Origin of the sequence: Kurthia sp. Dielmo (genome assembly GCF_000307285.2) — a bacterium.
GTDB classification, from domain to species: Bacteria; Bacillota; Bacilli; order Bacillales_A; family Planococcaceae; genus Kurthia; species Kurthia populi.
Genome location: NZ_HE578957.1, coordinates 74,376 through 122,346 on the forward strand (window position 1 = coordinate 74,376; position 47,971 = coordinate 122,346).

The following is a 47,971-nucleotide window of genomic DNA, read 5'->3' on the forward strand; positions in this document are numbered from 1 at the left end:
GTCGACTTTTTGTGTATGCAAATTATGTTAAACGAATTGTCCAGTTGAAGTCATCATTGATTTTACCAGATTGAATCCCTGTTAATGTATCGTACAGTAATTGTGAGACGTCACCAATTTCTTCATTATTGATAACTAACTCTTCACCTTCCCATAATAAGCGACCAACAGGCGAAATAACAGCAGCTGTACCTGTGCCGAAAACTTCTTCTAATGTGCCATTTTTATGCGCATCAATAACTTCATCAATCGCAATGTGGCGTTCTTCAATTGGAATATTTTTATGTTTTAATACTTGAATCATTGAGTCACGCGTAATTCCAGGTAAAATACTGCCCGTTAATTCGGGTGTCACAACTATGCCATTGATTTTGAAAAAGATATTCATACTACCAACTTCTTCAACGTATTTATTTTCTTTACCGTCTAGCCAAAGTGTTTGAGAATAGCCTTGTTCATGTGCTTCTTTTGATGAAATTAAGCTTGAAGCGTAGTTGCCGCTTGTTTTTGCTTCTCCTGTACCGCCAACAACCGCACGGACATATTTTTTCTCTACCATGATTTTAACAGGATTAATACCTTCTGCGTAATAAGAGCCTGATGGTGACATAATAATGATAAATTTGTATTCAGTTGATTCATCTACACCTAAATCGGCTTCAGTTGCGATGATAAATGGGCGGATATAAAGAGAGGTACCGGCTTCAGCTGGAATCCACGCGCGGTCTACTTCGACTAATTGCTTTAGAGCTTCTAGCGCTTGTTGTTCATCGATTGTAGGGATGCATAGACGCTCAGCTGAGTGGTTTAAACGAGCAAAGTTACGATCTGGACGGAATAAGAGCGCCTCGCCATCTACTGTTATGTATGCTTTTAGTCCTTCAAAAATGGCTTGACCGTAATGGAAGACTTTACTTGCAGGATCTAATGAAATAGGTTCATATGGGATAATGCGACCATCATGCCACCCCTTTGCTGATGAGTAATCAAGCACAAACATATGGTCTGTAAAAAATTTACCGAAACCAAGACTATCTGCTGCGGGTTTTTGCTTTGGTGAAGTTGTAAGTGTTACAGGTACTGACATGTGAAAAAACTCCCTTCAATTAAATATGTCCCTATCGTAACATTATTTCAAATTTTTAGAAAGTTCATAATAATTGTCTATAACAAATAAAAAAGAAGCAGTAGCTTCAAATAAACGACTGCTTCTTTTTATTACGATAATAAAATTTTTGATAAATACGGGAAAAAGGTTTCGGAAAGCACGATACTAACGAGTGCAGCCACAATCATCGCAAGAGATGAAAAGGTTCCTTCTAATTCACCAAATTCAAATGCCTTAGATGTACCACAACCATGGGCGCCCATGCCAAGAAGTAAGCCCTTTGATGCGGCACGTCGGAAGCGGAAGATTCGAATGACGAGTGGTCCGACAATGCTTCCTGTTAAGCCAGTTACAATAACAAAGACAGCGGTCATTGTTGGCTCACCACCGATAAGATTGGAAATATCCATCGCGATAGGTGTTGTAATCGAGCGAGGCACGAGGCTGTTGACCATTTCATTGTTTAAACCTGCTAATAATGCAAAAACAAGTGAAGATATAATCGCAACAGCACAGCCAATGAGTAGACTTGCGAAAATAGCGAGTGCATTTTTCTTTAATAAGTCATAGTTTTTATACATTGGAACAGCGAATGCGACGGTAGCAGGACCTAGTAGCTTAGATAATAAATCCGCTCCGCTATTGTATTGTGCATAGGAAGTATGCGTTGCTAACAAAACGACTACTAAAATAAGCGGACAAATTAGAAGAGGAGAGAGCCATATTTTTTGGTAGTGGGCATAGACCCATTTACTTGCGTAAAAAATTAAAATTGTACCGACTAAACTAGCTGCAATCATCATTTGGCGACATCTCCTTTCGCAAAACGTTCTGCAACGACACCGGTACTTGCCATGACCACAATGGTCCCTAATACAATGACGACAATTAGTTTAATGCCGATGATACCAAAAATTTCATCATATTGAATAACACCAACTGCGGCAGGGACGAAAAATAATAATAATTCGCCAGTTAAAAAACTTGCACCAGCATCCACCCAGGCCAGTTTAATAATATGTGCTTTTAAACAAATAAATAATAATAAGAGACCAATAATACTACCTGGAATCTGGATATGGAGAGCTGCGCTAAGCCATGTGCCAATAAGCAAAAATCCCCAAATGAAAATAATTTGAACGATAATCTGAAGTGCTTTTTGAAGGACTTTCAACAAAATCACGACCTTTATATAATGCGCTAGTTTAAATAAAAAAAGGCGCGTCTAAACGCGCTTTTTTAAATAATATGCTAGCGCTTTGTTAATTCGTTATTCAGTGTATAACAAAAAGCTGCATTCGTAAAATACATAATTATTATCATCATTATTCCAAATTGGAATTCTTTTTCACGTAGTCAAGAAATGCACGCATTGCCTGTGAACGGTAGCGATCTTTTTTTAAAATGAAAGCAATTTCCCATAAAATTGGCTTCTCTAATGGAATCATTTTCACCACATTGGGATTGGTTTTATGCGCAAATGGTTCAGGGAATAAGGCGATACCTAAATTATGTTCAATCATTTGGCTAATAAATTCCCACTGTGAGCTTTCAAAAGCAATCGTTGGTTCAAAGCCAAAATCTTCACATTCTTGAATGATACGGTCATGCAAGGTAAAGTCTTCTGAAAATAGCAGCAAGGGCTCATTTTCTAAATCACGCATTGAAATAGTAGATTTTGTTGCTAATGGGTGGTCATTATGAACAATGACGTACACATCTTTTTTTACAAAAGGAATACAATCATAGTCTTCATCGTGAGCAGGTAGCATCACAAAACCACCATCTAAATCACCAGATAAGACACGTTCTTTGACGATGTTAGCGCCGATTTCATCTAATTGAAATGAAATATCTGGGAAGAGTTGTTGGAAGCCCTTCATGATTTGAGGAAAAAATAAAATACCGATAAGCGGCGGCATGCCTAATGTTAAATGACCCGTTTTTAAATGCTCCATATCTTCTAATGCTAAATGGACTTCATCCACCATTTGAATAATTTGAATAGCGCGCTCAAATACAACATCTCCTGCATCGGTTAATTGAACATGTTTACTCGAACGATCGAGTAATGTTGTGCCGAGTTCAGATTCGAGCTGACGAACCATTTTTGAAATCGTCGGTTGTGTAACATGCAGTTTATGTGCTGCTTTTGTAAAACTTTGTTGTTTTGCGACTTCGGTAAAATAGGTGAGTTGACGAACATCCATAAATAAGCCTCCTAAAGCGTAGTGAAGCGGAAAATTGTTGTGTAGTGATAGCGTTGATTGGCTGCAAGCTCAGCGTCAAAGCGTTTTTTGAAATGAGAATAGGGAGCGAGCTGTGTTTCAAAGCAAATCGCACTTTGTTTTCTAGCTTGTAAATGCTCTGTGAGAATCGCCGTTTCATCAATATTATTACCACTATAAATAACCGCAAATGGATAGCTTGTTTCAACAGTTAAAACGCGTCCAACATGTGGCTCAACCAAGCGGATTTGTGGCTGCTGCGGTAATAAATGAAAGGGATGGTCTAAGCCACCTGCACGTGTAAGCTGCACGTCATCTTTATCGAAAAGGTGAGCGAGCAGTTGTGGCTCGCTAAAGTCGAAGGAAGAATTACGTGTGGCCTTTGCATAGCTTGGAATCGAATCTTCGGCGAGTTCCAAATAATAATCGCTTTTTACTTCTAATAAGTGGTCACCAATTGGTTGAGAAGGATGACCACTTAAATTGAAATAGCTATGATTCGTTAAATTTAAGACTGTTTTTGCATCGCTTAATGCGTCATAGTCAATACGAAGTTCATGCGCTTCGTTAAATGTCATCGTCACATTGACGTCGACATTTCCAGGGAAGCCATCAGAGCCAGCATCTGAGTGTAACGTAAAGACAACAGAAATATCATCAGCGCGCTCAATAATTTCGTAATTCCATAGCAGTGAGCTGAAATTACCATGGAGTAGGTGAGGGCCTTCATTTGCCGGTAGCTGAATTTGTGCCCCATTTATACAAATCTGTGCTTGCTCAATACGCCCTGCATGACGACCGATTGTAGCGCCGAGTGCCATATCATTATTTAAATACTGCTCAATGTTTTCATAACCAAGCACGACATTACCTAATTGGCGCTCTTTATCAGGCACCCATAGCGCAACGATAGCAGCTCCAGCGTTTGTAAGCACAATATTAGCGCCGTCCTTTGCATTGAGTGTAATGGTATGAATATCTTGTGTAACGGCATTGACAACGTAGTTCATTTTAACAGCTCCTCTACAAATTCATTCCTTTTTTTCAGTATACTACAAGACTTCAAGAAAACGAAAAATCGAACATTATTTGAAGCTATAGTAAATTTGGCGAAATTCGGTATAATAAATGCAATCAATGATAGATGGGAATGATTTACATGACGATGACACAACCGGTATTTTTTGTATTTTTGTATTGTATCATGCTCATCATTGTAAGCATTGATGGATTGCTTCAGTATAAACGGTACAAGGCGGTATTATATGGGGAGCAGGTGAAACAGCCCCTCCTTGGGATACTTTACACCTCTTTACGACAACATCACTTTCTCCGTATTGTGGTTGAATTTTGTTTGAAATTTGGTATTTATTTTTATGCCTATTTGCTATATCCCTACAGTTGGATGCTAGCATTATGTGCATTGCTTATAATCGGGCGTCTGTACGTGCTATGGATGCCAATGGAAAAACTACGTACAACGAAATGGGATTTTATTACGCTGTTTGTAGAGCTAATCTTTTTAACATTATTCACGGCTTCATTGCTCGTATATGAAGCATAGGAGGGATACAATGCGTATTATCTGGACGGTGTTTCACGATGATGAACTTATTGAAAAGGGTGAGTTTAATCAGTTTTTTTGGCGAGGTGGTCAATTTGATGTCTTACTAGAAGGCAATCGAAAACTATCGATTGAGTCAAATGTTAATCATGGTATTCTAATAGAGGATATTGCAAAGTCTTTAATAAATGCTTTGCATACAGATGAGCCACAAACCTTTCATACGTATAGTACATCAAAATCCTATGATGTGATTTTTTTAGGGCGCGTCCTGGAGTTTCGTAATTTTGATCCGGATACATTAAAAACGTTAAAGCGTACGATGCTGCCGAAGTTAGCGTTTATCGATGCATTTACGTATGCATTATGTAGCTACTTAAAGCTACTAAAGGAGCGCAATGAAGCCATCGAGCAAAATGAACTTTTTATACGATTAACTGTGCAATTACAAACATTGCAGCAATTAACGATGTAATGATAGCGCAAGTGCGGAGGAAAGCTGTGCTTGCGCTATTTTTTTTCAGCTAGTTCTTTTATAATGAACAATGGAGGGTGATTTTTTGAGTAAATTAGCGTGGTATATTTCATTAGCAATCTCATTATTTGGTGTCTTTGTTGTGCGCTATTATTTTACATTAGCGCCGGATGAGACATTAAAAAATATAAATCCAGCATTTATTCCGCTTGTCTTTGTTATTCCATTTTTACTGATTAGTTTATTCATTAGCTTTGTCATTGGCGCCCGTTATTTTGTGCAAGCGAAGGGACAACAAATTGTAAGCTATATCGTCGTGTTATGCGTTATTTTGGCACTTAGTACATATCTAGAATACACACAAGTACAGGCGGATTTGACTGCCTTTGGTGGTGGTATCGCTGATAAGGGTTCGCTTATTTTTAATTTTCCTATATGGAATAGCTATACAAATGGCTGGTTCGTCAATGAAATGATTTTCTTTAGCCTGCAAGCTATCGCATTTGGCATCGGTTTTTTCAAGCGACATACTATTGAATTAGCACAGCAGGAGGGAGGCGAATAGCCTCTCTTTTTTTATAAAGCTATTTGATTTTTCAAAATTTAATGCTAAAATGAAAGCAATTCAATATGATGAATGGCGCTAATTCTTAGCTTAATAGGGAAATCGGTGAAAAACCGATGCTGTCCCGCAACTGTAACTTGGAGTGCTTTACAAAAACCACTGTGTAAACGGGAAGGTGTAAAGTACGTTGAAGAGAAGCCAGGAGACCTACCATTTAATCTTCGATGATTCACCCTACGAGGATAGGTGCGGAATAAGCAAAGGTTATTTGCGTTTTTTTAGTGCACTTTTTATAGGGGAAAGTGTCTTTTTTTATGCTTTCTATCCTCTGTGTGGGAATCAACAACATGAGGGGGAGTTAGCATGACAACGTGGAATTTAACGAAAATGGAGCGTCATTTAATGATTTGTAACGGAGCTACTTGTATGGGAGCTGGCGCAGAAGATGTCACGCAACAAATTCGTGATGAAATTCGTACACTAAAATTAGATGAGGTTATTCATACGTCACGGACACGCTGTAATGGACGTTGTAAAGATAAATGTGTCGTAATTGATTATCCAAAAGGTACTTGGTATTCTGTGCAGCAGGAGCAAACGGCGCGTAGTATTGTGCAAGGTAATGTAGCGCGTGAGGCGATTATTTATGAAATGGTAAATGGCGAACGCGTGCGTCAAGAAGGGCATATTAAAGGCATTGAAAAATATCGTAAAAAGCGCGCCACAAAAAAGACAGCGGTATTATTTGTTGGGCATGGTAGCAGACTAGAAGCGGGGAATGAAGAAGTGCGTTCATTTATTCGTCAAATGAAGCCAGCGATTGATGCCAATTTATTAGTAGAGACATGCTTTTTAGAATTTGCGAATCCTAATATTGAGGACGGTATTCAAGCGTGTATTGAACAGGGAGCGGTTGAAATCCATGTGATTCCAATTATTTTATTACATGCCGGGCATTCTAAATTACATATCCCAGCAGAAATTGAAGAGGCAAAGGCGCAGTTCCCAGAAATTCGTTTTACGTATGGCCAAACAATCGGTATTCACCAAGCAATTATTGATATTTTAAAGGCTCGTTTAGAAGAAATTCAATTTGATGTGTCGATTCCTCATAAAGATACGGCAATTTTATTGATCGGTCGTGGTAGCAGTGACGAAGATGCTAAAATGGATTTCTATAACATCGCATCGATTTTACAAGCACAGCTGACTGTTTCAACTGTAGAATGTGCTTTTATGGGTGTAACAACACCAACTGTGGAGCAAGGCATGCAAATCTGTCTAGAGCAAGGTGCAAAACAAGTCATTATGTTACCATATTTCTTATTTACAGGCATCTTAATGGAACGAATGGCCTTAATGGCGCAGCAATTTTCTGATACAAATCCAAGCGTTTCAATTGAGTTAGCCTCTTATTTTGGGTATCATCCAAATTTACAAACGGTATTATTAGAGCGCTTGCAGCAAGCAATCGATGGCACGTCAACAGGCATGCAAGATTTAGCGAATTTCCGTGAATACGTGAAAGAAAATGAGTATGTTCATCATCATTAAGGGTGCACAAAGTAATTTTCTTAATAGAACAGCAGTAAAAGCGTTAAAGTAGAAAAAAGTTAAATAAACAAGAAGTGTGTTTTTCTGACAGGAATATTGTATAAAGTACAAAAAAGAGTATAATAATAGTTGTAAGTTACATTACTAATTTACCTATTTGCCTACTTAGTTTAATGGTAGAACAACGGTCTCGTAATCCGTAGATGAGAGTTCGATTCTCCCAGAAGGCATATCTTTGTTCAATTACAAAGCATCATAAAATTTAGAAAAAGCTGGTAAACACACGCGTATGTTTACCGGCTTTTTTGTATGTAGCTTATTTTTCGAAAGCGATACCGTCTTTATCTTGGTTTAATTAGAGTAGTATTGAAATATTTTTAAGCGAAATGCTTCTAATAGTTTAAGTCTACAAAAAAAGAATGACATGCACGTCATCCTTTTTTTGAAATAATAAATTAAGCTTCTTTTGTTAGCACGCCGTCTTCCATACGATAAACATGGTCGCAAAGTGGTAGCATACGTTCATCATGAGTCACCATAATAGCCGCTTTTTGACGTTCTTTTGCTTCTTTTGCTAGTAGTTGTACGACTTCAAAGGCACGCTTTGAATCAAGGCTTGCTGTTGGTTCATCTGCTAGGATGACGGTTGAGTTATTCATAAATGCACGGGCAATGGCAACACGTTGACGTTCGCCACCAGATAATTCATTCGGCATTTTTTTGAATTTGTCGCTAAGGCCTAGCTCTGTTAACAATTGCTTAGCATGTGCTTTGTCCGCTTTTGTTACACGGCTGTCCATTTTTTTGACAAGTAATAATTGGTCAAGCACGTTTAAATACGGAATTAAATTTGATGTTTGTAAAATAAAGCCAAGTTCATGTAAACGGAAGCTAGCTAGTTTTTTTGGTGATAAATTGCCTAAATCTTGCCCGTTAATTGTAACAGTACCTTCTGTTGGTTGTAATAGAGCACCTGCAATAGAAAGCAATGTACTTTTACCAGAACCAGATGGGCCGATGATGGCTACTAATTCGCCAGCAGCTACTTCAAGTGAAGCTTGTTTTAAAGCTTGAACGGTAGTAGAACCTTCTGTATAACTTTTTGAAATGTTTTGTAGTGATAATAGGGCCATTTATTCCACTCTCCCTAATGCTGTTAATGGATCAATCTTGACAATTTGACGAACTGAAATGATCGAGCTAAGTAATGCAATAATTAATAAGATAATTGCATATGTAGTGACTAATACAGGATCTAAATTAAATGGCATACCTTCTGGGAAGGCGAGCGCAGTAGCGTATGTTAATAAAATACCAATTAAAATACCGACAACTGAAAGAATCGCCACTTGAGCGACGATAGCGCGTGCAATAAAGCCATTGCTTGCACCAATTGCTTTCATGACACCGAATTGTTGTGTTTTTTGCATTGTAATAACGTAGAAGAAGACCGCGATAATAAATGCTGAAATAACAATACAAAATGCTAACATCATCATAATCGTACCATTTTCTGCTGTATAACCAGGCATGCCGTTAACAGCTTTGCTTTTCGTCACCGTTTCGATATCATCAATTGATTTATCAAGTTTTTCAGGCTCTAGATTAGGTGCTTTTAAGAAAAAGGCTTGTACGGGTTTTTTCAGACCATTATCAGAGCCAGGCGCAGCATATTGATAGCTACGCCATGTTTCTGGTACTGCAAACATGGCCGGTAAATGGTTAAATGTTTCGCCTTTTACAAAACCAATGACTTCAACTTTTAAATTTGAATTGGATACATGTAGCTTGTCACCGATTTTATAGCCGGCTTTTTTCAGCGTATCGTTAATGACAACGCCTTTTTTATTTGAAAGTGATAATTTTTCTCCTTCAATAACAGTTGGCATAACAAAGGCATCCGGTTCTAAGCCGATTAATGCCACATCTTCTTTATCATCGGCATCCTTAGATGTCGTTTTGCCGACAGAAATTGTAGAAGCGCCAAATGCCGCTACGTCCTCAATATCTTTTTGTTTCTTTAAATCCTCCATTATATCTTCTGATAAAATTGATTTTGCAAATGTCGCGCCCGCTGTTTCTTCATACACAACGTACTCAGCGTTAATGTTTTTTAATGTCGCGGCACTTAGTGTTGATAATCCGTTTCCAAGTCCAGATAAAATGAATACGAGCCAAGCAATTAAGACAATAATTGCTGTCATCATAGCATAACGGAGCTTGGCGTGCTTCAGTTCTTTAAATGCTAAAAACAAAATTTTTCCCTCCATAAAAAAAGTTGACCTCTTAAAAGGCCAACTAAAGTATACACCAAAGTAACACATGTGTAACTAATAAAAGTGACAAATGTGTTACTTATTTGATATGCCATGTAAAATAAGAGCCTGGATTTCTGCGATAAATGTATCTAATGGCAGTCCAGCGTGGTTTGGTATGTCAATCGTTTGAAAGATAAAGCCTAGTAATAAAAAATTATTACGAGCAGGGTCGATAAAACCTTGTTCTTTGCCTTTAGTGATTAATTGATTAAGGGGGGCATACAGTTCATGGTGCATCGCTGATAAAACCTGTTTTTTTTCGGTAATAACTGGTGAAACATCTTCTATCGTCGAAGCCATTCCTAAAATTTGATGCAAATCTTTAAGTTGAAACATTCTTTCTAATAAGTCGCGTAATTGATGCTCAAAGCTTTGTGTAAAGTCTATTTCACTTAATAGCGTGACACTATAGCGCATTTTTTCAACCATAAAGTCAATAAGTAGTTCTTCTTTATTTGGGTAATGTTTGTAAATGGCTGCGCGAGATACATGAAGCTTTGCTGCGAGCAGACTCATCGTAAATCCCTGGTAGCCTGTTTCAACAATCAGCTCATGTGTAGCTTGCCATAAATCGTGTGTAGAAAATTTTTTATCTCGTCCCATCATGAAACCTCCAATTACGTTTCATGCTATCATTGTCAGCTTGAAAAAGCGAGTGACGTTGTACGCTTTTTAAACGAAAAAACAGAGAATTTGCGATACGTTGCAAATTCTCTGACTGTGTAGATGTTACGATGTTTATTCATGTGCACGTAAAAATTTTTCGCCTAAGGTTGTTATTTGCGGATTGTTGAACTGAATTGTCGTATTTCCTTGTTCAAGGGTGCTAGAAATACCATTTGCTAAACCATGTGCCTGTGCATCATGAATCGCGGTATGTAATGCATGTTGATCTTTCACGCCTGCCCAATTTGCTGTATCTTCACCAGCCGTTTCGAAATCTTTCAAAAATAAATAGACATTATATTCTTGCTGCTTTTGCATGTTCTCTCCACCTCCTGATACTTAATTCGTTTCTATTGAAGTAAATTCCTTCTTTTTAGAGAAATTATTTACATCTAATTATTTTTTTCGTAAATAAACGGAAGAATTGAAAACCATTCTTCCGCTTATTATGTCCATTTAGTAGAAGCCCATAAATTTGAAAAGAATAATAAGTAAAGCGACGAAAATGCTACTTTCAAATAAATGTTCTTTAAAAAACAGAGATGAAAAATGCATACTATCATTCCTTTCGGATTTTTCTTTCATTATATGATGGTTATTCAAAATTTTCAAATATTTTCTCTAAAAAAACATTTTTTTCTACTTTATTCAATTATTTTATTTAAAAGTATGTTAATTTAATGTAAAAATTATTTTATGTGTTTGGATATAATTTTAGGTATGTATAAATATAAGGATAAAGGGAATTTGTTTGAGCCGAAATATTGATGTTGTGTTTATTAATAATATTAAAATGCTTTTTTTGAATGAATAAAATATATTGATGTTATTTGTAATGAGAGATGTGTTTTTATGGAATTAATATGTTGGTATAAAGATGCATATTCATGTATATATTGTGCTTTTATAATAAATAAAAAAGGAGGATTTATATATGAATAAAAAGATTATAAGTGTCTCTCTAGCTATTCTGATGGGCGTTACGACAGTTTTCACAGCAACTTCAAATCCGTTAAATGTAGAGGCAGCAACAATGAAAACGTACTATACCGAATCAGGTGCGTATATTTATAAATCTGCGAATAAAAAAACGAAAAAGCTTACATTACTGAAGCAAAATCAAAAAGTCACTACTACAACAAAAGCATCGTCGAAGTATTATAAAGTGAAGGTTGGTTCAACAACGGGCTATATTTTAAAATCTAAAACGAATACAAAACCTACTTGGTATTACTATGCTTATTCTGATAGATCAGGTGCCTATACTAATCGTAAAAAAACAACATATGTACAATTGGATAATAAAAAACGAAACTATAAATTCGTCAGCCATACAAAACCAACTGGCTATGATACGACATTAAATGGCGAAGATTTATTGAAAATTTCATTTAATAATAAGACGTATTATATGTATGATATTAATGTAACGATTAAACCAATTGTGTCAAAATATCGCGCATATCATAAGAAAATAAAAGCTGGTCAAGATTATGAATATGAGGGTGGATACAATGATATGTATGTATACCATTCAAAGGCGCGTGCGAAAAAAATGATAACGAAATTAGAACAAATCGGGTATGTACGCATTCCAAAGGATTCACTGATGGGTGGTATGTATACGTACAAATATGAAGAATCACATTATGGTAGTAGCCATGATTATGAAATTCGTTTAAATCATTAATATTTATAGCGTGTAATTAGGATATAGAACAGTCATATAAGATTATGTTAGACCGTCTGTGAAATTTATTGAAAGCAGGTGTGAATATGTCAAATACGATTCTTCAATTATCAAGTGGTAAAGAAATCACCTATGCATTACCTTTTTCAGAGTTCGACGAGAAATTTTTAAATGCAGAAGGTACATTTGAGGTAGCTTCTATTCGACAGGAAGATGGCGGCAAACATAGCGTCATTTTTACAACATATATTGTTTCAATTTCAGAAGGCTAGCAGTGTGAAAAGCATCCATGATGGGTGCTTTTTTTATGTGATTTCGGCTATAATAGAAAAAGTTGAAAGGAGCGATTATATGCAAGCAAAGGCTTTTGAAATTATTTCAAATCGCCCTTTTTTAAGCTTTAGTATTTGGGTTGTAGGATGTTTCATTCCATTTGCCTGGATTTTTCATAATTCAGAGGCGTCTACGTTAAGCATTACGATTGCCATCTTATTTACGTTTTTAATTTGTACATATTTTGCATCGGTATTAACGAATGGTCTCGTGTATATGTGGCTGTCATTTATGATGATTATTAATGCTGTGATGGCGGTATTATTTGGTTACTTTTATTTTGCCTTTTTCACAGCGATGTTTATTGGACGTATTCGTAATACAGTTGGCTTTTATATTATGTATGGCATCCATTTAGGGATTACCGTTGGATCAATTCTTGGTGGTTTCTTTATTGAAACGGAGCTGTATATTCAGCAAATTCCTTATATGGTGCTTGTCGTATTTGGGGCTATTTTGGGACCGTTTTATTTATACAGTCGTAAACAAAATACAGAGTTAGAAGGCCGGTTGCAAACAGCGAATGAACGTATTTCAGAGTTAAGTGTTTATGAAGAACGTCAACGAATTGCCCGTGATTTACATGATACACTTGGGCAAAAATTATCGATGATCGGTTTGAAATTAGATTTAGCGTTACGTCTAGTCGATAAAAATCCAGATAAAGCTAAAGAAGAATTAAAAGATATTCGTCAAACGGCGAGTATGGCATTAAAAGAAGTGCGTGAAATGGTATCGGATATGAAGAAAGTACAATTATCTGATGAACTGTATCAAGTTGAAAAATTATTACAAATGGCTGGTGTTAATTGTAAAATCGAAGGGGACCGTAAATTATACGATGTACCGCTTATTTTAGAAAATACGCTGAGTATGTGTTTAAAAGAAGCAGTCAATAATGTTGTGCGCCATAGTGGAGCAAAGCATTGTACAATCACGGTTGAGCAATCAACGAAAGATATTGTCCTGATGGTGGAAGATGACGGCGTAGGTTTAAAAACGTCGATTAATGAATCCGCAGGCAATGGCTTAAAGGGTATGAATGAGCGCATTGAGTTTGTGAATGGTAAATTGATGGTTGAGCAACGACATAAGGGGACTGCTTTGATCTTTACAGTACCACTTGTTATCGTATACCAAGAAGGATGATTGGATGAGAAGAAAAGGAATTTTTATGGCGGTATTGATGATTGTACTAGGGATTAGTGCGTTTATGACAATCCAACAAAATCGTAATGAAGACAAAGATATCGCCGCAATTTTAGATCACCAGGCACAAATTGATAAAATTGTTGTCATGCAGGGTGATAAAACAATAGCTACTTTTACTGGCAAAGAGGCCGTACGTTATGCAGAGAAAACGCCATTAGTCAATATTGCAGAAGCAGAACGAAAAACAACGAAGAAATTTGAAAAAGATGCTACTTATAGCATACAATATTTTTATGACGATACATTCTTGTATGCAGTAGATGTCTTTGCACTGAAAAATGACGAGCCTCTAACAGCGGATGAAAAATCATTTGTATTTACAATAAATGAAAAAAACTATTTAGCCGTGTGGCAGCCCTATGGTAAGCAGTTATCACAGCATGAACATACAGTAAAGTTATTAAAGAAACTTCAAGCAAATTAAAAGGGTACTGATCTACTTTTTAAATTGAATCTCACTGACATTTTTCTAGAAGTCGATATCAAATTCTTTCTGAACCATCTTTTTCTGGTATACAACCGGAGAAAGGTGGTTTTATTTTATATTCATTTTTAGATTAGCCAAGTGGAAATAGGTGTTTTTTGAAACTGAAAAAATATTTCTCCTTAAAAGGGATTATAAAATAAAATGAATGGGAATAGAGTATGGAAATAGCTTGTAAGCGGTTTCTTTTTTAATGTTCACAAACTATAATTTGTAAAATGTGAAATATTTTTTCTTCAAAATGCTTGTTTTTTCTATTTCAAGCATTTATTATATGGTTTAAGAAGGAAGGTGCATTCATGACAGCTTGGTGGAAAAAAAGCTCCGTTTATCAAATTTATCCAAGAAGTTTTCAAGATTCGAATGGCGATGGGATAGGAGATTTACAAGGAATTATGCAACGCCTTCCGTATTTAGAAAAACTCGGCATTGATATTATTTGGTTGGGGCCTATTTATGACTCACCGAATGATGATAATGGTTATGATATTCGAGATTATCAGAAAATTCAAAAAGAATTTGGCTCGTTAGATGATTTTAAGCAATTAGTGACAGCAGCAAAAGCACATGGTATTGGCATTATGATGGATTTAGTCGTTAATCATACTTCAGATGAGCATCAATGGTTTGAAGAGGCAAGAAGTTCACGCACTTCAAAGTACCGCGACTATTATATTTTCAAAGAACAACCGAATAACTGGGGTTCTTTTTTCTCAGGATCGACTTGGACGTATAATGAACCAACGGATGATTATTATTTACATTTGTTTTCAACAAAACAACCTGACTTAAACTGGGAAAACAGTGAAATGCGTCAAGCCATTTATGATATGATGAAGAGCTGGTTGGAGCTTGGTATTGTTGGCTTTCGCATGGATGTGATTAATTTAATTGCGAAAGATGAGCGTTTCCCGGATGGTGAAAAACAGAACGGCGAATTATATGGTGATGGTAGCCCATATTATATGAATTTACCAAAGGTTCACGATTACTTGAAAGAAATGTATAAAGAGGTGTTAGCGGATGGCGATTATGTGACGGTAGGTGAAACGCCTGGAACTACGCCTGAAAGTGCAAGCGTTTTCACAAATCCACATGACAAGGAATTGTCGATGATTTTTACGTTCGAACATATGGACGTAGATAGTGAGGGGCCTAAATGGCACCATAAGCCACTGGATTTGGTAGCGTTAAAACAAATTTTTGAGCGCTGGCAACGAGAGCTTCATGGCACAGGCTGGAATAGTTTGTATTGGAATAATCATGATCAGCCGCGTGTTGTTTCTCGTTTCGGGCAGGATGGGAAGTACCGCGTGCAATCTGCAAAAATGCTCGCGATAGCACTGCATTTGATGCAAGGAACACCGTATATTTATCAGGGAGAGGAAATCGGTATGACAAATGTTGATTTTCAGTCGATTGATGAGTATCGCGATATTGAAACATTAAATTATTATGAGGAACAGCTAGCGAATGGTAAAACAGCAGAGCTTACGTTGCAAGACATTGCACGAAAAAGTCGCGACCATGCGAGAACACCGATGCAATGGGATGAAACGGGTGGCTTTACAACGGGGACGCCATGGATTCGTATGAATGATAATGTCACACAAATTAATGTCAAAGCGGCGCTTGCAGATCCAAATTCAATCTTTTATACGTATCAACAATTGATTCAGCTAAGAAAAAATGAACATATTGTACAGCATGGAACGTTTGAATTATTGCTAAAAGAGCATCCGCAATTATTTGTTTATAAACGACAAGATGAACAACGCACATGGCTTGTCATTGCGAACTTTTCTGAGCAAACGTTTGCACAAAATTTTGCTACCGTAGACGTCACGCAGCTGACGAAGGCAATTATTACAAATGGTGGTGTGCGCATTGACGGAGAAATTATACACATCGAGCCATACGGAGCTGCGGTATTTGAGGTTTAAAATGTGAGGAGTGATGAAATGGCTACATTGGATTTACAACATGTCGGGAAATTATATGATAAAGAAGTACGAGCCATTACAGATTTTAATTTATCTGTTGAAGATGAAGAATTTATCGTCTTTGTCGGCCCATCTGGATGCGGAAAAAGTACAACACTACGTATGATTGCTGGGTTGGAAGAAATTTCAGAGGGTGACTTTTTAATCGATGGAAAGCGTATGAATGATATGCCGCCGAAGGACCGTGATATTGCGATGGTATTCCAAAACTACGCGCTTTATCCACATATGACGGTATTTGATAATATGGCATTTGGGCTGAAAATGCGTAAATTCCCGAAAAAGGAAATTAAAGAGCGCGTTGAGGAGGCGGCGAAAATTTTAGACTTGTCACATTTATTAAAACGAAAGCCCAAAGCATTATCGGGAGGGCAACGGCAGCGTGTAGCGCTTGGACGTGCAATCGTCCGAGATGCAAAAATTTTCTTAATGGATGAGCCGCTATCGAATTTAGATTCTAAGCTCCGCGTACAAATGCGTACTGAAATTATTAAATTACATCGTCGTCTAAAAACGACAACCATTTATGTGACGCATGATCAGACGGAAGCAATGACGATGGCAAGCCGTATTGTCATTATGAAAGATGGTTTTATTCAACAAATCGGTACACCAAAAGAAGTGTATGAATTACCGAATAATGTTTTTGTTGGCGGTTTTATTGGCAGTCCAGCGATGAATTTCTTTAAAGGGATCATCCAAGATGGCAAATTTATTATTACAAACCATGCCTTTGATATTTCGCCGATGTATGTAGAAGCAATCAAGGCATATGAAGGTAAAGAAGTCATTATGGGCATTCGCTCGGAACATATTACAAGTCAGGCACCGACCGGAGAGATGGCGCTAGAAATTCCGGTGCATGTGGATACGGTGGAGCTCACAGGTGCTGAGCAAATGGTGTATGGCGATTTAGAGGGGCAACCACTAATTGGTCGTGCAGATGCAAAACGGGAAATTATGATGGGCGCTTCATTACCGCTTTATTTCCATACGGAACATGTACACTTCTTTGATGCAAAAACAGAAAATCGTATTTTTTAATGTAGTTGTGCAAACGTTTTCGCAAACTGTGAGAACGTCTTAATAAACAAATAAATGGGAGGCGAAGTAAATGAAACAACGTAAATGGAAGTCGGGATTATTAGCTTTATCAATCGTAGGTGCAATGTCGTTAGCAGCATGTGGTAACGCCGGAGATTCGAGCTCTGGCGGTGGGAAAGACGGTGACAAAACGGTCGTGGATGTATTCCAATTTAAAGTAGAGTTTAAAGACCAGTTCGAAAAAGTTGCTGAGCAATATGAAAAAGAAAATAAAAATGTAGATATTAACATCACAACAGTTGGTGGCGGTGAAGATTACGGTGCAGCGCTACGTTCAAAATTTGCATCTGGCAATGAACCAGCAATTTATAATATTGGTGGACCGCAGGATGTTGAAGACTGGAATGATAAGTTAGCAGATTTATCGGATACAAAAGCAGCTGGTGCGGCGCTTGAGGGAACATTAGCAGGTGCAACAAAAGACAGTAAAGTATTAGGTTTACCTTACAACCAAGAAGGCTATGGTTTCATTTACAATAAGGCAATCTTTGAAAAAGCAGGCATTGATCCGGCATCAATTAAAGATTATGCCTCTCTTGAAAAAGCAGCGAAAGACTTAGATGCGAAAAAAGATGAGTTAGGTATCGAAGCTGTATTCGCGTTACCTGGTAAAGAAACATGGGTAACAGGTTTACATTTATCGAATACTTTCCTAGCGCCCGAATTTGATAATGATGTCATGAAAGCTTATGACGCAAAAGATGTAACGTTTAAATACGGGGACGCATTTAAACAAATTTTAGATTTACAAAATAAATACTCTGTAACACCGACAGTTAGTTTAGATTACTCGAAACAAATGGAAGAATTATTCTCAAATAGCAAGGTAGCTATCGTCCAACAAGGGAACTGGGTATACTCAACAATCGCGGGTATTGATGAGGAGTTAGCGAATAATAATATCGGCTTAATGCCAATTCCAGTAGAAGGCTATGCTGATGCGAAATTACCTGTTGGCGTACCGATGTACTGGGGCGTGAATAGTAATAAAGATGAAAAAGTAGTAGAAGCTTCAAAAGAATTTATCGATTGGTTATACACATCAGATGCAGGGAAAACAGCGGTTATCGAAGACTTTAAATTTGTACCAGCATATGAAGGGTATGATTCATCAAAAATCTCAGATCCATTATCAAAAGCGGTATATGATTACTCAGAAAAAGGCGAAACAATTGGCTGGGTGTTCATGGGTTATCCAACAGATTGGGGTCAAAATAAGCTAGGTGTTGAGATTCAAAAATATTTAAGTGGTAAAACAACATGGGATAAACTTGAAAAATCAGTTGAGAAATCATGGAATGCAGATCGTAATAAATAATGAATGATGGGAATAGGACTGTTCCGTACGAGCCGTATTGCTCCAAACGGCGGTCCTATTTTTATTAGGAGGTAGAGCGATGAAAAAAGGCTTATGGTATTGGGCGTTTATTGCGCCAGCGTTATTTGCATTAGTAGCAGTCGTTGTTGCGCCGTTATTATTAGGTGTCTATTACTCATTTACGAACTGGAATGGTATCGAGGTAAAAGAATTTGTGGGCTTCGATAACTATTTGAAGTTATTCGACGATGAAGAATTTATTCAATCACTAAAATTCACGGTATTATTTGCGGTCGTATCGATTTTTTTAATTAATTTCTTTGGGCTAGGTTTAGCAATGCTTGTGACAGCTAAATTAAAAACAAATAAATTATTACGTACGATTTTCTTCATGCCAAATTTAATTGGGGGCTTAATTTTAGGCTTTATTTGGCAGTTTATTTTCACGAAAGCCTTTGATGGTATTGGACAGGCATTTGGCATTGAAAGCTTGCAGGGCTGGTTATCGACGACAACAACTGGCTTCTGGGGCATGGTCATCTTAATGAGTTGGCAAATGTCTGGATATATTATGGTCATTTATATTGCGTATTTAGAGGGCATTTCACCAGAGTTAATTGAAGCGGCGGATATGGACGGGGCGAATGGCTGGCAGAAATTCCACAGTATTATTTTCCCGCTTGTGGCACCAGCCTTTACGGTCAGTATGTTCCTAACTTTATCGAATACGTTTAAATTGTACGATCAAAACCTCTCATTAACTGGTGGTGGGCCGTACAATTCAACGCAGATGGTGGCGATGAATATTTTCAATACGGCGTATAAGCAGCTTGATATGAGCTATGCGCAGGCAAAAGCGGTTATTTTCTTCTTAATTGTAGCCATTATTTCATTGCTACAAGTGTATTGGAATAAAAAACGAGAGGTGGAGATGTAAATGAAAAAAGCGTATTTATTACCGCTTGAAATATTCGGCATTATTTTGGCGCTCATTTGGTTATCTCCATTTTACTTAATGCTCGTCAATTCATTTAAAACGAAGAAAGAAATTTTTAGTGATACATTAAAGCCGCCTGCAGATTTTACGTGGGCCAACTATGTGCAAGCGTTTAAGGAACTTGATTTTGCACAGACATTTTTTAACTCATTGATTATTACGGTTGGTAGTGTAGTTGTCATTATTATTTTCTCTGCACTTGCAGCCTATGCGTTATCCCGTGTAAAAAGCAAAGTATCGACGGTTATTTTCTTCTTATTCGTTGCGGCGATGCTCATTCCATTCCAGTCAGTGATGATTCCCTTAGTGACGATTTTTGGTCAGCTTGAAATGCTAAATCGTGGCGGTTTAATCTTCATGTATTTAGGCTTTGGCGCTAGCTTATCAATCTTCCTTTATCATGGGGCGCTGACATCAATTCCAAAGTCGCTTGACGAGGCAGCAACAATTGACGGCGCCAATCGCTGGCAGGTTTTCTGGCATGTTATTTTCCCGATGCTGAAGCCAATTACTGTGACAGTGGCGATTTTAAATACCATCTGGATTTGGAATGATTACTTATTACCATCACTTGTGATTAATGCAGATGGTATGCAGACGATTCCACTAAAAATGTTCTTCTTCTTCGGGGAATATACGAAGCAGTGGCATTTAGCGTTAGCAGGCTTAACAATTGCGATTGTACCGGTTATTATCGCGTACTTCTTCGCACAAAAACAAATCATCAAAGGGGTATCCGATGGTGCTGTAAAGTAGAGGTGCTTATGTATGGCGACAATTATAGACGTAGCAAAGGCAGCCAATGTGTCGCCGTCAACGGTGTCACGTGTCATTGCCGATCATCCACGAATTAGTTTAAAAACGAAACGTAAAGTGCGCGCAGTCATGAAGGACTTAGCGTATTATCCGAATATCCAGGCACGCAATTTAGCGGCGAAAAAGACGATGATGCTTGGCGTTGTGATGGGGCATTCGGCGATGCTCGCATTCCAAAATCCATTCTTCCCCGAAGTCATTCGCGGTATTAGTGCTACAGCACATGCAAGGAAATATGGCTTATCGCTATCTACAGGGGGAACAGAACGTGAAATTTTAGATGAAGTGCGCGCAATGGTACAAAGTAAAAAGGTAGATGGTATTATTCTCCTTTATGCGAAAGACCAGGATCCAATTTTTGAATATTTACGAGCTGAAAATTTTCCATTTGTTGTCGTTGGCACACCACCGGAGCATCGGTTAGAAACGGACTATATTGATAATGATAATGTCGCGTTAGCAGAGGAGCTTGTCGATTATTTAATTGCTTTGGGCCATGAAGACATTGCTTTTGTTGGGGGTGACATTCATTATGGCGTGACGCGCGACCGTGTAAAAGGCTTTGAGCAAAGTTACGCGAAACATGGCTTAGAGGTAGATGCGGCGTATTATCAGCATAATACCGATCATGTTGAAGAAACCTTACTTAAATTAATGCAGCTTAAAAATCGACCAACAGCGATTTTGACACAGGATGATTTGATGGCCTATGAAATAATTACGCATTTAGAACGTCTAGCGATTCGTGTACCAGATGATGTATCGATTATTAGTATTAATAACCATGCCTTATCGAATTATGTGCGACCCGCATTAACGACGGTGGAAATTCATATTTTTGAATTGGGTTATAAAGCAGCGGAATTTTTATGCCAACGCATTGAAAATCCGACAAAAAAGGCGCAACATGCTTTCGTTGAAACGAAGCTCATTGTGCGTGAATCTTGTGCGAAGAGGTGTTGAAATGCAAAAAACATGGTGGAAAGAAGCGGTATGCTATCAAGTGTATCCACGTAGTTTTCAAGATAGCAATCAGGACGGCATTGGTGATCTGAATGGGGTCACAAGACGTTTAGATTATTTGAAGGATTTAGGGATTGATGTCATTTGGTTGTCACCAATGTTCAAATCACCGAATGATGATAATGGCTATGATATTAGTGATTATCAGGCGATTATGGATGAATTTGGCACGATGGCGGATTTTGATGCCTTGCTTGAAGGGGTACATGCACGTGGCATGAAACTGATTTTGGATTTAGTTATTAATCACACGTCAGATGAGCATGAATGGTTTATTGAGTCACGCGCAAGTAAGGATAATCCAAAGCGGGATTGGTATGTGTGGCGTGATGGCAAAGACGGTGCGGAGCCAAATAACTGGGAAGGGATTTTTGATACACCTGCCTGGGAATATAATGAGGCAACGGATGATTATTACTTGCATATTTTTTCGAAAAAACAGCCCGATTTGAACTGGGAAAATGAAGAAGTGCGTCAGGCTCTTTTTGACATGGTTAATTGGTGGCTCGATAAAGGTATCGATGGCTTTCGTGTTGATGCTATTAGTCATATTAAAAAAGATCAAACATTTAAAAATGCACCAGCACCAAATGATGAACCATACGTCAAAGCATGGTCACAGTATATGAATGTTGAGGGCATTGCACCGTTTTTGATAGAACTTAATCAAAAAACTTTCCGAAAACATGATGTCATGACCGTTGGCGAGGCCAATGGGGTTGGTATCAAGGATATTGATGCGTGGGTGAATGAGGATAATGGCTACTTTAATATGATTTTTCAGTTTGAAACACTTGGTTTATGGAGTGTTGAAGAGCAGCACCTTGATGTCCTAGCATTAAAAGAAGGCCTAACAAAGTGGCAACATGCACTGGCAGATAGTGGATGGAATGCATTGTTTATTGAAAATCATGACCAGCCACGTGCCGTATCGACCTGGGGTAATGATACGACGTACTGGCGCGAGAGTGCAAAGGCGCTTGCAACGATGTACTTCTTTATGAAGGGCACACCATTTATTTATCAAGGGCAGGAAATTGGCATGACGAATGCAGCTTTTGATAATATTTCCGATTACCATGATATTCAAACGACGAATCAATATGAGCGCTTAATAGAAGCGGGAATGGATGAGCAGCAGGCGAAAGCCCGCGTATGGAAAACGAATCGTGGGAATTCACGTACGCCAATGCAGTGGGATGCGGAAATATATGGCGGTTTTTCAAAGCAACAACCATGGATTCCGATGAATGAAAACTATCGTGATATTAATGTCGCTACGCAAGAAAACGATTCGCAGTCGATATTACATTACTATAAAGACATCATTCGATTGCGAAAACGTGAGGAGGCACTTGTGTATGGACGTTATGATTTAATATTAGCAGAGCATCCGCAAGTTTACGCTTATACACGTACGTGGCAACAGGAACGCTGGTTAGTGTTAAGCAATTTGTCACCGCAAGCAGCTACGATAGAAGCGGTTGAAGGGATTGTCTATGATGCCGATCAGTTACAACTAGCAACCCATAAGGTAGCGCATGACGTAACAGCAAAATTAACATTACAGCCATATGAGGCACGTATTTATAAAATTTTGAAGACAATAGGATAAGATGATTGGCGAAATTTTTTACGAGAACTATCCTGGTGGCTCAGGGTTAATGTCAGGTGCAGTTTATGGTAAGATTGCGGGGGAAAATGCGGCAAAATATGTGCAGGTAGCAGTGAATTTAAATTCTTAAAGTCATTCGGAGAAAGAGACTAGGTTCCCGCCTAGTCTCTTTTTTTGGTAGATATGGTTAATACATGCGTTTTATCGTCTATTTCGGTATAGTGAAACTAATAGGAATGGAGGGCGATTATGTCAGAATTCAAACGCTTTATAAGCCGTACATGGAAAAATGCTAAAAAAGATATTAAAGCAGAGGCAAACCAGCAATTTAAAATTGACTTTGAAGGGCATCAAATAGTCGTCCAATCGACATTTGATTGCACCACATTAGTCGTTGATAATGAAGTTATTGATGAAAAATATCGACCAACAAAGTTAGGGAAATTACGTCTAAGTGAAACGGTTAAGGGGCAAAAAGATGGTCTGGATGTGAAGGCGAAGGTCGGTGGTACGACAACACTTGATTGTACATTTTATATAAATGGTAAAAAGATAATAAAACAAAAGCGTGAGATACAAATTTATGCGTGGAAGCATCGCACGAAAATTATTCCATTTTTAATAGAAACGTACGAAAAAAACGGGTCATTTGAAAATATTGTATTGCCCGATGATGACTATTATTTTTTAGAGGATGATGAACGCTTAGCGCCTGGTGAATATTGTGATCGCTTATTTTCATTAGAGGAGCAAGGCTATGAGGACACATTTGCGAAGCGCTTAGTAAAAAAAGTTGATTGGCTGCTTGAAAAGCCAGCTGATAAAACGCGAAATGATATTTATGAAGCGGTTATGGACGATGATTTTCCGGAATATGCCTTTGCTTTTAAAGAACAGCTCGCACAATTAGAAGTAGACGAGGATGCACTTTATAAAGAGGCAAAATGGTTTATGGAGCATGCAGCGCATCGCTATGTCGTTGATTTTGCGCTATTACTATTAGGGCGTACAACGGTTAAAAAAGATTTAGAAACGCTACGTGTAATAGGACGTCATGAGGAGTTTACCGCATTTGTGGCGGCAGCGATAATGGGGCATGGTGCTGAGGCGAATGAAATACTGTTTGATAGTATGAAGCATACAAAGAGCTACGGACAGCGTGCGGCGCTTATTTTACTAAATGAACCAATTACAGAAGAGATGCAGCAATGGCTATTATATGACATCCCACTTACAGGTGATCTAGATGTTGTTACAGTGGCGATGATTGCACAAAAAAGTTCACTTGCAACGGCACTAAAGGCGGATGTCGTAAGTGAAGCTTTATTTGAACGTGCAACGGCTATACTTGTGCCATTAGTCGTTATAGAAGAACTTGCCGAGCTATATGATGAGTTACCAGATGCCTTACTTGATTATGTGCGCCATGCTAAAACGCATATTACGAGCTATGAACAAGTTCATCCACTTGCGAAAATGGCGCTATCATTTGCGGAGTATGACTGGGAGGAAGTCTTTGAATCGTCAACTTGGCAGCCTGTGGAGAAAAACCTAGTGACATCGGGTATTCAATCTATTTTAATGAGTTCGAATTGGCAACCGAAAATTGATAAGGCCTTTGCGGAGGGGCGTAACATGGCGCAGGCTATCGATATTGCGCGTGCAAGTGGCTATGACTATATCCCACTCGTTTATAAAAAGATTGTGAATGGCAATTTCGAACCGTATTTATATGAAGCGCTAATTGTACAAGGGGATTATCGTCAATTTATTGCGGTTGTAGACTATGTAGAGCAGTTTGAACTGTCTCTGCTTAATCCGGTAGAGCGTGAATGCATTGAATTAGTGATTGATGCATTAGCATCACATGATGGTGTCGGTAAAACGTTAATGCATCATGCGCTACAGTTAGACGATGAGATGCTAGAATGGCGTGTACTGACGACATTTGATGTATGGAAGGTATCGAGCTATTTACCTGATTTTGAAGAAGATTTGAAAAAAATCGTGAAAAAATCGCCGGAACGTGAGCATCGTCGGTTCGCAAAACGCCTTTTAAAAGGGCATGATTAATTATATAGAGATAACAAAAGAGGGCATACACGATTGTGTATGTCCTCTTTTTTTAGATGGACCTGGTGGGGATCGAACCCACAACCCCCTGATTAAGAGTCAGGTGCGCTAGCCAGTTGCGCCACAGATCCGAGAAATAGGAAGAACAATTAGTTAATGTTCCCTCGAACAATTAATAGTATAGCACGATGATTTTTGAATGCAAGGGTTCCAATCATAAAAATGGTTATTTAGTCAAGCTTTTTTCCTTTATTTTATCGATAATATCTGTTAAAAATGCGTATTTTCTGTTTCCTACGTTGTGACGCTCATTTTTGTTAAATTGAAAAGAATAAATGTTTTTCGTTTGGTCATTACTGTGCTACGATAATATTAACGTTTGTATGTTGAAAGGAAGATTTTAAAATGAAATCACCATTTACTTTTGAGCACAGCGCTCCAAATAATGTGGAAAAAGGCAAATTATATCCGGCTGTATTTTTAATGCACGGTATGGGAAGTAATGAACAAGATTTACCGCAATTATTACATGAGTTAAAAGATAATTGTCATATTTTTAGCTTACGTGGACCGGTTGTACAACCACCAGGTTATGCGTTTTTTACAGTAGAAGAGTTCGGTAAACCACATAAAGCAATTTTCGATAAAATTGTGGTGCATATTCGTGATTTTATTGAAGAAGTTGTACAAGAATACCCAGTCGATGCGACAAAATTATTCGTTATGGGCTTTAGCCAAGGTGGTATTTTAGCACAAACATTAGCACTTGTATTAGGTACAGAAAAATTAGCGGGTGCTGTGGCGTTAAGCGCGTATTTACCAGCGCATGTACGTGATGAATATTTCAAAAATGATGTAACGAATTTACCGATGTTAATTACACATGGTACGATGGATTATGTCTTACCATATCAATGGGGAGAAGCATCACGTGACTTCTTTAAAGGCCAAGGAGCGGATGTAACGTTCGTTTCATTTGAAGATGGTCATGGTGTGACACCAGCGATTCAACAAGAAATTACACGTTTCTTTACAAAGCAATTTAACGCATAACATTACCGGGAAGATGGAAGCAAAAGCTTGCATCTTTCTTTTTTTTACAAATACTTGACAGCAACGGAAATATTGGTATAAGCTAAGAACAACTTATTCGAGCGGAAGGGTAGAAAGCCTTGAGAGCAAGGCTTCCCTTTAGCAGAGCATAGAATAGCAGAGCATAGTTGAGAGAAATTGAAGAGTAAGAGTAGTAGCAATTGTTCGTATGGATAGAGAGTCAGTGGCTGGTGGAAACTGATCATGCAAAATTGTGAATGGACTTATGAGAGCATTTGTGAACGACAGTAGCAAATGACGCATCATCCCCGTTAACGGATGCTGAGCAATCAGGCAAAGTGGAAGCGATATGCTTCAACTTGAGGTGGCAACGCGGTAGCAATCGTCCTCATGAAAGAGTTATTCTTTCGTGAGGGCTTTTTTTATTGCTTTTAGCCAATCAAATTTCTCACACTATCTCGAATATATTTTCGAATTTAATGTTTGAATATTTCGTTAATTATGAGAGGAGCCAAGTGTATGAAACAACTTATTACAAATGTACAGCAAGGACAGGATTTAACAGCAGAGGAAATGACGTTAGCGGCAACACAATTATTTGATGAGGGGACGCCACTAGAAGACATTGAAGCCTTTTTAATCGCCTTGTCACAAAAAGGAGAAACAGCAACCGAACTTGCCGCACTGGCACAGGTCATGCAAGGACAGGCATTATCATTAAATGAAACGACGCAAAACTATTTAGATAATTGCGGAACAGGTGGCGACGGTATTGGGAGTTTTAATATTAGCACGACAGCGGCATTCGTTTTAGCAGCGGGTGATGCGTATGTTGCGAAACATGGCAATCGTAAAATTTCGAGTTTAGCAGGCAGTGCGGATACATTAGAGGAGCTTGGTATTCATGCAGACTTCACGACAGCAGAATTAAAGGAATTACTTGAAAATGAGCGTCTTGCCTTTATTTTCGCTCCAAAAGTTCATCCGAAATTAAAGCGAATCGGTCAAGTTCGCCAAAAGATTGGCAAGCCAACGATTTTCAATTTAGTTGGACCACTCGCGAATCCAGTCGCATTAACCACGCAGTTTACAGGCATTAATCGACCTGATTTCGTAACAGACTATGCGCAGGTGATGCATTTATTAGGACGAGAACGCGGTGTTGTCGTTTGCGGTGCAGGTGGATTAGATGAAGCCTCTCTTGCAGGAGAAAATCGCCTCGCTATTTTAGAGCATGGTCAAGTTCGTGAGGTGACGATTACACCGGAGGCACTTGGCTTAGAAGAACAGCCATTGTCTGCAATTAAGGGTGGCGATGGCAAGGAGAATGCACAAATCGTTTGTGATGTTTTACAAAATAAACAAGGTGCTTACTTAGATACCGTACTATTAAATGCCGGCATTGCCTTTTTCGCCTATGGCAGTGTCTCAACGATTGAAGAGGGCATTCATAAGGCGCGTAAAATTATCGCTTCAGGTGCAGCGTTTGAAAAATTGCAAGCCGTTGTAGCCTATAGCAAAGAACATGTGAAGGAGCCAGCCTAATGACAATTTTAACGAAAATTTTAGCTCAAAAAGAACGTGAGGTAGCCGCACTGAAGGAGCAACCAAAGCCAGTAGTAACAGCGCGAAAACAACGCCCCTCACTTTTAGAGGTATTTAAAAGCTCGACCGTACAAGTTATTTCAGAAGTAAAACGTGCATCACCATCAAAGGGCATTATTAACGATGGTATTGATCCGGTAGCGCAAGCATTGACGTATGAGGCAGCGGGCGCGGCATGTATTTCAGTATTAACAGATGAAACGTTTTTTAAAGGCTCCTTTGCAGATTTACAACAGGTTACAGAAGCGGTGGCTATTCCCGTGCTGTGTAAGGAATTTGTTATTGATGAAATCCAACTTGATTATGCCTATGCCAGTGGCGCTTCGGTTGTGTTGTTAATTGTGGCAGCACTTGAACAAGAAACATTAGCTCGGTTGTTCACGTATGCAACAGAGCTTGGACTAGATGTACTTGTTGAAGTACATAACGAAGAGGAATTAACACGTGCTTTAGCGATTGATGCGCGTATTATTGGGGTCAACAATCGTAATTTAAAAACGTTTGAGGTCTCACTTGAGCATACAAAGGAGCTAGCGGCGAAGTTCCCATTTGATGAGGGACGTGTATTAGTAAGTGAAAGTGGTATGAAAACATCAGACAATGCGGCGTTTGTGGCGGCAGTCGGTGCGAGTGCTATTTTAGTCGGAGAAACGCTTATGCGTAGTGGAGATGTTACAGCGACGTTGCAATCACTTCAAGTAACAAAGCCGGTGAATGTATGACAAAGGTGAAAATTTGTGGTCTACAAGAGCCTGAACATGTACGAGCAGCTGTAGAGGCAGGTGCCGATGCGATTGGCTTTGTATTTGCAAAAAGTAAACGGCAAGTAACAGTTGCTCAAGCACAGCAATTAGCACAGCATATCCCGCGTAATGTATTAACAGTAGGGGTTTTCGTTGATGAAACGGTCGAGGTGATGCAGCAAATTGCCAAAACCGTACCATTAGACGTTATTCAGCTACATGGCCAGGAAACGAATGCCGTCATTCAGCAGCTTAGCTATCCAACGATTAAAGCCGTTGGCGTGCGCACAGCCGCTGATGTCGAGACACTACAAGCATTTGAGTCAGACTATGTATTAGTGGATGCGCCGGTAGCGGGCAGCGGTGAAACATTCGATTGGAATCTTCTAACGACGCGCTATCCACAGCTGATTTTAGCAGGTGGTTTATCAATCGATAATATTGCAGAGGCTCTGACGCGTGTCGCGCCTTATATGGTCGATGTGTCGAGCGGTGTTGAAACAAATGGTGTGAAAGATACGGCGAAAATAAGCGCCTTTATAACAGCAGTAAAGAATGGAGAGAATGCATAATGACAACAACAGAGAAAAAAGGACGCTACGGTAAATTCGGTGGCCAGTTCGTACCAGAAACATTGATGACCGCTTTAGAGGAACTAGAGCAAGCATTTGAAAAAGCGAAACAAGATCCTGCTTTTTATGAGGAGCTTAATTATTACTTAAAAGACTATGTTGGACGCGATAATCCCCTATACTTTGCGAAGCGCTTAACTGAAAAAGTAGGTGGCGCAAAAATTTACTTAAAACGAGAAGATTTAAATCATACAGGGGCGCATAAAATTAATAATGCATTGGCTCAGGCTTTACTAGCGATGCGTATGGGCAAAAAGAAAATCGTGGCAGAAACAGGTGCCGGCCAGCATGGTGTAGCGACAGCGACGGTATGTGCGCTGTTTGACTTAGAATGCATCGTCTTTATGGGTAAAGAGGATGTGCGTCGCCAAGCGCTAAATGTGTTCCGTATGGAATTACTTGGTGCGACGGTCGTATCAGTTGACCAAGGCTCAGGTACGCTAAAAGATGCGTGTAATGAAGCACTTCGTTACTGGGTTTCAAATGTTGAGGACACGCATTATATTTTAGGTTCGGCACTTGGACCGCATCCATTCCCAGCGATTGTCCGTGATTTCCAACGTGTCATTGGTGACGAAACACGTGCACAAATTTTAGAAAAAGAACAACGTCTACCCGATGCGGTTGTAGCATGTGTAGGTGGTGGGAGTAATGCGATTGGCATGTTTACGCCATTTGTAGATGATTCGGATGTGAAGCTATACGGCGTTGAAGCGGCAGGCAAGGGCATTCAATCGGGTGAGCATGCAGCGGCCTTTGCAGATTTAAAAGAGGGCGTTTTACACGGTGCCTATATGTATCTATTACAAGATGATGAAGGTTTTATCCAAGAGGCGTATTCGATTTCTGCAGGACTTGATTATCCAGCGGTTGGGCCTGAGCACTGCTTCTTACATGATTCTGGTCGCGTAACATATGATTCAGTTGATGATGACCAAGCGCTAGAAGGATTACAGTTATTATCACGCACAGAAGGTATCATTCCAGCGCTTGAAAGTAGTCACGCTATTTATTACGCAGCAAATTTAGCGAAAACAATGGCAAAAGATGAGATTTTAGTTATTTGTTTATCGGGCCGTGGCGATAAAGATGTCCAAACGGTTCAACAAGCACTGGAGGGGAAATAATGACAACATTACAGCAAGCAATTGAAGCGACAACAAGAGCGCATGATAAAGCATTTATCCCGTACATTATGGCTGGGGATGGCGGTTTAGACACGATTAAACAGCAAATTTTATTTTTACAGCAGCACGGGGCAACCGCGATTGAAGTCGGCATTCCATTTAGTGATCCTGTAGCGGATGGTCCGACGATTCAAGCAGCCGGCTTACGTGCGCTAGAAGCGGGAGCCAATTTACGTACTATTTTAGCGGAGATTGCGTCATTTAAAGACGAAGTGCATATTCCACTTGTTGTCATGACATATTTAAATCCAATTATTCGCTATGGCATTGAGGCCTTTGTTGACGCTGCAGAAGCCGCAAATATTAAAGGCTTAATTATTCCAGATATGCCACTTGAAGAAGCGGATTTAGTAACAGATGCATTAGCAGGAAAAGACATTGCGCTTGTGCAGTTAATTTCGTTAACAAGTCCGGCAGCGCGTATTGAAAAATTAGCCGCTGCAGCACAGGGCTTTATTTATGCGGTGACCGTAAATGGCATTACAGGAACGAGAGATGGCTTTGATGAGGCATTACATGACCATTTACGTGCGCTAAAACGTATAGCAACGATTCCGGTGCTTGCAGGCTTTGGTATTTCAACGCGTGAGCATGTAGAGGCGATGAATCGCTCGGTGGATGGCGTCATTGTTGGTAGTGCCATCGTGAAAGCATTTCATGAACAGCGCTTAGGTGATATTGAAGTGCTACTAAAAGCACCTGCTAATCAATAAATAATGAATCTTTTAGACTATTTTTTGGATAGAAAAATCTTTTTTATAATACAATAAGCTTAAAATAAAAGCTTATTTATAAATGAGTGTAAAAGATTTGGAGGTAAACCGCTTGATAAAACGATTCCTTTGGCAGTCTACAACATTGGCTTTTTTAATCGCTATGAGCTGTTTTTCGATAGCAGTACAGGCGGAGGAAGTACAGTATGAATCGAAGCAAGAAAGTGTACTATTTAAGAAAGAAAAAAAGACCTTCCAAGGAACAATTAATCAACAAGGCTATCAGCAACAAACAATTACACCCGTTGGTCCATATAAGGTAGACCCTATAAAAAAAGAAAAATGGATTTTTCAGCATAAGGGGCAAAATAAAGGGTATCTAGCGGCAAAAATTGCAAAATAGAAAAACTGGATATAAAAAAGAAGAAATCGTACGTTGGCACGATTTCTTCTTTTTTTGTGTTGTGAATTGTTTATTTTGCACGATAGCGTTTGACGGCATACGTAATCATCGGTGGCACACAAAGGTAGATGAAGAGCATACGGAATACTTGATACATCGTAATCATCGATACATCAGCATGTACCTCATGGCCGACAATACCCATTTGATCAATTCCGCCAGGCGCTAAACTTAAAAAACCTGTAACAATCGAAGTGTTTTCGACTACTGGCATAAAAAAGACCGCCATTAAAAATGCAACGGCAATTAACGCTAGGGCGCTCGCTACACTGAGTGGGAGCATGACTTTTTTATGCGTTAAATGTTCCGGGTGCAGCATTAAGCCAATATGCGTGCCGACAATTAATTGACAGAGCATCATAAACCATTCAGGAATATCAAATGCAGGAAAGCCTACGAAGACATTTAAAAGAATGGTGACAACAATCGGGCCAAGCATTGTTGCTGCCGGGATACGCCAGCGTTTGAATAAACGGTAGGCGACAATGCAGGCGAAGATGTAAAGGACAACGAGTAGCCATATAGGAAGTGTCGTGCTCGTTCCCGTTGCTAGGCTTGGTAGTGTGCTAGTAGTTCCTTGTAGTGCAGGGATATGCACAATAAATGGTACTAAAACGACGATTAAAATAACGCGAATCGTATGAAAGAAAGCGACAACCGTTAGATTAATACCTTTTAAATCTTCTGCGAGTGCTAAAATTTGTGTTAAACCACCTGGTACACTACTTGTTAGGGCGGTAGGATAATCTACTTTAGCGAATTTTGTAAGTAGCCATGAAAACAATAAACTAACGCTAAAAGTAAGTAATGTCACAAATGTCATCATCGGAATATGTGTATACATATTTTTTAAAATATCACCAGTAAAGGCCGCACCAAGCGAGTAACCAATCGCAATTAAGCTATAATTACGCAGGGCTTTGGGCCAATAAAAGCGCCATTTTGTTACATGAGACAAGATTAAAACGGCGACCATCGGACCTAATAGGAAAGGCACCGGAATGTGTAAAAATTGAAATAGAAATGCGCCGACTAAACCGATGCATGCTGTGACAAGGAATGACACGGTATTATTCATAAAAAAACTCCTTTTTGCATCGTTACGTTCAGTATAGCAAAAAATGCGTAGTGTTCCGCGAATGATGTCCTGAAATTTAATGTGTTCGTGATACAATATGAATAATGATTTGGGATGCGGGGGATGAGTATGATACAAATACCGATTATTTTTGAAGAGTCAAAAAGCGGGTTACAATCGTTTAACTGCTTTGTAACAGAAAATAATGGACAATTAATTTTAATAGATGGTGGTATTCCACATGATGCTTTTTTTCAGTATGCAGAGCAAACGCTCATGCAGCGTGGCTACGACTTTAGTGACTTAGATGCGATTTATTTAACGCATCATCACGAGGACCATGTCGGATTATTGCCGCTTATTTTAGCGAAGAAGCAGCTGCCGGTTTATGTGCATAAAGAAGCCATTCCGCGCTTATTGTTTGATACGAATTTTTTATCGATGCGCATCGCTTTTTATGAGCAGTTTTATACACGTATGGATTGTCTTGCGGATGCTCGTCCACGTTTAGAAAAACAACGTGCGACGCTACAAAAAGCTTCTGAAAAACGCATCGAAGCGGATTATCGCGTGATTGCTGCCGGGGATAAACTAGGGCGCTTTGACATTATTGGCTTACCCGGTCATTCAACTGATTCAATCGGCTATTATGATGCACAGACACAGGAGTTGTATGCAGGGGATACGATTTTAAAAAATACATCGACTAATGCAATCATTGATCCACTTGTGACAGGGGAATATATGCACGCGAACTTATTACAACGACAGTCACTAGAAACGATTAAGGAGATGCCAATTCGACACTTATACGCAGGGCATCAGCCGATTTTTTCGAACGTCTCAGAAATCGCGACACAGAAAATAAGCCGTTTAAATGATAAAGCCCAGCACCTACTAACACTTTTAGAGCAACCAATGACCGGAAGACAGGCGACACAGGCATTTTATAATCGCTTGTATGAACGCCAATTTTCACTCGTATTATCTGAAATTGCAGGGCAGTTGGATTATTTACAGCAGCAACAAAAGATTACGGCGACATTTGAAAATGGACTGTATGTATTTGAACGAAATGATTAAAAAAAGCGGGAATTGCGCGTTGACGTGGTTCCCGCTTTTTTTTTGCGGACAAAATTCAGTTTACACTATTTACAACGTACTTAATTTAATAAATAAAAGCTCGCTAGTCTATATAAAAAACCCAAAAAAGTAATAAATTATAATAAGCTCCTTCCTCTTTTGCAACAGAGAATATCATGAATTAACTTTAGTTAACCATTGTTTTTATTTGATATTTAATGGTTATTAAAGGTTATCTATTTTTATATAAAATAACTAATGCTGTAAAAAATGCGCTGATTATGCGCTTTAATTTACATGAATTTGGGAAACATTAAAGCACGTAACTAGAAGGAAGGGATATACAAATGATTCAATGATTAAATTAACTGGATTTTTTGAATAGCAATAGCGTAGTTTCTATATGCAGTATAAGCTGTGAAGCAATACCATGATTTCAAACGTTGTATCGTTTATAAAATATGTAACTCAATGATTGATGTTGCCATAATAAACCACTTGTAGCTCGTCAATATAATAAATGACAATTGAAATAACCATTAAATTAGCATCTTAATAGTCGATAAAAAATGGGACATACATATTCGAGACTTGCTGGTGTCATCGTATGTGTCAAACAAATAAGTTGGTTTTAAAATAATAATATTATGTAAACAAAAAAGCATCGCTACGATAACTAGCAATGCTTTTTTTAATATTTAAAACATCGTTTGACCGCCGTTAATTGAAATTGTTTGGCCTAATATCCAAGACGACTCTTCACTAAGTAAAAAGGCAATGGCACTTGTCACATCAATGGGGGAGCCGAGGCGATTTGATCCATAGCTCTTTTTAACGGCTTGCAAAATGTTATCAGAAAATGCTAAATCTTGCTGGTCAATTAAGCCAAGAGACACCACATTACACTGCACTTGGTCTCGTCCAACTTCCTTCGCGAGTGATTTAATAAAGCTAATAACGCCACCACGTGCAGTTGCTGATACGATTAGTTTACGGTCGCCGGTACGTGCTGAATCGCCAACGATTGAAATAAATTTACCATATTTTCGCTTACGCATGGCAGGGATAAAGACATGTGCTAAATTTAAAACTGCTATTAAATCAATGTCAATTTCACGCTGCCATTCATTTGGTGCGTAATCAAAAAATGATTTCATCTGCGCATAGCCTGCATTATTAACAATCGCTGAAACATGTCCAAGCTCATTCGAAATTTCCTCATGCAATCGCACAACATCCTCATAGCTCGCTAAATCAGCTTGGAACATCCCACAACGTACATTTTGTGCTGTCAATTGCTCGAAAAGGTGCTGTGCTTTGTCAGCAGAGCGATGATAATGAATGGCCACAATATGACCCGATGCGGCTATTTTTTCAACGATGGCTTTGCCAATGCGATCCGCTCCGCCTGTTACTAAGATAACTTCATGCATCTAAGCACCTCCTATACCATCGCAAGGCCACCATTAACGGATAATGTTTGCCCTGTAATGTATTCTGCCTCATCGGATGCTAAAAATGCCACTGCATTGGCAATATCTTGTGGCTGTGCTAAGCGTCTAAAGGGAATCGCCTTAATCAATGCTTCGGTAATACCCTGATTATACTCACCAATTTCTTTAAATAACGGCGTATCCGCGGGTCCCGGTGCAATGACATTGACATTAATTTTGTGACGCGCCATTTCACGTGCCAGCGTTTTTGTTAACGCAATGACGCCGCCCTTTGCTGCCGAATAGACCGCTTCGCCGCTTGAGCCAACACGACCAGAATCGGACGCGATATTTACAACCTTGCCATAACCCTGCTCAATCATTAACGGCAAAATTGTCTTACATGTATGAATCTGACCCATTAGATTAATATTCATAATCGTTTCCCACGTAGCAGGCTCGCTTTTTAAAAATGGCTCAATTTTATCCCAGCCCGCGTTATTAACAAGCACATCTACCTGTCCAAACTGTTCCTTCGCTACATTGACCGCCGCTTCGACACTCGCAAGCTTCGTAACATCACAAACTGTCGCAAAGGCCTCGCCACCACTTTCTTGAATAAGCGCTACCGTTTCATTAGCATTGTCCTCATTAACATCTGTCACGATAATGCGATAGCCCTTTTTCGCAAAAGTTAAGGCGATTTCTCGGCCCATTCCTCGTCCTGAACCTGTAATAAATGCTACTCGTGTCATTTAAATTCCTCCTTCAGCGGTCTTATCCTGAATCATTTCACGTAATTTAAATTTTTGGATTTTCCCACTCGCCGTACGCGGGAAATCATCTACAACTTCTAAATACTCTGGCCAGTAATGCTTTGCTAAGCCCTTTGTTGTTAAAAAATCCTGCAAGGCCTCAAAGGTAATCGGCGTACAACCATTATTCATCATGACAATGGCGGCGGCGCGCTCCTGTAAGCGTGGATCTGGCATCGCCACAATTTGTGCAGCAAATATATCCGGATGCTCGTATAACACATTTTCAACATAGGCGACCGGAATGTTTTCACCACCACGAATAATAATATCCTTACTACGCCCTGAGATTCGAATATAACCATCATCATCCATAACCGCTAAATCACCGGTAATAAACCAGTCACCGTGATGCTCCTCAATCGTTTTATCGAGCTGATTTAAATAGCCGACAAAGAGGGCAGGGCCTTTTACTAATAAGCTACCTTCCTCATTACGTGGTAGCTCTTTAAAGCTTGCGTCTACAATCGCGAGTGACATCCCAGGAAGCGCATGACCGTCCGTATTGACGAGCTTTTCCTCACTATCATCTAGCTCTGTTAGCGTAACGAGGCCATTTTCCGTTTGCCCCCAGCCCGATAAAATTTGGAACTGAATATGCTCATTTTCCTGAGCCTCTCGAATCAATGCCCTTGGAATCGGTGCGCCTAAGGCAACAAAGGCGCGAAATGTTGATAAGTCGTAGTCTGCAAGCTGTTTAGAACTCAGCATATCTTGTAAAAATGGCGTCGCTCCCGCCGTAAAGGTCACCTTTTCACGCTCAATTAAACGCAGGAATTCATCGATATCCCAGACATCCTGGTAGACCGCTGTTCCTGCATAATGAGTAGGCAGGCGGACCCCGTAGCAAAAGCCTGTCTGATGAGCAAAGGTAGAGGCCATTAAAAAGACATCATCCTCTTGTAATGCTAAATGCTTCACCCAATAGTCCGTCGAGACACATAAGGTATTATGCGTATGCATGACACCCTTAGGATTGCCTGTCGTACCAGAGGTGAAAATAATCTCCGTTACATCATCTGCATCATAGTGCTGTGCATTTAATGCTGCTAATGCTTCGGTGTCTTCTTCCCATGGTTTCTTTAATAAATCATCGAATGAATGCATGTCACGAGGAATCTGTTCACCAATAACAAAAATATGTTCAAGGAAATCCCAATCCGTTCGCAAGCTATCTATCATCTCCGCATAGCTAAAGCCTCGAAAGCTATCAGGGATAATGAGTGCCTTAGACTGTACAGCAGGCACCATATAGCCAATTTCGCGCTCACGATAAATCGGGATAAGGGGATTGGTTACTGCACCGATTTTTGTGATCGCATAATGTAAAATAACGAACTCATTCCAGTTTGGTAGCTGAATCGACACAATATCGCCCTTTTGAATACCATAATGCTTCAGACCAAGTGCGACGCGGTCAACTGCCTGACCGAGCTGTGCGTACGTATAGCGACTTTTCGAATCAATGATGGCTGTTTTCTGTGGCGCTTTATCAATGGCTTCCTGTAAATAATCTAAAATGGTTTTATGCTTCCAAAGGGCCTTATATTTGGTCTTATACGCATCGGTTAAGAGTGTTTCGTACATGTATTTTGCCTCCTTTTACATTCTAAATTTGCCAAAGTCTACGGGACGTTTTTCTAAAAAGGCTTCTTTTCCTTCATTGGATTCAGGTGTATTGTAAAACATCGCAAGACTCGCCATTGATAGCTGTGAAATCCCCTGGATAGCAGCACTATCTGCGTTAAAGGAATACTTCAACATTTTAATGGCAGTCGGGCTTTTCTCTAAAATTTTATGCGCCCATTCCGTCGCAGCTGTCATTAGCTCGTCTGGTGCGACAATTTTATTCACAAGCCCCATTTCCTTCGATTCCTGTGCGGAATACTGCTCGCATAAATACCAAATTTCACGGGCTTTTTTCTCACCAACAATACGCGCTAAATAGGCGGAGCCAAAGCCCGCATCATAGCTGCCAACCTTCGGACCAGATTGGCCAAATTTGGCGGTTTCTGATGCAATTGTTAAATCACAAATAACATGAAGCACATGACCACCGCCAATTGCATAGCCATTCACTGCGGCGATAACGGGCTTCGGAATATTACGGATAACCTGATGCAAATATTCGACCTCAAGCCCGATGCCACCACCAAGACCACCATTATAGTCATAGCCGCCTTCGTCACCCTTGCTTTTTTGGTCACCACCCGCACAAAAGGCTTTTTCGCCCGCGCCTGTTAAAATGACAGCACCAATTGTTTGATCATCCCATGCATCACGAAATGCCCAAATTAATTGCTGGATCGTTTGCGCGCGGAAAGAGTTCATTGCTTGTGGGCGATTAATTGTAATCGTCGCAACGCCTGCTGTTTTATCGTATAAAATATCCGTTAATTCACTCACTTCATTTGTAATCGGTCCATGTTCAATATTTGTCATCAAAATCCGCTCCTTATCGTTGTAAGTTTTCGATAATCGTTGTGATACCTTGACCACCACCAATACAAAGTGTCACCAGGCCATAGCGCGCCTTTTGCTTTGCTAACTCATGCACGAGCTTGGTCATTAAAATGGCCCCTGTTGCGCCAATCGGATGGCCAAGCGCAATGGCACCGCCATTTACATTCACTTTATTTAAATCAAAGCCCGCTTCCTGAATAACGGCTAATGCCTGTGCCGCAAAGGCTTCATTTAATTCGATCATATCGATATCATCAAGTGTTAAGCCCGCTTTTTTTAGCGCCTTTTCAGTAGAGGGGACCGGGCCAATGCCCATATAATTAGGGTCAACACCAGATACCGCATGCGCAATAATCCGTGCTTTCGGTGTAAGTTTGTATTTTGTAAGCGCTTTCTCGGAAGCGAGTAATACGGCCGAAGCACCATCATTTCGACCACTTGAGCTACCCGCCGTTACAGTGCCATTTGCTTTAAAAACAGCAGGGAGCTGGGATAATTTTTCAAGGGTTGTCGCGCGTGGATGCTCGTCTACCGTGACAATTGTATCGCCTTTACGTGAGGAAATCGTATACGGAACAATTTCGTCCGCAAATCGTCCGCACTGCTGTGCTTCAAGGGCTAACTGCTGACTACGGAGCGCAAAAACATCCTGTGCCTCACGTGAAATATGATAGTTCTCCGCTAGATTTTCAGCGGTAACACCCATTAGAATTTCACCATATTGCTCAACAGGCTGAGAGCCCACCTGACTTTCGGTATTTGGGTCGAGTAGGGCGTTACTGCCGATTTGATAACCATAGCGTGCATGGCGTAAATAGTACGGTGCCATGCTCAAGCTCTCGGTACCACCCGCAATCATCAAGTCATTCATGCCAGCCATAATGTCTGTTGCAGCACTATTAATCGCCTGAAGCCCTGAGCCACATTGACGGTGAACGGTATAGGCAGGAATCGTAGTGGACAAATTCGCACGAAGCAATGCTACTCGTGCTAAATTCGCTGCATCCGCACTTTGCCGTGCCTGACCAAAAATGACCTCATCAATTGGTAGGTCAGGTTTAGTGCGTGCTAATAATTGCTTGATAACATGTGCCGCTAAATGATCGGCTGGTACAGATTTAAAGGCACCACCAATTTTTCCAATAGGCGTCCGGACCGCATCGATAATATAGGCAGCAGTCATAGGCGGACCTCTTTTCGTTTATAGTCACGTTCAAGTTCTGAGGCGATAATATTTCGTTGGATTTCAGATGTGCCTTCATAAATGCGGGTAATACGCGCATCACGGAAGAAGCGCTCAATCGGAAAATCCTTCATATAGCCGATACCGCCATGAATTTGTAGTGCGGTATCAGCGACGCGGTTATACACTTCTGAGCCATAGAGCTTCACCATCGCCGCTTCCTTCACTACACGTTGCTGTTGGTCTACCATCCAAGCTACACGGTAAGTGAATGAGCGTAATGTCTCAATTTCCATCGCCATATTTGCCAGCATATGCTGAATCGCTTGGAAGTTGAAAATTTCTGTATCAAATTGCTTGCGTTCATTCGCATGAAACATCGATAATTCTAATAGCTTTTCAGATGAGCCAAGGCATCTTGCTGCCATGCTTGCACGACCATTTGCTAAAATCTTAAGCGCATTTATATAGCCTTCGCCTTCTGGACCTAAACGATTTTCAACTGGAATACGGACGTTATCGAAAAATAGCTCGGCTGAATGAGACCCACGTAGCCCAAGCTTTTTCTCTGCGGCACCGATGTCAAAACCCGGTGTGCCACGTTCTACAATAAAGGAGGTGATACCCTTTGCACCTTTGGACGGATCGGTTACCGTCATGACCGTAAAGACTTGTGCATCTAATGCGTTTGTAATATAGTGCTTTGCGCCATTTAATACATAGCTATCGCCATCACGTACCGCTGTCGTTTTTAAATTGGCAGCATTTGAGCCAGCACTAGGCTCCGTCAAGGCAAAGGCACCAATGTATTCACCCGTCGCCATTTTCGGTAAGTAATACGCTTTTTGCGCCGCATTACCAAACTCGACAATGCCCATTGAGCCAATCCCTGCATGACAAGATAGTAATGTTGTAAAGCCATTATGTGTTTTCGCTAACTCTTCGATAATGCCGCATTTACCAACCATATCAAGCCCAAGCCCGCCGTACTCCTCAGGAATGCTAATGCCAAACAAGCTCATATCCTTACACATCGTCACAAGCTCCTCTGGAATGGCATTGTCCTCTTCAATTTGGTTGGCACGCGGCTCAACCTCATCTCGTACAAATTTTCGTACAAGCGCACGAAACGCCGTTAATTCAGGTGAAAAATCAAAATTCATGATAGGAACCCTCCCTTAGCAATTTTTAAAATTAGCATCCCGTTTTTCAACGAAAGCCTTTGTACCTTCTGTTTTATCCTCTGTGCCAAACAGCAATGAAATTGATAGTTTTTCAATCCATTGCGCTGTTTTCATATCGACATCATAGCCAGTTAAAATGGCTAGCTTGGCGAGTTTCACCGCTACAGGACCTTTTTTCAGTACAGCATGTAACACTTCATTTAAAGTATCCTCCATCGCATCACTTTGTGTGAAATAACTCGCAAGCCCCATTTGATAGGCCTCTTCACCACGTACGGTCCGACCCGTTAGCACAAGGTCAAGTGCGCGACCTTTGCCGACTAAGCGCGGTAAACGCTGTGTGCCTCCCGCTCCGGGAATAACCCCTAAGTTCAATTCCGGCAATCCGAATTTTGCGCGCTCTGTGGCGATGCGGATATCACAGGCCATCGCAAGCTCACAACCTCCACCAAGGGCATAGCCGTCAATCAACGCAATCGTTACTTTTGTGCTTTGTTCAATTCGACTATACAGCTCTTGCATCCCCACCATTAGGCCATCAAGTGCTGTTTTAGACTGGAGTTTTTTAATATCCGCTCCTGCAGCGAATGCTTTCCCGCCAGCACTTTTGAAAACAATGACGTGGATTTTTGCATCACGCTCGAGGGTATGAAAAGCATCCTCTAGTTGCATGACCATTGTATCATCAAGTGCATTCATTACTTCCGGACGATTCAGCGCAATCGTTGCGACGCTTTGGTCCGTTGTTACGACCACAGAGTGTTCAGACATTTTGCTCACGCTCCTTATAATCATAGACACCACGGCCCGTTTTACGGCCAAGGCGACCTGCTTTTACATATTTCACTAATAGGGGACTTGGACGGTATTTTTCACCTAATGTACGATGTAAGTATTCAAGCGTCCGTAAGCGCGTATCGAGCCCAACAACATCGCCCATTTCAAGTGGTCCCATCGGATGATTTAGACCGAGGCGCATTGCTTTATCGATGTCCTCAGCGGAAGCAACCCCCTCCATCAGCATATTCATCGCTTCATTGCCAATTAATACATTCATGCGTGAGGTCACAAAGCCAGGGAATTCATTGACGACAACGGCTTCTTTTTGAAGCTTTGCGGTCACTTCCTGAATCGTCGCCAATGTTTCATCCGACGTATCGAGCCCACAAATAATTTCAACGAGCTTCATTTTATGCACGGGATTAAAGAAATGCATCGCAATGACACGATCCGGGCGCTTTGTGGCAGCGCCAATTTCCGTCGGACTAAGTGACGATGTATTCGTTGCGAAAATAACCTGCTCCTCACATAAGGCATCGAGCTGCGCAAATAGCGCACTTTTCACATCGATACGTTCAATGACAGCTTCGATAATTAATTCACTATCCACTATTTCTTCAATCGTCGTCGCATAGTGAATTGCGGCGACCGCTTGCTGTTGCGCAGCTGTAATAAAGCCTTTATCGACGCTTCCTTTTGCAAGCATTTGATGCTGCTGTTGCGCAGTCGCAATAGTATCTGCTGAAATATCATAGAGCTTCGTCGTATAGCCGGCAATTGCGGCACTATAGGCGATGCCGCTTCCCATAATACCGGCTCCAATAACAGAAATCGTTTGAACCATCGTGTACGCCTCCATTTATAGGTTATATTTTTTGATTTTTCTAACAATTGTAGACGGATTGACCTCTAATTGCTTAGCGATTTTTCGGTAGGAGCTATGCTTGGCACTTGCTAGGCGCAGCACTTCCTTTTCGACAAGCTCAATTGTTTCCTTCAGTGGCAATAACTCATTAATGACAATTGCTTGCTGTACCAGTTGCTTATCCGTGGGTTGTTGAATATGCGCCGCATCAATAATTTGGCCGTCAAAATGACTGACCACTTCCATTAAACAGTGCTTCGCATAGGCAATGGAGTGCTGTAGCGCTACAGCACATAATGTATCGAGTGCTGCCTGCGACATATAGAGCCTACGTGCATATTTGTCATTTAAGGTTGCTAAAAATTGCTCGAAAATAAGCGGCAATTCTTCAGTGCGCTCCTGAACCGATGGCATTGTAATCGAAATGGTATTTAATAAGTAGAAAAGCTGTTCATCAAAGCGCTCAAATTGAACGGGTTGTTGCATCGAAGCGAGTAGGCGCGCATTTAAAATTTCTAAATCCGCCGCTTCTCGTTCCGATTGATGGATAATGAGCTGTGCCAAACGCTTTTGCATATCAAGTGGCAAATAATCGATGTTTTTAAAAAATAATGTGCCATTTTTCACAACTTGAATGAAATAATATGAGAAATGCTTTTTAGCAAAAATTAAATGCTCGAGGCGCTCCCGTGATTCCTTCATACAATCAATTTCGATAAATAACTCATCATTTCGGTCGCTTCTACGAACAATTTCAGCGGCGATAATCGAACGACCACTCCCATGCTCACCTAAAATCATGACCGGTGCACTTCCTTTAGCGGCACTGTCGATTTTTTCTATAACTCGCTGCATGTCAGGTGTTGTAGCCACTAAACGCTCGTTATAAGGTACCGAGAAATAATGATGCACGGAATTGCGTAGACGTTCGGCCTTTACATTGAAATTGTATTCCGTCGTTTCGTCACGAATACGAATGATGATACGTTTTTGGGCATCATCTGGAATGCGTGCGAAACGTAGGTTTAATGTGCGTCCGTCATCTAAATGAAAATTTGTCGTATAACTTGGCTTTTGCATATGACTGACTTGCTGTAGGAGTGTAAATAATTTTGTGCGAAGTTGCTCATTATATAAAATTGCCACATAGAAATGATGAAACTGCTCATTTTCTCTTAGCACCGTGCCTTTACTATCTAATATGCCAACCCCGTGCTCGCTATTGGCCATCAGTGCATCATTTTCCTGTACAAGCTCCTTATACAGCTGAAGCTCTGACGTTAATGACTCTATTTTCGAAATATCATCAAATACGCTAACCGCCCCAATTAGCTGTTTACCGTTATAAATCGGTTCGCGGTAGGTGATAAACCACCGATCTTGCAGCGCATATTTTTCAACATGTCCTTTACCGGTTTTAAGTACGCGCAGTAATCCATCCGATTCACTAACATCCAGTAAAAATTTCCCCATCGCCTCGCCGTGCTTTAGCGAATAAAGAGCTTCGGCTGCGTGATTAAACATCGTGATAATGCCTTCATTGTTAACAGCAACGAGACCACTCGACATCGCATCGAAAATTGTATCGTAATGGTGCGTGCGAATTTGTTGCTGCTGTGCAACAGCTTGATAAAAATGCCGTTCATCAATATAGCTAAATGTTTTCGCTGGCTGCTCAATGATTAACAGTGTCGTATGAAGTGGAAAGGCGGTTGGAATCGATTCATGGTGAATAATCATAAAATCTTTTGCGACAAAGCGTGAAAAAGATTGGAGGTTATTCGGATTATCATCGAGGTCATCATATTGCTGCTCAATGTATTGTAGTAAATGGCGGTGCGTAAAATAGCCTTCTATTTTATTACTGCGATTTGTAAGCACACCATAAACGAAATGCGGATGTCTACTCCGTGTTAGTAATTCTTTTATGGTCGTTTTATGAATAGGGAATGTAGGGAGTGCTTGAATCATTGAAGAACCTCCTTTCACTGTTGCGTATATGCCATTGTTTTAACAATTTAACTGTATCATTTTTTATAAATAACACTCAATTGGAAAAAGAGGCCTTATTTTTGCATACAAAATCGATAAAAAATAGGAAATGTTTTTACGAAAGTGATATCTGTTGCAACTGCGCAACAGAATCAGACTACAAGGCTTGAATAGAGATAGAATAGAAAATGGGATATTTTTGCAAGAAACTAATAGGGTGGAAAATGATGGGGAAATAATGAAGTGATTTTAAAACTAAATAATCTGAATTTTCAAATGAAGTTGCGTATAGTTTAATATATAGGGTAGTTTTTCATTAAATAACGCTGGTGATATAGCTGATTTTAAAAAAATCAAGCGAAGTGCGAAATGCAAAAATCACAGTGGTGTGGTGAAGTAGTTTTCACATCAGCATCAAAACAAAATGGTGCATCATTTAATTATTGCTACGAGTCATTTTGGTTATCCGATAGTATGTATTTGCAAATGAATGATTGGAAATGTGATATGTGGATGTGGCAAAAAAATGTCTGTGTGAATGCTGGAAGGTCTATGTATCGATAAGTTGCGGAATGATGGATTTTAGGCTATTTAGTGAGAAATCGGACGGAAAAGTGTTGTTTTTCTAAAAAAAGGTTCCCAAATGTATATTTGGGAACCTTTTTTGTGGTAAAATAAGTGTTAATGAGGTGACAAAATGATGAAACAACCGAAGTGCCTACGTGATTTTTTAATTTATTTAACAGCGATTAAAGGGAAATCAAAACGTACACGTGATGAATACGAATATGATTTAACATTATTTTTCCGATTCCTTTATGCTGTGCAAGAGGATTTACCAACAACAGATCTTGAAGTGATTTCAATTGCAGAGCTCGATATTGATTTTGTGCGCGGTATTAGTTTAGAGGATATGTATTTGTTTTTAGCTTACTGTGAGGAAGTGCGACAAAATAGTGCTGCCACACGTGCGAGAAAAGTAGCGACTTTAAAATCTTTTTTTAAATACTTAAAAACAAAAAAACACTTAATCGATGAAAACCCTGCAGAAGATTTGGAAACGCCGAAAATCAATCGTAAGCAGCCCGTCTACTTAAAGGTACCTGAAGCGAAACAATTTTTATCACATATTCCATCGAAAACCCATTATTATCGCGATCATTGTATGATGACATTTTTATTAAACTTAGGACTACGTGCAACAGAGTTATGTCGTCTTTCTCTAGGAGATGTAGAAGACCGCTATGTGACGATTGTCGGCAAAGGTGGTAAAGAGCGTCGTGTCTATATGAATGACAGCTGTGTGGAAGCTTTAGCTCTTTATATCGAGCATGAGCGAAAAAAAATCGCAGAAAAAACAACAGATGACGCATTATTTTTATCACAAAAGGGTAATAGGCTTACGAGACAACGCCTTGCAAAAATCGTCAAACAAATTAATGACTCATCGGCGCTACATAAGGCGAATTTAACGCCCCATAAATTGCGTCATACATCCGCGACAATTATGTATCAGAATGGTGCAGACATTCGGAGCTTACAACAAATATTAGGGCATTCTAATATTTCTACTACACAAATTTATACGCATGTAGAAGATGAAATGATTAAGCAAGTATTTGAGAATAATCCGTTGAATATCGAGCATAATCCGAATAACATAGAGAAATAAACTTACAATTGAAACGATCAAAAATGATGAATGAACTATTTTTATTCATCATTTTTTGTAGCCTTTCAATTATGAATAAATCCCTATGGCTTTTGTGGTAAAATAGTTTTATGATACTTCGTTTTTTTGAGTTGGAGGGACACTAAATGAACGACTTTTCTAACACACCATCATCCATTTTAAATTTTGTAAAATCCGATCAACTAACACTCAACAATTTATTAACCGCCTTTAACGAATCATCTGTTGTCTCGATTACAGACAACGCAGGGAAAATTTTATCTGTAAACCAAAAATTTTCTTTAGTTTCTAAATATTCAGAAAAAGAATTGATTAATCAAGACCATCGTCTATTAAATTCCGGCTATCATTCACCCGCCTTTTTTAAAAATCTATGGACGACCATTCATAGCGGGGATATTTGGCATGGTGAAATATGTAATCGTGCGAAAGATGGTCACCTTTACTGGGTAAAAACAGTTATTGTTCCGTTTATGGATAATACAAATACACCATATCAATACATTGCCATTGCTACAGATATTACCGAACAAAAAAATACAGCACGTTTAAAACAATTTGCTTATCATGATGAATTAACCGGCTTACGTAATGCACGCTCATTAAAAATTCACTTTAAAGAATGTATTCGTCATGGTACAGTGCAAGAAAAAGCGTCTGTTTTCATTTTATTAAATATTACACGTCTCAAACAGGTAAATGATGGGTACGGGCATTTTATTGGCGATTTATTTTTATTAGAACTAACGAAGCGCTTTCAAGAAATTATCGCAAAAAATGGCGACTTATTCCGTTATGACGGCAAGCAATTTGTTATTTTAACAACTAAACAGCATTATGAAGTCATGATTGATGCTATTTTAGAGTTATTTGAACAAGCTTTTATAATTGAACATTTTCAATTTTATTCAACGATTAATATTGGTGTTTCTTTTTACGAAGAGCACGCAGATACACTCGATATTTTAATTAAATATGCCGATTTAGCAATGCTTGAGACGAAAAAGAAAAAGGCAATCGTTGCTTAGTGTTCCACTACGATATGAATTTAATGATTGAGGAGCAGCTAGACTTAGAGAAACGTCTACGTGATGCCTTATTTACTGATAAGATGATGTTATTTTATCAGCCAAAATTCGAAGCGAAAACGCATCGTCTTGTCGGAATGGAGGCATTAATGCGATGGTATGATGAGGAATATGGTTTTATCCCACCGATTCAATTTATTCCATTTGCTGAAGAAGTCGGGTTAATGCCTATGCTTGGTGAATGGGTGCTTGTCACAGCTTGTTCGCAAATGAAGCGCTGGATTGATGCGTATCCAAATTCAACATTACGTGTAGCCGTCAATATTTCTCCGCTCCATTTACAAGAAAAGAACTTTGTTTATATCGTGAAGCAAGTACTGCGTGATACGGGGCTTTCGGCGAAACATTTAGAAATTGAAATTACGGAATTATCATTTATGAACGGCTCTGACGTTGTCGCCGAAACGATACAGGATTTAAAAAACCTTGGCGTTTCGATTGCGATAGATGATTTCGGTACAGGTTACTCTGCGCTAAGTTATTTAAAAAAATTCCCGATTGATACATTAAAGATTGATAAATCATTTGTACGCGGCATTAAGAAAGGAACAAATGATGAATCGATGGTAACAGCTATTATTAATCTAGCTCATATTATGAATATGTCTGTTGTTGTAGAGGGTGTGGAAACCATCGAGGAGCTAAACATTATTGAAAAAGCAAAAGGTGATATGATTCAAGGTTATTACTTCCATCCAGCATTGCCAACAGAGCAATTTGAAAAATTATTAATGGACGTTTAATTTTATACATATAAAAAACGCAAGAATCA

46 protein-coding genes, 2 tRNA genes, 1 riboswitch and 1 other annotated feature are annotated in these 47,971 nt (G+C 39.5%); of the genes, 28 read left to right on the forward strand and 20 right to left on the reverse strand.

Annotated features, from left to right (window positions below):
• Positions 1-22 precede the first annotated feature (22 nt).
• The 5 genes from KTHG_RS05300 to KTHG_RS05320 form a co-directional block, all read right to left on the reverse strand.
• A complete protein-coding gene (locus tag KTHG_RS05300) occupies positions 23-1,087 on the reverse strand; it encodes a branched-chain amino acid aminotransferase (protein WP_139991967.1) in 1,065 nt (354 codons plus the stop codon).
• Between the two features lie 131 nt (positions 1,088-1,218).
• Complete coding sequence (locus KTHG_RS05305; protein WP_126989971.1) at positions 1,219-1,911, reverse strand: LrgB family protein; 693 nt, start codon at positions 1,909-1,911, stop codon at positions 1,219-1,221.
• The gene (locus tag KTHG_RS05310; protein ID WP_139991970.1) at positions 1,908-2,282 is read right to left on the reverse strand and encodes a CidA/LrgA family protein; all 375 of its coding nucleotides are present in this window, start codon (positions 2,280-2,282) and stop codon (positions 1,908-1,910) included. Before KTHG_RS05310 ends, KTHG_RS05305 begins: the two co-directional genes overlap by 4 nt.
• Positions 2,283-2,433: 151 nt before the next feature.
• Complete coding sequence (locus tag KTHG_RS05315) at positions 2,434-3,318, reverse strand: LysR family transcriptional regulator (protein ID WP_126989969.1); 885 nt, start codon at positions 3,316-3,318, stop codon at positions 2,434-2,436.
• Between the two features lie 11 nt (positions 3,319-3,329).
• Positions 3,330-4,346 carry an aldose epimerase family protein gene (locus KTHG_RS05320; RefSeq protein WP_139991973.1) on the reverse strand — a complete coding sequence of 339 codons (1,017 nt, stop codon included), beginning with the start codon at positions 4,344-4,346 and terminating at the stop codon, positions 3,330-3,332.
• Positions 4,347-4,910: 564 nt separating this feature from the next.
• On the opposite strand from KTHG_RS05320, the gene KTHG_RS05330 reads away from it, so the two are divergent.
• The 4 genes from KTHG_RS05330 (at position 4,911) to KTHG_RS05345 (ending at position 7,724) form a co-directional block, all read left to right on the forward strand.
• Positions 4,911-5,375: a hypothetical protein gene (locus KTHG_RS05330; protein ID WP_139991979.1), complete on the forward strand. Its 465-nt coding sequence runs from the start codon at positions 4,911-4,913 to the stop codon at positions 5,373-5,375.
• A gap of 85 nt (positions 5,376-5,460) precedes the next feature.
• Positions 5,461-5,940, forward strand: a complete 480-nt coding sequence (locus KTHG_RS05335; RefSeq protein WP_139991982.1) for a hypothetical protein — start codon at positions 5,461-5,463, stop codon at positions 5,938-5,940.
• Between the two features lie 56 nt (positions 5,941-5,996).
• A riboswitch (cobalamin riboswitch) is annotated at positions 5,997-6,169 on the forward strand.
• 134 nt (positions 6,170-6,303) lie between these two features.
• A complete protein-coding gene (locus KTHG_RS05340) occupies positions 6,304-7,494 on the forward strand; it encodes a CbiX/SirB N-terminal domain-containing protein (protein WP_126989964.1) in 1,191 nt (396 codons plus the stop codon).
• A gap of 159 nt (positions 7,495-7,653) precedes the next feature.
• Positions 7,654-7,724, forward strand: a tRNA-Thr gene (locus tag KTHG_RS05345).
• A gap of 225 nt (positions 7,725-7,949) precedes the next feature.
• Here KTHG_RS05345 and KTHG_RS05350 read toward each other — a convergent pair.
• The 4 genes from KTHG_RS05350 to KTHG_RS05365 form a co-directional block, all read right to left on the reverse strand.
• Entirely contained in the window at positions 7,950-8,627 is a 678-nt protein-coding gene (locus tag KTHG_RS05350; protein ID WP_126989962.1) for an ABC transporter ATP-binding protein, read from the reverse strand.
• The gene (locus KTHG_RS05355) at positions 8,628-9,749 is read right to left on the reverse strand and encodes an ABC transporter permease (RefSeq protein ID WP_139991985.1); all 1,122 of its coding nucleotides are present in this window, start codon (positions 9,747-9,749) and stop codon (positions 8,628-8,630) included.
• A 96-nt stretch (positions 9,750-9,845) separates the two neighbouring features.
• On the reverse strand, positions 9,846-10,415 hold the full coding sequence (locus KTHG_RS05360; RefSeq protein ID WP_139991988.1) for a TetR/AcrR family transcriptional regulator: 570 nt from the start codon (positions 10,413-10,415) through the stop codon (positions 9,846-9,848).
• 135 nt (positions 10,416-10,550) lie between these two features.
• On the reverse strand, positions 10,551-10,796 hold the full coding sequence (locus KTHG_RS05365) for a hypothetical protein (RefSeq protein ID WP_139991991.1): 246 nt from the start codon (positions 10,794-10,796) through the stop codon (positions 10,551-10,553).
• Between the two features lie 616 nt (positions 10,797-11,412).
• Here KTHG_RS05365 and KTHG_RS05370 point away from each other — a divergent pair.
• From KTHG_RS05370 to KTHG_RS05425, 13 genes are all read left to right on the forward strand, one after another.
• The gene (locus KTHG_RS05370) at positions 11,413-12,168 is read left to right on the forward strand and encodes a hypothetical protein (RefSeq protein WP_139991993.1); all 756 of its coding nucleotides are present in this window, start codon (positions 11,413-11,415) and stop codon (positions 12,166-12,168) included.
• Positions 12,169-12,254: 86 nt separating this feature from the next.
• On the forward strand, positions 12,255-12,440 hold the full coding sequence (locus KTHG_RS05375; protein ID WP_139991996.1) for a hypothetical protein: 186 nt from the start codon (positions 12,255-12,257) through the stop codon (positions 12,438-12,440).
• Positions 12,441-12,519: 79 nt separating this feature from the next.
• Positions 12,520-13,650: a sensor histidine kinase gene (locus KTHG_RS05380; RefSeq protein WP_255512390.1), complete on the forward strand. Its 1,131-nt coding sequence runs from the start codon at positions 12,520-12,522 to the stop codon at positions 13,648-13,650.
• Between the two features lie 4 nt (positions 13,651-13,654).
• Positions 13,655-14,137, forward strand: coding sequence for a hypothetical protein (locus KTHG_RS05385; protein ID WP_139991999.1), 483 nt, complete (start codon positions 13,655-13,657; stop codon positions 14,135-14,137).
• A gap of 359 nt (positions 14,138-14,496) precedes the next feature.
• Positions 14,497-16,140, forward strand: a complete 1,644-nt coding sequence (locus tag KTHG_RS05390) for a glycoside hydrolase family 13 protein (protein ID WP_139992002.1) — start codon at positions 14,497-14,499, stop codon at positions 16,138-16,140.
• Positions 16,141-16,158: 18 nt separating this feature from the next.
• Positions 16,159-17,244 (forward strand): ABC transporter ATP-binding protein, encoded by a 1,086-nt coding sequence (locus KTHG_RS05395; protein ID WP_126990030.1) that lies wholly within the window; start codon positions 16,159-16,161, stop codon positions 17,242-17,244.
• 70 nt (positions 17,245-17,314) lie between these two features.
• Entirely contained in the window at positions 17,315-18,622 is a 1,308-nt protein-coding gene (locus KTHG_RS05400; RefSeq protein ID WP_139992005.1) for an ABC transporter substrate-binding protein, read from the forward strand.
• A 79-nt stretch (positions 18,623-18,701) separates the two neighbouring features.
• Positions 18,702-19,559 (forward strand): carbohydrate ABC transporter permease, encoded by an 858-nt coding sequence (locus tag KTHG_RS05405; RefSeq protein WP_139992008.1) that lies wholly within the window; start codon positions 18,702-18,704, stop codon positions 19,557-19,559.
• Positions 19,560-20,375 carry a carbohydrate ABC transporter permease gene (locus KTHG_RS05410; RefSeq protein WP_126990033.1) on the forward strand — a complete coding sequence of 272 codons (816 nt, stop codon included), beginning with the start codon at positions 19,560-19,562 and terminating at the stop codon, positions 20,373-20,375.
• Between the two features lie 12 nt (positions 20,376-20,387).
• Positions 20,388-21,398 carry a LacI family DNA-binding transcriptional regulator gene (locus KTHG_RS05415; RefSeq protein ID WP_139992011.1) on the forward strand — a complete coding sequence of 337 codons (1,011 nt, stop codon included), beginning with the start codon at positions 20,388-20,390 and terminating at the stop codon, positions 21,396-21,398.
• A 1-nt stretch (position 21,399) separates the two neighbouring features.
• Positions 21,400-23,073 (forward strand): glycoside hydrolase family 13 protein, encoded by a 1,674-nt coding sequence (locus KTHG_RS05420; protein ID WP_139992014.1) that lies wholly within the window; start codon positions 21,400-21,402, stop codon positions 23,071-23,073.
• Position 23,074: 1 nt separating this feature from the next.
• Positions 23,075-23,203, forward strand: a complete 129-nt coding sequence (locus KTHG_RS21765) for a hypothetical protein (RefSeq protein ID WP_255512391.1) — start codon at positions 23,075-23,077, stop codon at positions 23,201-23,203.
• 119 nt (positions 23,204-23,322) lie between these two features.
• Positions 23,323-25,146 carry a hypothetical protein gene (locus KTHG_RS05425; RefSeq protein ID WP_139992017.1) on the forward strand — a complete coding sequence of 608 codons (1,824 nt, stop codon included), beginning with the start codon at positions 23,323-23,325 and terminating at the stop codon, positions 25,144-25,146.
• Positions 25,147-25,203: 57 nt separating this feature from the next.
• Here KTHG_RS05425 and KTHG_RS05430 read toward each other — a convergent pair.
• Positions 25,204-25,277, reverse strand: a tRNA-Lys gene (locus KTHG_RS05430).
• A gap of 274 nt (positions 25,278-25,551) precedes the next feature.
• On the opposite strand from KTHG_RS05430, the gene KTHG_RS05435 reads away from it, so the two are divergent.
• From KTHG_RS05435 to KTHG_RS05465, 7 genes are all read left to right on the forward strand, one after another.
• The gene (locus KTHG_RS05435; protein ID WP_126990037.1) at positions 25,552-26,199 is read left to right on the forward strand and encodes an alpha/beta hydrolase; all 648 of its coding nucleotides are present in this window, start codon (positions 25,552-25,554) and stop codon (positions 26,197-26,199) included.
• A 171-nt stretch (positions 26,200-26,370) separates the two neighbouring features.
• Positions 26,371-26,592, forward strand: a binding site (T-box leader).
• Between the two features lie 126 nt (positions 26,593-26,718).
• Positions 26,719-27,744: an anthranilate phosphoribosyltransferase gene (gene trpD, locus KTHG_RS05440; protein ID WP_139992020.1), complete on the forward strand. Its 1,026-nt coding sequence runs from the start codon at positions 26,719-26,721 to the stop codon at positions 27,742-27,744.
• Positions 27,744-28,526 (forward strand): indole-3-glycerol phosphate synthase TrpC, encoded by a 783-nt coding sequence (gene trpC / locus KTHG_RS05445; protein WP_139992023.1) that lies wholly within the window; start codon positions 27,744-27,746, stop codon positions 28,524-28,526. The genes trpD and trpC overlap by 1 nt, the downstream gene beginning before the upstream one ends.
• On the forward strand, positions 28,523-29,119 hold the full coding sequence (locus KTHG_RS05450; RefSeq protein ID WP_139992026.1) for a phosphoribosylanthranilate isomerase: 597 nt from the start codon (positions 28,523-28,525) through the stop codon (positions 29,117-29,119). Before trpC ends, KTHG_RS05450 begins: the two co-directional genes overlap by 4 nt.
• Positions 29,119-30,306, forward strand: coding sequence for a tryptophan synthase subunit beta (gene trpB / locus KTHG_RS05455; protein WP_139992030.1), 1,188 nt, complete (start codon positions 29,119-29,121; stop codon positions 30,304-30,306). Before KTHG_RS05450 ends, trpB begins: the two co-directional genes overlap by 1 nt.
• On the forward strand, positions 30,306-31,079 hold the full coding sequence (gene trpA / locus KTHG_RS05460; protein ID WP_139992033.1) for a tryptophan synthase subunit alpha: 774 nt from the start codon (positions 30,306-30,308) through the stop codon (positions 31,077-31,079). Before trpB ends, trpA begins: the two co-directional genes overlap by 1 nt.
• Before the next feature lie 112 nt (positions 31,080-31,191).
• Positions 31,192-31,482, forward strand: coding sequence for a hypothetical protein (locus KTHG_RS05465; protein ID WP_126990043.1), 291 nt, complete (start codon positions 31,192-31,194; stop codon positions 31,480-31,482).
• Positions 31,483-31,552: 70 nt separating this feature from the next.
• Here the strand turns inward: KTHG_RS05465 and KTHG_RS05470 are convergent, their stop codons facing one another.
• Positions 31,553-32,620, reverse strand: a complete 1,068-nt coding sequence (locus tag KTHG_RS05470) for an AbrB family transcriptional regulator (protein WP_139992036.1) — start codon at positions 32,618-32,620, stop codon at positions 31,553-31,555.
• 123 nt (positions 32,621-32,743) lie between these two features.
• Here KTHG_RS05470 and KTHG_RS05475 point away from each other — a divergent pair, with 123 nt between their 5' ends.
• Entirely contained in the window at positions 32,744-33,703 is a 960-nt protein-coding gene (locus KTHG_RS05475) for an MBL fold metallo-hydrolase (protein WP_255512392.1), read from the forward strand.
• Between the two features lie 698 nt (positions 33,704-34,401).
• On the opposite strand, the gene KTHG_RS05480 is transcribed toward KTHG_RS05475, so the two are convergent.
• Genes KTHG_RS05480 through KTHG_RS05520 form a run of 9 tightly spaced genes read right to left on the reverse strand, consistent with a single transcriptional unit; the run spans position 34,402 to position 44,397 of the window.
• Positions 34,402-35,136 carry an SDR family NAD(P)-dependent oxidoreductase gene (locus tag KTHG_RS05480; RefSeq protein WP_139992040.1) on the reverse strand — a complete coding sequence of 245 codons (735 nt, stop codon included), beginning with the start codon at positions 35,134-35,136 and terminating at the stop codon, positions 34,402-34,404.
• A gap of 11 nt (positions 35,137-35,147) precedes the next feature.
• Entirely contained in the window at positions 35,148-35,891 is a 744-nt protein-coding gene (locus tag KTHG_RS05485) for an SDR family NAD(P)-dependent oxidoreductase (protein WP_139992042.1), read from the reverse strand.
• Entirely contained in the window at positions 35,892-37,538 is a 1,647-nt protein-coding gene (locus KTHG_RS05490; protein WP_139992044.1) for an AMP-binding protein, read from the reverse strand. It abuts the gene before it with no gap.
• Between the two features lie 15 nt (positions 37,539-37,553).
• Positions 37,554-38,393, reverse strand: a complete 840-nt coding sequence (gene menB / locus KTHG_RS05495) for a 1,4-dihydroxy-2-naphthoyl-CoA synthase (RefSeq protein WP_139992046.1) — start codon at positions 38,391-38,393, stop codon at positions 37,554-37,556.
• Between the two features lie 13 nt (positions 38,394-38,406).
• Positions 38,407-39,597: a thiolase family protein gene (locus KTHG_RS05500; protein WP_139992048.1), complete on the reverse strand. Its 1,191-nt coding sequence runs from the start codon at positions 39,595-39,597 to the stop codon at positions 38,407-38,409.
• Positions 39,594-40,760: an acyl-CoA dehydrogenase family protein gene (locus tag KTHG_RS05505; RefSeq protein ID WP_139992050.1), complete on the reverse strand. Its 1,167-nt coding sequence runs from the start codon at positions 40,758-40,760 to the stop codon at positions 39,594-39,596. Before KTHG_RS05505 ends, KTHG_RS05500 begins: the two co-directional genes overlap by 4 nt.
• A 15-nt stretch (positions 40,761-40,775) precedes the next feature.
• Entirely contained in the window at positions 40,776-41,552 is a 777-nt protein-coding gene (locus tag KTHG_RS05510) for an enoyl-CoA hydratase/isomerase family protein (RefSeq protein WP_139992053.1), read from the reverse strand.
• Positions 41,545-42,405, reverse strand: a complete 861-nt coding sequence (locus KTHG_RS05515) for a 3-hydroxyacyl-CoA dehydrogenase NAD-binding domain-containing protein (RefSeq protein WP_139992055.1) — start codon at positions 42,403-42,405, stop codon at positions 41,545-41,547. The genes KTHG_RS05510 and KTHG_RS05515 overlap by 8 nt, the downstream gene beginning before the upstream one ends.
• A 15-nt stretch (positions 42,406-42,420) precedes the next feature.
• Complete coding sequence (locus tag KTHG_RS05520; RefSeq protein ID WP_139992057.1) at positions 42,421-44,397, reverse strand: sigma 54-interacting transcriptional regulator; 1,977 nt, start codon at positions 44,395-44,397, stop codon at positions 42,421-42,423.
• A 718-nt stretch (positions 44,398-45,115) separates the two neighbouring features.
• Between KTHG_RS05520 and KTHG_RS05525 the strand changes: the two genes are divergently transcribed.
• The 3 genes from KTHG_RS05525 to KTHG_RS05535 all read left to right on the forward strand — a co-directional run bounded on the left by KTHG_RS05525 (position 45,116) and on the right by KTHG_RS05535 (position 47,942).
• Positions 45,116-46,090 (forward strand): tyrosine recombinase XerC, encoded by a 975-nt coding sequence (locus KTHG_RS05525; RefSeq protein WP_139992059.1) that lies wholly within the window; start codon positions 45,116-45,118, stop codon positions 46,088-46,090.
• 146 nt (positions 46,091-46,236) lie between these two features.
• Positions 46,237-47,139, forward strand: a complete 903-nt coding sequence (locus KTHG_RS05530; protein WP_139992061.1) for a sensor domain-containing diguanylate cyclase — start codon at positions 46,237-46,239, stop codon at positions 47,137-47,139.
• Between the two features lie 14 nt (positions 47,140-47,153).
• Complete coding sequence (locus tag KTHG_RS05535) at positions 47,154-47,942, forward strand: putative bifunctional diguanylate cyclase/phosphodiesterase (protein ID WP_139992063.1); 789 nt, start codon at positions 47,154-47,156, stop codon at positions 47,940-47,942.
• Positions 47,943-47,971 lie beyond the last annotated feature (29 nt).

Excerpts from the sequence above, each read along its gene's own strand:
- KTHG_RS05300 (WP_139991967.1), bottom strand. The coding sequence starts at position 1,087 with ATGTCAGTACCTGTAACACTTACAACTTCACCAAAGCAAAAACCCGCA.
- KTHG_RS05305 (WP_126989971.1), bottom strand. The coding sequence starts at position 1,911 with ATGATGATTGCAGCTAGTTTAGTCGGTACAATTTTAATTTTTTACGCA.
- KTHG_RS05315 (WP_126989969.1), bottom strand. The coding sequence starts at position 3,318 with ATGGATGTTCGTCAACTCACCTATTTTACCGAAGTCGCAAAACAACAA.
- KTHG_RS05320 (WP_139991973.1), bottom strand. The coding sequence starts at position 4,346 with ATGAACTACGTTGTCAATGCCGTTACACAAGATATTCATACCATTACA.
- KTHG_RS05330 (WP_139991979.1), top strand. The coding sequence starts at position 4,911 with ATGCGTATTATCTGGACGGTGTTTCACGATGATGAACTTATTGAAAAG.
- KTHG_RS05340 (WP_126989964.1), top strand. The coding sequence starts at position 6,304 with ATGACAACGTGGAATTTAACGAAAATGGAGCGTCATTTAATGATTTGT.
- KTHG_RS05350 (WP_126989962.1), bottom strand. The coding sequence starts at position 8,627 with ATGGCCCTATTATCACTACAAAACATTTCAAAAAGTTATACAGAAGGT.
- KTHG_RS05360 (WP_139991988.1), bottom strand. The coding sequence starts at position 10,415 with ATGGGACGAGATAAAAAATTTTCTACACACGATTTATGGCAAGCTACA.
- KTHG_RS05365 (WP_139991991.1), bottom strand. The coding sequence starts at position 10,796 with ATGCAAAAGCAGCAAGAATATAATGTCTATTTATTTTTGAAAGATTTC.
- KTHG_RS05370 (WP_139991993.1), top strand. The coding sequence starts at position 11,413 with ATGAATAAAAAGATTATAAGTGTCTCTCTAGCTATTCTGATGGGCGTT.
- KTHG_RS05375 (WP_139991996.1), top strand. The coding sequence starts at position 12,255 with ATGTCAAATACGATTCTTCAATTATCAAGTGGTAAAGAAATCACCTAT.
- KTHG_RS05380 (WP_255512390.1), top strand. The coding sequence starts at position 12,520 with ATGCAAGCAAAGGCTTTTGAAATTATTTCAAATCGCCCTTTTTTAAGC.
- KTHG_RS05385 (WP_139991999.1), top strand. The coding sequence starts at position 13,655 with ATGAGAAGAAAAGGAATTTTTATGGCGGTATTGATGATTGTACTAGGG.
- KTHG_RS05390 (WP_139992002.1), top strand. The coding sequence starts at position 14,497 with ATGACAGCTTGGTGGAAAAAAAGCTCCGTTTATCAAATTTATCCAAGA.
- KTHG_RS05395 (WP_126990030.1), top strand. The coding sequence starts at position 16,159 with ATGGCTACATTGGATTTACAACATGTCGGGAAATTATATGATAAAGAA.
- KTHG_RS05400 (WP_139992005.1), top strand. The coding sequence starts at position 17,315 with ATGAAACAACGTAAATGGAAGTCGGGATTATTAGCTTTATCAATCGTA.
- KTHG_RS05405 (WP_139992008.1), top strand. The coding sequence starts at position 18,702 with ATGAAAAAAGGCTTATGGTATTGGGCGTTTATTGCGCCAGCGTTATTT.
- KTHG_RS05410 (WP_126990033.1), top strand. The coding sequence starts at position 19,560 with ATGAAAAAAGCGTATTTATTACCGCTTGAAATATTCGGCATTATTTTG.
- KTHG_RS05415 (WP_139992011.1), top strand. The coding sequence starts at position 20,388 with ATGGCGACAATTATAGACGTAGCAAAGGCAGCCAATGTGTCGCCGTCA.
- KTHG_RS05420 (WP_139992014.1), top strand. The coding sequence starts at position 21,400 with ATGCAAAAAACATGGTGGAAAGAAGCGGTATGCTATCAAGTGTATCCA.
- KTHG_RS21765 (WP_255512391.1), top strand. The coding sequence starts at position 23,075 with ATGATTGGCGAAATTTTTTACGAGAACTATCCTGGTGGCTCAGGGTTA.
- KTHG_RS05425 (WP_139992017.1), top strand. The coding sequence starts at position 23,323 with ATGTCAGAATTCAAACGCTTTATAAGCCGTACATGGAAAAATGCTAAA.
- KTHG_RS05435 (WP_126990037.1), top strand. The coding sequence starts at position 25,552 with ATGAAATCACCATTTACTTTTGAGCACAGCGCTCCAAATAATGTGGAA.
- trpD (WP_139992020.1), top strand. The coding sequence starts at position 26,719 with ATGAAACAACTTATTACAAATGTACAGCAAGGACAGGATTTAACAGCA.
- trpC (WP_139992023.1), top strand. The coding sequence starts at position 27,744 with ATGACAATTTTAACGAAAATTTTAGCTCAAAAAGAACGTGAGGTAGCC.
- KTHG_RS05450 (WP_139992026.1), top strand. The coding sequence starts at position 28,523 with ATGACAAAGGTGAAAATTTGTGGTCTACAAGAGCCTGAACATGTACGA.
- trpB (WP_139992030.1), top strand. The coding sequence starts at position 29,119 with ATGACAACAACAGAGAAAAAAGGACGCTACGGTAAATTCGGTGGCCAG.
- trpA (WP_139992033.1), top strand. The coding sequence starts at position 30,306 with ATGACAACATTACAGCAAGCAATTGAAGCGACAACAAGAGCGCATGAT.
- KTHG_RS05470 (WP_139992036.1), bottom strand. The coding sequence starts at position 32,620 with ATGAATAATACCGTGTCATTCCTTGTCACAGCATGCATCGGTTTAGTC.
- KTHG_RS05475 (WP_255512392.1), top strand. The coding sequence starts at position 32,744 with ATGAGTATGATACAAATACCGATTATTTTTGAAGAGTCAAAAAGCGGG.
- KTHG_RS05480 (WP_139992040.1), bottom strand. The coding sequence starts at position 35,136 with ATGCATGAAGTTATCTTAGTAACAGGCGGAGCGGATCGCATTGGCAAA.
- KTHG_RS05485 (WP_139992042.1), bottom strand. The coding sequence starts at position 35,891 with ATGACACGAGTAGCATTTATTACAGGTTCAGGACGAGGAATGGGCCGA.
- KTHG_RS05490 (WP_139992044.1), bottom strand. The coding sequence starts at position 37,538 with ATGTACGAAACACTCTTAACCGATGCGTATAAGACCAAATATAAGGCC.
- menB (WP_139992046.1), bottom strand. The coding sequence starts at position 38,393 with ATGACAAATATTGAACATGGACCGATTACAAATGAAGTGAGTGAATTA.
- KTHG_RS05500 (WP_139992048.1), bottom strand. The coding sequence starts at position 39,597 with ATGACTGCTGCCTATATTATCGATGCGGTCCGGACGCCTATTGGAAAA.
- KTHG_RS05505 (WP_139992050.1), bottom strand. The coding sequence starts at position 40,760 with ATGAATTTTGATTTTTCACCTGAATTAACGGCGTTTCGTGCGCTTGTA.
- KTHG_RS05510 (WP_139992053.1), bottom strand. The coding sequence starts at position 41,552 with ATGTCTGAACACTCTGTGGTCGTAACAACGGACCAAAGCGTCGCAACG.
- KTHG_RS05515 (WP_139992055.1), bottom strand. The coding sequence starts at position 42,405 with ATGGTTCAAACGATTTCTGTTATTGGAGCCGGTATTATGGGAAGCGGC.
- KTHG_RS05520 (WP_139992057.1), bottom strand. The coding sequence starts at position 44,397 with ATGATTCAAGCACTCCCTACATTCCCTATTCATAAAACGACCATAAAA.
- KTHG_RS05525 (WP_139992059.1), top strand. The coding sequence starts at position 45,116 with ATGATGAAACAACCGAAGTGCCTACGTGATTTTTTAATTTATTTAACA.
- KTHG_RS05530 (WP_139992061.1), top strand. The coding sequence starts at position 46,237 with ATGAACGACTTTTCTAACACACCATCATCCATTTTAAATTTTGTAAAA.
- KTHG_RS05535 (WP_139992063.1), top strand. The coding sequence starts at position 47,154 with ATGAATTTAATGATTGAGGAGCAGCTAGACTTAGAGAAACGTCTACGT.